The sequence below is a fragment of the Lentibacillus halodurans genome (genome assembly GCF_900112045.1).
Classification (GTDB): Bacteria; Bacillota; Bacilli; order Bacillales; family Amphibacillaceae; genus Lentibacillus; species Lentibacillus halodurans.
The window spans coordinates 1-56,947 of sequence record NZ_FOJW01000017.1 but is presented as its reverse complement, the minus strand read 5'-3'; the positions used below and the strand labels follow the sequence as shown (position 1 = coordinate 56,947).

Genomic DNA, 56,947 nt, shown 5'->3' with positions numbered 1-56,947 from the left:
AGAATCCAGCACCAAAACCGGTAATGGCCATATACAGCGTAATCATCACACGAGCAGTCCCGTCGTCCAGAGTACTTAATAGAAAGATTCCCGGGAAAAAAACACACTGGCCATGATCATAATATTCTTATAGCTGGTCTTCGTCGTTAAAAACCCCCCTGCTTGACTTCCGGCAACGGAACCGAGCATCATCGGCATCAATATCAGACCTGCATTTGTCGCTGAACCTCCAAACACACCCTGTACAAAAATAGGAATGTACGTAATGGCTGTAAAATATAAGCTACACCGATAAGCAATGCTGCAGCACAGCTTGTTATAAACAATCGATCCTTAAACATGCTGAAGGAAATGATTGGATCGGCTGCTTTTGTTTCGATATATAGAAACATGACAAGAAAAACAACAAACGCCGCAAACAGACCAATGATAAAGGTAGAGCCCCAGGCATAATGCTTTCCACCCAGTTGAAGAGCAAACATCAGAGCCACAATGGCCAATACAAGTGTGACTGCCCCCCACCAATCGATTTTCTGCTTCGAATGTTCAAATGACTCACGGTAAAATAAGACAATAAAAAGAAAGGACAGCATACCAATTGGCAAATTCACGTAAAATACCCAGTGCTAGCTGACATATTCGGTAATGTAGGCACCGAGAAGCGGCCCCAAGATGCTTGATATTTCGAAAACCGTACCGACTAGCCCCATCATTTTACCTCTCTTTTCGGGCGGAAAAATATCGACAACGATTGTAAAAGCAATCGGCATGAGCGCCCCGCCAACGATACCTTGAATGGCACGGTAAAAAATGAGTTGGAGCACGCTGCCTGCGATACCGCAAAGCATGGAACCGAGTAAAAACAACGCCAATCCAAAGATGAAAAACCGTTTGCGTCCATACATATCAGACAACTTTCCAAAGATTGGCGTGCTAGCCATCATCATAACCAGGTAAGCAGACGTTACCCAGATAAATTTGTCGAAACCACCCAGATCGCCAATAATGGTAGGCAAAGCCGTGGCAACGACCGTGCTATCCATTCCTGCCATTAGCAGGCCAGCAAGCAAACCTGTAAGAACAAATCCTGCCTGTTTTTGGAAGATGGAACTTTTTGTGATGAAAACCAAACATTAATTGTCAGAGGCCGTAAGTGCATGGCCGGATTGTATTGCTAAAGCCTTCTGGCTTTACACTTGCGATTCCCCTTGGAATTGATTCTGCACCTTCAATAAACCAACCTCTTGTCAATTCAAATTGTAAATGGTCCATACATTTCCCTCCCGTTCAAATATTTTTAACCAAGTTATGTCTATTTTACAGTAAATTCAACCAAAAGGTTTCTTTTATATTGCTAGTTTTCTAGAAGCCCGGTGAAAAAGTCTAACTGTGCTAGGAATTTCCTTGCTTTATGTCGAATATAGTCAATAGCACACTAATAAAAAGGATGATCGTCTATTTGCGTCCATACATATCAGACAACTTTCCAAAGATTGGCGTGTTAGCCATCATCATAACCAGGTAAGCAGACGTTACCCAGATAAATTTGTCGAAACCACCCAGATCGCCAATAATGGTAGGCAAAGCCGTGGCAACGACCGTGCTATCCATTCCTGCCATTAGCAGGCCAGCCAGCAAACCCGTAAGAACAAATCCCGCCTGGTTTCTTTTTTGCATCCCGGATCCTCCTCCCTCTCTTATTGGTGAACTTAACAGAATACAACTTCAAAAATTCACTCACCGATTAGACCTTTAGCCAAAGCATCAATATATTCCTTCATTACAGGAATGCTCCTTTTGCTTTTTTGTCCAGGAGCATCCACTCGACAATCGCAATATTATAAACAAGCCCCAACCAAATGTTCACCTTAAGCACTTCTTCGATCATCTGCTCTTTACGCCTGGAAGGGTGAAATCGTTCAAAGCAACATAACCAAGGAGAAGAATCGGCACCACCAAACGGGCACTCACAGCCACAAGGGTTATACCAAAACCGCGCATCATCCATATACGATGTTCCTTAAAATGTTTTTTTACAGCTTTACGGTATCCTTTCCAGGTTGTAAATAACCATAAAACAGCTAATGCGAGAAAAGCCATTGCTTTTGTAAAGTCTTCAGCGTAAAAGGTCACGCCGAAAGCAAGCAAGTCACTTATAAAGACACTCATAACATAAATCCTTCCAATATGGCGATGAACCTTTGGATTTTTAAGACGGATCCGTTCTATAAACTGAAGAAAACCTGTCACCAACGCGATAAAGGCTAAAACAATATGCGTTACCGGTACCGGATATTGGATTGTAGCCGATGTAATCTCTACACGGCTTTTACCAGGATCGAGAGTTTTTGAAAGGTTCTCTGAAGAGAAGTTTCCTAAAATTTCAAAGTCCAATGTGCTTGGATACACTGCATCATTTAAAAAAGCAGAAGCCCTTCATGACATGAAATTTGTTAATATCAAAAAGTCGCATCTACAATCAGTAATCGACAACTGCGACAGATCACATGGTACGAAAAGGAAAATCAAAGTCTTGTTCAATCAATTATATAAATACGCAATGGAAAATGATTTAATTCAAAAAGATTATTCAAGATTTGTAGAACTACCGAAAAATGATTCCAAAAGCTCACGCAAGCCGTTTTCACTCGATGAAATTGATAAATTATGGAACAATGTCCATCGTTTGGATGATATCGATACTGTTCTCATCATGATCTATACTGGATTACGTCCTGGTGAGCTTGTAGAGGTAAAAAATAAAAACATCTATCTTGAAGAAAGATATTTCCGTGGTGGTTTTAAAACAGAAGCTGGAACAAATCGACTGGTTCCTATTCATAAAAAAATATATTCGCTTATTGATGCTCGAATGGATTCGAAAAACGAATACTTAATCGTGAATCAGGAGGGAAATAAAATGAGTTACTACACGTATTACCACGAAAGATGGAAAAAAATTATGGAACAGTTAGAAATGAATCATAAACCCCATGATTGTCGTCATACCTTTGCAACCCTAATGGATAATGTTGATGCCAATAAGTTGTCCATTAAGCGAATAATGGGACATGCATCTAAAGATATCACAGACAAAGTTTATACACATAAAGACATAGAACAGCTTCTCATAGCGATTGACAAGCTGTGAGAAGCTACTGTTTCTCTTTAAAATTTTGTATATTACTCGTATATTACTTGTATATTATGTGTGAATTTTTACTAGTTTTTAAAGCAACGCATATATAGTCAAATCCCCCAACCACAAGAGGTTGAGGGATTTGAAAAACTTGATTTCTTAACGTTTTGAGAATTGTGGTGAACGGCGTGCGCCTTTGAGACCGTATTTTTTTCGTTCGGTCATACGTGCATCACGTGTCAAGTATCCTTCGCGCTTAAGGGTTGCACGGTATTCCGGATCTGCTTCCAGAAGTGCACGGGCGATACCGTGGCGGACAGCACCAGCTTGGCCGGTAAAACCTCCGCCATCTACATTAACCAGCACATCATACGTACCTTCTGTTTCGGTCGCTTTTAGCGGCTGGTTTAAAATAATACGCTGTGTTTCATATGGAAAGTAGTCTTCTGCATTACGTTTGTTAATGACAACACGGCCGGTTCCTGGAACAAGGCGGACACGTGCAGTTGATGTTTTACGACGTCCGGTGCCGTAATATTGTACTTGTGCCAAATTGATTTACCTCCTTTTTTGATTATCCGTGAAGCTCGTAAACTTCCGGTTTTTGTGCTTGATGGTTATGCTCAGAACCTCTGTATACGTGCAGTTTTTTACCCATTTTACGTCCTAGAGATCCTTTGGGAAGCATTCCTTTAACCGTTGTCTCAAGCATTTTTTCCGGATAACTTGAACGCATTTCATTTGCAGAGCGTGCTTTTAGTCCACCTGGATAGTTTGAATGACGATAATACATTTTATCCGTCAGCTTTTTACCAGTCAATTCGATCTTTTCAGCATTGATAACGATGACGTGATCACCGGTATCAGCGTGTGGTGTGTAAGTTGGTTTATGCTTTCCGCGCAGGATTGCAGCAACTTCACTTGCCAGACGGCCAAGACGTTTGCCTTCAGCATCCACAACAAACCATTTGCGTTCGATGTTATTTTCATTGGCCATGAAAGTTGTGCGCATGGTTTTTCCCTCCATTTAAAATCAGTTCGTAACAGTAATCGTTGTTTATATTTCATCACAATTAGTTTCCGGGGCTAATCGTGGTTCAAATAAAAATACCACAAATCATCATATACCAGAACCTTATGAATGTCAAGCTTTGCGGGCATTTTTCTTAGGATAAAGAGGGCCCTTATCAAACCATCCCGCTCCCACTTAAATTTTGTTATGGCTTGTCGATTATTTCCCGGGAAATGGTGAAAAGTATCTTTCTTGTATTTCACAGACTATCATCTTTCCTCATACTTCACATTCCACAAATACAACCCTTGAGGAGGCACGGTGTCTCCAGCAGACTGCCGTTCTTTTTTGCCAAACAGCTCTTCGATTTCAGACGGCTGTCGTTTGCCCCTTCCAACATCCAGGAGGGTTCCGACAATGATACGAGCCATATTATATAAAAAGCCGTTTCCTCTTAGGATAAATTCGATCCGGCTTCCGTCATGATGACAGGAAACTTCATATAAATGACGTATCTTGCTGCCTTTGATATCTGCTTTCGCCGACGAAAATGTGGTGAAGTCATGCAAGCCTTCAAAATACTGCCCGGATTCTTGCATTTTTGCCACATCCAAAGTATACGGATAGTGGTACACATAATGTTGTTTAAAAACATCGGGTTCCAGTTCATTAAATATATAATACCGATATTCCTTTTCTATCACATCAAAACGGGCATGAAACGAATCCGGCACTTGTGCTGCATCATTCACATATATATCAGGCGGGAGCACCGTATTCAGTGCCCGCTTCCAGTCAGCCGGTGAGAGTGTATAATCTGATTCGAAATGCAAGGTCTGTGCTTTTGCATGAACACCCTTATCTGTTCTGCCTGATGCATAAACCCGGATATGCTCACCTTTGTGAATTTTCGCCAGGGCCTTTTCCATTTCTCCTTGGATCGTCCGGTTCCGCGGCTGGATCTGCAGGCCTGAAAAATTTGTACCATCATAGCTAATGACACATTTCATCTTCGTCACGTCTTTCCAGCCCTTTCTCAATAATGTCTGGTGAAAAATAATGCCGTCACAACTGTAATAAATACTACAAATATCAGGAAGTCTCGCAGTTCAAACTTTAATTCGCGCAGCTTCGTCCGTCCCTCGCCGCCCTGATATCCGCGTGCTTCCATCGCCATTGCCAGTTCCTCCGCCCGCTTGAACGCACTGACAAACAGTGGAACAAGTAATGGAACCACGGCTTTAATGCGTTCTTTTATCGGCCCGGTACGGAAATCAACGCCGCGTGATGCTTGTGCTTTTGATATTTTTTCGGTTTCCTGCATGAGTGTCGGGATAAACCGCAATGAAATGGACATCATCAGCGCCAATTCATGAACCGGAAATCGTACCTTTTTTAACGGATGAAGCATGTCTTCAATTGCATCGGTTATTTCAATCGGTGTAGTGGTTAATGTCAGCAGCGATGTCACGAGAATAAGCAGAAAAAATCGCATCGATATGGCAAAACCTTGTATGAGTGCTCCTGAATAAATGCTGAATCCGAAAATATCGATTAAAACGTCTCCTTCATTCGTGACAACCAAATGCAGTATAAACGTAAATACGATCAGAAACCATACCGGCGTCAGTCCCTTTAAAATATAGTGGACTGGAATTCTCGTCGCAAGCATACTGCCAAGTGCAAAAATCGTTAATACACTATAGCTTAATACCGAATTGGCCAAAAATACAATGAAAACAAAGAAAAAAATGATGGTTATCTTCGTCCTTGGATCGAGACGGTGAAGAAGGGATTCTCCGGGCACATATTGACCAATAATCAATGTATTATTCATCCGATCCGGCCCCCTTCAGAATTTGCCGGATCTCCCAAGCAAGGTCGGCCGGGGATTGCCGCCGGAAAGGGATATCGTGGCCGAATTTTTCCGAAAAAGCATTGAGAAACTGTACCATTTCCGGGACATCAAGCTGTACTTTGTGAAGTGCGTCTTTTTGTATCAGTATGTCTGTTGGGTTACCTTCCATATATTTTGTGCCGTCATTTAAAATGATCACGTTATCGGCATATTGTACAGCATGTTCCATACTATGCGTTACAAGGATTGTTGTCAGACCCTCTCGTTTATGCAGATCATAAAACATGTCCATCATCTCTTGCTGTCCCCGCGGATCAAGACCTGCTGTCGGCTCATCCAATACAACCACGTCCGGTTTTGTGGCCAGTACGCCGGCAATCGCTGCCCTGCGCATTTGGCCGCCGCTCAAATCAAACGGAGAACGCTCGAGCAACTCTTCTGTCAAGCCAACTTGAGGTGTAATCTCCTCAATTCGCTCTTCAATTGCATCCTGGGGAGCTCCAAAGTTTTCCGGACCAAATGCGATATCCTTTCTGACTGTTTCCTCAAATAATTGATGCTCCGGATACTGAAAAACAACCCCAACACGGCTGCGCAACGTTTTCATGTTGTCGGGTTTTTCATCACTGGTTATACGGTAATCACCAATGGTAACTTCCCCTTCACTTGGACGTACTAATCCATTCAGATGCTGAATCAGGGTCGATTTCCCGGAGCCTGTATGACCGATTATCGCTGTAAAAGAACCGGCTGGGATATAAAATGATAGATTTGCAAGTGCCTTGTGTGCAAAAGGTGTTTTTTCCTGATAAATATAACTTACATTGTTGAACGTGATATCCATAGTTCCTCCAGCAGTTCTTCGTGATTTAGGACTTCATTTGCAACCGGTAAGCCTGTTTTTCGCAGTTCGTCAGACAGAGCTGCAACAAATGGGATATCCAGTCCGATTTCGCGCAGCTCCGTCCTTTTTGCAAAAATCTCTCTTGGTGTCGCTTCATCCCATATCTCCCCTTGATTCATCACAATGACACGTTCTGCCTGGACGACTTCCTGAAGATTATGGGTGATGGTAATCAGGGAAAGGTGACGTTCCTCCTGGACACTTGCTACGGTCTTCATAATTTCTGTCCTGCCCCTTGGATCAAGCATAGCGGTTGCTTCATCCAGAATAAGCACTTGCGGAAAAATAGCCAGTACACTTGCGATCGCCACCCGCTGTTTCTGACCTCCCGAAAGTTTGTGCGGCTCAGTTAATCGGTATTCCTGCATACCAACTGCTGATAGCGTTTCATTCATCCGCTTTACCATTTCATCTCTTGGAATACCGCGGTTTTCCATCCCAAAAGCGACGTCGTCCTGTACAGTTGTACCGACAAACTGGTTGTCCGGATTTTGAAAAACCATTCCGACGTCCTGGCGAATCTCCCATATGGAGTCGTGTGTTACATTTCGACCATTAATGATAATTTGGCCTTCTTGTGGAAACAGCAGACCATTCATCAATTTCGCAATGGTGGACTTGCCTGATCCATTATGACCGATAATCGCAATCGCTTCATTCTCGTAGATTTCAAATGAACAATTTTTTAATACCCAGGGCTGCTCTTCACCGTATCTGAATGATACATTTCTAAACTCGACTAGTTTATTTCGCATCTCCGCTCCCCTTCTTTCTCAGCGCCGTTAAAGACCTATTCTTTCGTAGGCTGTCTTCGTAAAAGATTGCTGTATGGCATGAAGAGCACAGAGAGAAATATGCTTGGTGCTCGTCGCGGTGCAAAGTGTTTCTGCGAAGCGTACGCTCCTCACAACTCGCAGCTTACTCGGTGGATGTGTCCTCGTCACTTTCCGCGAACGAACCATTGAGCCTCCTCGCTCGTCCCACACTGCAAGGTCTCAATTGGCTTGTTTTTCTGCAGGAGTCCCCACATATTTCCCTCTACTGGTTCATCTTGCAGTGAGTTCGAAATTTAAGTAACAATGAATAAAAACATCTTGAAGAAATCATCTTCTTTAAAGTTAACGGACGTGCTTTAATGCAAAAAAAGGGCTTGGATTCACCTCTCGGAAGAGATTCTGTCCTGCCCTTATCGTATCGCCTGCATTAAACAAGTTCGATAATTGCCATTTTTGCTCCATCGCCTTGACGCGGCCCCAGCTTAAGGACACGTGTGTAGCCGCCCTGTCTGTCCTCATAGCGGGCAGCGATGTCATCGAACAGTTTTTGAATAACTTTTTCGTCTTCGTTTGCCTCCTGGTCATACAGGAAAGCTGCTGCCTGGCGACGTGCATGAAGATCACCACGTTTGCCAAGCGTAATCATTTTTTCTACTGTTGATTTCAGGTCTTTAGCCTTTGCCTCTGTCGTTTCAATCCGCTCATGGATAATTAAATCAGAAGCAAGGTTTCGAAGCATTGCCATACGATGGTCTGTTGTACGACCTAATTTTCTGGCCATGGACTATCCCTCCCTTTTACTGTTGCTATTGACTTCTATAGTCAATTCTCTGTGCGTCATGACTAAATAACTTTAGTCACGTCCAGCTCCCAGCGATTAGCACTACTTCTCTCGCCCGGGCCTGCAGGATGCAGGTAAGTTCGACGTTGCCAAGGACGTGGGGTTCTTAGTCGAACATCCTTGTGATGTTTGACTGCGGCTAGTAGGGAAGTTCAGCTAAACCCGCCGCGATGCGCGGCAACGCCGATCCACCTGCGACGCGCAGGCGCAGTCCGTACGTAGCTAACTGGTCGCTTCCGCATTTGTTACATTAGTCGTCATCACGCAATCCTAAACCTAAATCTGCCAGTTTCTCTTTTACTTCTTCCAGCGATTTGCGGCCCAGGTTACGCACTTTCATCATATCTTCTTCCGATTTATTGGAAAGCTCTTGAACAGTATTAATCCCGGCACGTTTCAAGCAATTATAGGATCTTACAGACAGATCAAGTTCTTCGATGGTCATTTCCATGACTTTTTCTTTCTGATCCTCTTCTTTTTCAACCATGATTTCTGCTTTTTGCGCTTCATCAGTCAAGCCGACAAAAATATTAAGATGTTCATTAAACACTTTTGCACCTAAAGAGACGGCTTCTTCAGGGCGGATGCTTCCATCGGTCCATACATCCATTGTCAGCTTATCATAGTTTGTTATTTGCCCGACTCGGGTATTCTCCACCTGATATGTGACACGTGAGACCGGTGTAAAAATGGAATCAATTGGAATAACGCCAATTGGATGTTCATCACGTTTATTTGCTTCAGCTGGACGATAACCGCGGCCGCGCTCTGCCGTAATCTTCATATGCAGACTTCCATTGCCGTTGATAGTGGCAATTGCCAGATCCGGATTTAATACCTCCACATCGCTATCATATGTCAAATCTGCAGCCGTAACTTTTCCTTCTCCCTGCACATCAATCTCCAATGTCTTCACGTCATCAGAATAAATTTTCAGTGCAAGCTTTTTCAAGTTCAAAATAACGGATGTCACATCTTCAACAACCCCTTCGATTGTTGAAAATTCGTGTTGCACACCATCGATTTGAACTGAAGTAACAGCAGCACCTGGAAGTGAGGATAGCAAAATACGACGCAAGGAGTTTCCTAGAGTAGTACCATATCCACGTTCAAGCGGTTCGACGACGAACTTCCCAAATGTAGCATCATCGGTGATCTCTACCGTTTCTATTCCCGGCTTTTCAATTTCGATCATTCTGTAAAACCCTCCTTTAAAACGTCGAAATCCCGGTTAGACGGCCAACAATGTCTAACCGAAATTCCCCAAATAGGCAGTTGGCGTTTCTGCGCTAAGAATTCTTGGTATACCTTTGTCTCTGTCTTGCTGTATCAGGTTTGATCAAAAAGGATAAGAAGCGCCTATTGACATGCTTTGGCAATTGCTGCAAAAAGGGCAGGTTGATTTTCCTTTTCGAACTTATATTTTTAGCTATCATAACCCATTATAGACAGGGTGACAAATTCTATACGGTACAATTATACACGACGACGTTTTGGCGGGCGGCAGCCATTATGCGGAACTGGTGTTACATCACGAATCGCGGTAACTTCCAATCCAGCTGCCTGCAATGAACGAATTGCTGCTTCACGACCGGCACCAGGCCCTTTAACCGTTACTTCCAGCGATTTCATACCGTTATCGACTGCATTTTTTGCAGCCGTTTCAGCCGCCATTTGTGCAGCGAATGGTGTTGACTTACGGGAACCTTTAAAACCAAGTGCACCTGCAGAGCTCCATCCGATCGAATTCCCTTTTACATCTGTAATGGTTACAATCGTGTTATTAAATGTGGAACGGATATGTGCTATACCCGTATCAATATTTTTTTTCACACGACGTTTACGTGTTGTATTTGGTTTGCGTGCCATTGATGTTCACCCTCCTTTACATTACTTTTTCTTGTTTGCCATCGTACGACGAGGACCTTTACGTGTTCGTGAGTTGTTTTTCGTTTTTTGACCACGCAATGGCAACCCACGGCGATGTCTGATCCCTCTGTAAGATCCGATTTCAATCAGGCGCTTAATGTTAAGAGATGTTTCACGGCGGAGATCACCCTCAACGGAATAATCGCCGATTGCTTTACGGATACTGCTTAATTCATCTTCTGTCAGATCGCGTACACGCGTATCCTCGGAAACACCTGCTTCTTTAAGAATCTCCTGGGCAGTGCTTTTTCCGACTCCATGAATATACGTCAGCGAAATAACCACACGTTTGTCACGTGGGATATCGATACCTGCAATACGTGCCATAGTTTATTAGCACCTCCTGTTTAATATTTTTTAGATCGGTACTCTGACCGATTCACTTCAATCCGGCCTCTTATGTCAGACTTCTGAAATCCGCGGTCAGCGGTTTCTTAGCCCTGTTTTTGCTTGTGTTTCGGATTATCGCAAATCACCATTAATTTGCCTTTTCGCTTAATGACTTTGCAATTCTCACAAATTGGTTTTACAGATGCTCTGACTTTCATCATCTTTACCTCCTTTTATATCGGAGCTCATGCGAGTCTATTTATAACGGTACGTAATTCGCCCTTTGGTTAAGTCATACGGTGAGAGTTCTACCGTTACTTTGTCACCAGGTAAAATGCGGATGAAATGCATACGGATTTTGCCGGAAACGTGGGCTAATACCGTATGGCCGTTTTCCAGTTCCACATTAAACATGGCATTCGGTAGCGTTTCAGTTACGGTACCTTCCACTTCAATTACATCGTCTTTAGCCATCGTGTTGATCTCCCTTCTTCTAATCAGTCACAAGTTCATTCATAAATTTCGTTACGGCAAACCGCAATTTGCCATTTGTGACACGACCGGTTTCTAGAAGGCTGTTTTGGACTTCTGGAGATATATAATCCATCACTTCAATATGATGCAGATTCTTTTTCTTTGGCCGATCATATTTACGTTTTTCCCCATCTGCCAGCAAGACATACCGGTTATCGATCAGTTTCAGCACAACCGCGTATTGACCTGCTTCGCGTCCTTGCAAAATACGAACAACTTGACCTATTCGCGGAATCGAATCAGCTTCGTTCAACAACGATCACCTTCACTTAGGCTTTAAATTTCACAACCAACATCGTCCGATAATCACATGATTTCCTTTATCAGTTCACATCACGCTCATACTGGATCATAAACAGATTGTCATAAATTATACCCACGGCAACCATTATACCGTTATCTGCGCCGGAATGCATCTATTCGGTATACAGCCTGAAAATTTATTTTTCGATTGCTGATTGAATATCTTGAAATACCTGATCAATTTCCTGATCACCATTAATGGTTACAAGTGATCCTTTATCATGATAGAAATCCAATAACGGCTTCGCCTGCTTCAGGTTTACTTCAAGGCGGTTTTTCACTGTGTCGGCCTGATCATCTTCGCGCTGTATTAATTCGGAACCGTCATGGTCACATCTTCCCGCTTGTTCAGGAGGATTATAGATAACATGATAAGTTGCTCCACATGTCGGACAAACTCTGCGGCCCGTCAGACGCTCTACTAAATGTTCTTCCGGTACATCCACATGTAATACATAATCAATTGATGTACCCATTTCGTTCAATAAGGATTGTAAGGCCTCAGCCTGAGCAATCGTCCGCGGAAATCCGTCCAACAGGAATCCATTCTTGCAGTCATCTTTACTCAGACGTTCTTTTACGATTCCGATTGTCACATCATCTGGAACCAGTGCGCCCTGATCCATATATTCTTTAGCCTTCCTGCCGAGTTCAGTTCCTTCCTTAATCGCTAAACGGAACATATCTCCTGTTGAAATATGAGGGATGTGATATGCTTCATTAATTTTCTCTGCCTGTGTTCCTTTGCCAGCACCCGGCAAACCCATCAAGATTAAATTCAACAATACTTTCCCCTCGCTCTCATTGGCAGCTTGCTTTACTTAATAAAACCTTTGTAATGCCGTTTCACCAGCTGGCTTTCCAATTGTTTCATTGTCTGCAGGGCTACACCTACAACGATCAATAAGCTTGTGCCGCCGATTTGTACTGCCTGAGGCAGATTTGCAAGACCGCCTAAAACAATAGGCAGCACAGAAACCGCTGCTAAAAAGAGTGCCCCTACAAATGTCAGCCGGTACATGACACGTGTGAGATACGTTTCTGTATTGCGGCCAGGACGTATACCCGGAATATATCCGCCTTGTTTTTGCAGGTTTTCGGCCATTTGTTCCGGGTTAACCTGAACAAATGTGTAGAAATACGTAAACGCAATAATCAACCCTACATAGATGACCATCCCAACTGGCTGGGTATAATCAAAAATGGTTTCGATTGTTGCTGCTATTTCATTACCTTCAAAAAGTCCTGCGACTGTCCTTGGCGCAATAATAAATGCAATTGCAAAGATGACCGGGATAACGCCTGCAGCATTAACTTTCAGCGGCAAATGCGTCGAGTGGCCACCAACCGGTGACCGATTCACCAGTTTTTTGGCGTATTGGATTGGTATTTTGCGCAGTGCCTGCTGGATAAAGATAACACCGACAGTAACTGCCACTACTACCAATGCGATTAATGCGACAATGACAATGTTGATGAATAATTCATCACCAGCATCAACGAAATACTGACTGTATAATTGATTCACGCCATTTGGAACCGCCGCAACAATCCCGGCAAAAATGAGAATGGAAATGCCGTTGCCGACGCCATTTGCTGTGATCTGTTCGCCCAGCCACATCAAAAATGCTGTTCCACTTGTCAGTATGATCGCAATCACAAGAAACTTCCACACACTCGGTTCACTTATCAGCATGCCCCCGGCCATCGCATTGAAACCGATCGACATGGCAATCGCCTGGATAAATGCAAGGACAACCGTTCCATAGCGGGTAACCTGGGCAATTTTTTTACGGCCCATTTCGCCTTGCTTTTTCCACTCAGTGAACTTTGGCACGACATCCATCTGCAAGAGCTGCATAATGATGGACGCTGTAATGTAAGGCATAATCCCCATTGCAAAAATGGAGAAATTCTGCAATGCCCCGCCGCCAAATGTGTTTAAAAAGCCGAAAACATTTTGTTGGTTCATAAAATCAATGGCGTCTCTATTTGTATATGGTACTGGAATAAATGTACCAAGACGGAAAACAATTAACATTAATAATGTGAAAACAATCTTCCGTCTGATATCGCCTACTCGCATAAAATTGGAGATTGTACGGAACATTAAACCACCTCTGTTTGACCGCCCGCTGCTTCGATTGCTTCTTTCGCTGAAGCAGAGAACTTATGAGCTTTTACAGTGAATTTTTTTTCAACATTTCCTTTTCCAAGCACTTTAATGCCGGATTTCGGTTTGCTGACGACACCTTCTTCAAGTAATAGCTCAGGTGTAATTTCCGTGCCCTCTTCAAAACGATTTAAAGCATCCAAGTTTACAATAGCAAATTCCTTACGGTGAACATTGGTAAATCCGCGTTTGGGCAGGCGCTGGAACAAAGGCATTTGTCCGCCTTCAAAGCCTGGGCGGGTATTGCCGCCGGAACGTGCTTTTTGCCCTTTATGCCCTCTACCGGATGTTTTTCCATTGCCGGAGGACATTCCACGGCCAACGCGATTGCGCTTTTTACGACTTCCTTTTGATGACTTTAACTCATGAAGTTTCATTGTGTACACCTCCTCTTACGCTATAAAATCATTACACTTCTTTAACCGTTACGAGATGGGATACTTTATCGATCATACCACGTACGGCTGGTGTGTCTTCACGTACGACAGATTGACGAATTTTTTTCAAACCCAGTGATTGTATAGTCTGACGTTGTCTTTCTGTTTGGCCGATAATACTGCGCATGAGGGTGATCTCTAATTGTTTAGACATAGTTATTCCCTCCTTATCCTAACAGTTCTTCTACAGATTTGCCGCGTAGTTTAGCTACGTTTTCTGCCGTTTTCAAATTTGATAAACCGTTTAATGTTGCACGAATCATGTTGATTGGTGTATTGGAACCAAGTGATTTAGTCAGGATATCGCCGACACCTGCAAGCTCAAGGATAGCACGCACAGGGCCGCCGGATATAACTCCCGTACCTTCTGTAGCTGGTTTCAGCAATACATTTCCTGATCCGTATTGTCCATGAATTTCGTGCGGGATCGTTGTTCCGACTATTGGCACCTCTATCAGATTTTTCTTCGCATCGTCAACAGCTTTCTTAATGGCTTCCGGCACCTCTTTAGCCTTTCCGGTCCCAAAGCCTACATGACCATTTTTATCGCCGACAACAACCAGTGCAGCAAAGCGGAAATTTCGTCCACCTTTTACGACTTTCGCAACGCGGTTAATTGCAACAACACGTTCTTCAAGATCTAATTTGTTTGGATCAATGCTAGTATGCATCTATGTCCCTCCTTTATTTCACAATTAAAATTCTAGACCGGCCTCGCGAGCAGCATCTGCCAATGCTTTCACACGTCCATGATAAAGGTAGCCTCCACGATCAAATACAACAGCATGATATCCTTTATCTTTCGCACGACTTGCAACCAGTTCGCCTACTTGCTTCGCTGCCTCTGCATTACCTGTAGCCTCGAGGCTTAATTCGTTATCATTGGTAGAAGCACTTGCCACAGTAACACCAGCATTATCATCAATTAATTGTGCATAAATGTGTTTATTTGAACGGTACACATTCAGACGCGGGCGCTCTTCTGTCCCAAAGACATTCTTGCGGACGCGCGCGTGTCTTTTTTTGCGTACATCGTTTTTGTCAGGTTTTGTGATCATCAAGGTCACTCCTTTCTGCTCCCTAACTTGCCTTACTTAGCAGTTTTACCTTCTTTACGGCGTACATACTCGTTTTCATAGCGGATCCCTTTGCCTTTATAAGGCTCAGGTGGTCTGATTGCCCGAATGTTTGCGGCAACTGCACCGACCAATTCTTTATCGATTCCTTTCACAACAACTCGTGTGTTTTGCGGTACATCAATTTCAATACCCTCAATTGGTTCTACTTCAACTGGATGCGAATAACCTGCATTGACAACGATTTTATCGCCTTGCTTTTGAGCACGATAACCGACACCGGTGATCTCAAGAGCTTTCTCGAATCCGTTGTGGACACCCTCTACCATATTAGCGATCAGGCTGCGGGTTGTACCGTGCAGTGCACGATGTTCCTTATGCTCACTCGGGCGCTCAACAGTCAGTACATTATCTTCCACAACGATTTTCATATCCGGGTGAAGATCCCTTGTCATTTCACCTTTTGGGCCTTTCACCGTAATGGTCGTTCCATCAAGTTTTACATCTACACCCTCAGGAATTTCTACTGGTTTCAGTCCGATACGGGACATCCTTACACCTCCTGTCTTAAATGTTTAAATTACCAAACATATGCCAGTACTTCGCCGCCGACAGCCTGTGTGCGTGCTTCTCTGTCGGAAAGTACACCATTTGATGTTGACACGATAGCAATACCTAAACCATTCAGTACACGAGGTACTTCATCGGCTTTTGCATATACACGTAATCCGGGCTTACTGATACGTTTGATACCTGTAATGACGCGTTCATCATTTGCACCGTACTTCAGGAATATACGCAGAATACCTTGTTTGTTATCTTCAATGAATTCATAATCACGTACAAATCCTTCACGTTTCAGGATATCAGCGATTTCTTTCTTCAAGTTCGAAGCCGGAAGCTCCAACTTTTCATGACGTACCATGTTGGCATTACGAATACGAGTCAACATATCTGCAATTGGATCTGTCATAACCATTACTACATTACCTCCTTCCCGAATCGGGGTTTACCAGCTTGCTTTTTTAACACCAGGAATTTGCCCTTTATAGGCCAGTTCACGGAAACAAATACGGCAAAGTTTAAATTTGCGGATTACAGAATGCGGACGGCCACAACGTTCGCACCTTGTGTATTCGCGCACTTTAAATTTTTGCGGGCGTTTTTGTTTCGCAATCATTGATTTTTTCGCCACAATTTTCCCTCCTTGTATTAGCTCTTAACGACCCTTTCTTATTTTTGAAAAGGCATGCCAAGCTGAGTCAACAATTCACGTGCTTCTTCATCCGTATTCGAAGTTGTGACGATAACAACATCCATACCACGCACTTTGCTTACTTTATCGTAATTAATTTCCGGGAAAATCAGTTGTTCTTTAATACCTAATGTGTAATTGCCGCGGCCATCAAAAGCCTTCTTGGAAATACCGCGGAAGTCACGGACACGCGGAAGTGATACAGCAATAAGTTTTTGCAGAAACTCATACATCCGGTCACCTCGAAGTGTCACTTTGGCTCCAATTGGCATCCCTTCACGCAGACGGAATCCGGCAATTGACTTTTTGGCACGAGTTACGACTGGTTTTTGTCCGGTAATCAATGCAAGTTCCTCAACTGCATTATCCAATGCTTTAGAATTTTGAACGGCATCACCGACACCCATGTTAATAACGATTTTCTCGATGCTTGGTGCCTGCATAACAGAATCATAATCAAATTTATTCATCAAAGATGGCAATACTTCATCTTGATATTGTTGTTTCAATTCGTTCATCATGTCGCCCTCCTTTCGCCTGCGAACTATTTATCGATTGCTTCTCCGGATTTTTTAGCGATACGGACTTTTTTTCCATCACGATTTTCATAACCGACGCGGGTCGGTTCACCGGATTTCGGATCAACTAGCATGACATTGGAAACATGAACGGCTGCTTCCTGGTTAAGAATTCCACCTTGCGGATTATCCTGTGAAGGCTTTGCGTGTTTTTTGATCATATTGACCCCTTCTACCAAAACACGTTCCTTTTTCGGATAGGCTTCTAAAATCGTTCCTTCTTTTCCGCGGTCTTTACCGGAGATTACTTTAACTTTATCACCTTTTTTTACATGCATGTTTGACGCACCTCCCTATACAAGGCATTTCATGATTAACTTATAATACTTCCGGAGCCAGGGATACGATTTTCATGAATCTGGCGTCACGTAATTCACGCGCAACTGGTCCAAAAATACGAGTACCACGTGGACCTTTATCGTCACGGACAATTACTGCAGCATTTTCATCAAAACGAATATAGGATCCGTCATTTCGGCGTACACCTGATTTCGAACGGACAATAACGGCTCTGACTACCTCGCCTTTTTTGACAACGCCTCCTGGTGTTGCTTCTTTTACCGTGCAAACAATGACGTCACCAATATTAGCTGTTTTTCGTCCTGAACCGCCCAGAACTTTGATAGTTTTTACTTCACGCGCACCAGAGTTATCTGCAACTTTCAAACTGGTTTCTTGCTGAATCATACGCTTGAGACCTCCCTTCGGATAACTACCGAGCGAACTTTAATTAGATAATGACCGCTTCTTCAACGATTTTAACTAGACGGAACCGCTTAGTAGCTGATAGCGGACGGGTTTCCATGATTTGAACAACGTCGCCAACCTTGGCTTGGTTATTTTCATCATGTGTCTTGAACTTCTTAGAATATTTGACGCGCTTGCCGTACAGTTTATGGAACTTATACGTCTCAACCAGAACAGTGATGGTTTTGTCCATTTTATCTGATACGACACGGCCTGTGTATACTTTACGATTATTACGTTCACTCATTATGAGGCTAACCTCCTCTCAGGTTAATTATTGACGCTTAATTCACGTTGACGTACGACGGTTTTCATGCGGGCAATTGTTTTTTTCACTTCACTGATCCGTGCAGTGTTCTCCAATTGGCCGGTTGCTAATTGAAAGCGTAAATTAAATAGTTCTTCTTTTAACGATTTGACTTTTTGTTCAATTTCGGCAGTGGTTAATTCTCTAATTTCATTAGCTTTCATTTGTTTCACCACCAATATCTTCACGTTTTACAAATTTCGTTTTAATCGGCAGTTTATGAGAAGCAAGCCGTAATGCTTCACGAGCCACTTCCTCCGATACACCTGCGATTTCAAACATGATCTTTCCTGGTTTGACAACTGCTACCCAGCCTTCAGGGGCACCTTTACCGGAACCCATACGAACTTCAAGGGGTTTTGCAGTATATGGTTTGTCAGGAAATATTTTGATCCAAACTTTACCGCCACGTTTCATGTAACGTGTCATGGCGATACGGGCTGCCTCAATTTGTCTGCTAGTGATCCAGGTTGGCTCAACAGCCTGCAGTCCATATTCACCAAAAGCTACTGTTGTTCCACCTTTTGCTTGACCTTTCATACGGCCACGGTGCTGTTTACGAAATTTAACACGTTTAGGCATTAACATAATGCATGTCCCCCTTCCTTAATTATCATTTTTTGTTGGAAGGACTTCTCCACGATAGATCCACACTTTGACACCAAGTTTACCATAAGTCGTGTCTGCTTCTGCTGTGCCATAGTCAATATCAGCACGCAATGTGTGCAATGGAACAGTTCCTTCACTGTAATGTTCCGCACGGGCAATATCAGCGCCGCCCAAACGTCCGGAAACTTGTGTTTTAATACCTTTTGCTCCTCCGCGCATCGCACGTTGAATCGATTGTTTTTGTGCACGGCGGAACGAAATACGATTTTCCAGCTGACGGGCTATGTTTTCAGCAACTAATGTGGCGTTCAAGTCTACCTTCTTGATTTCGACAATGTTGATGTGAACCCGTTTGCCTGTCAGGCTGTTTAGTGATTTTCGCAGTGCTTCCACTTCAGATCCGCCTTTACCAATTACCATTCCCGGTTTGCCGGTATGAATCGTGATATTAACACGGTTTGCGGCACGTTCAATGTCAATATGCGAAACAGCAGCTGTGCGTAGGCGGTTTTCGAGATATTCTCTGATTTTAATGTCTTCATGTAGTAAGTCTGCATAGTCCTTGCCGGCATACCACTTCGATTCCCAATCACGGATAACGCCGACGCGAAGACCTTTAGGATTTACTTTTTGACCCACTGACTATCCCTCCTTCTTTTCTGTTACCACGATTGTCACATGACTGGTGCGTTTGTTGATTTGGCTTGCACGTCCTTGTGCACGTGGACGGAAACGTTTCAATGTGACGCCTTCATCGACAAATGCTTCTGAAATGACCAGATTGTCTGGTTCCATTTCATAATTGTGTTCTGCATTCGCAACAGCAGAATTCAAAACCTTTTCTACGACTGGTGAAGCACCACGTTGTGTATGACGCAAAATGGCGATGGCTTCACCAATCTCTTTTCCTCGAATCAAATCTACGACTAAACGAACTTTACGAGGAGCAATACGAACAGATTTCGCAACGGCTTTTGCTTGCATGTAGAGTGCCTCCTCTCATTAGCGTTTTGTTTTCTTATCATCACCGGCATGCCCTTTAAACGTACGGGATGGGGCAAATTCACCCAATTTATGACCGACCATATCTTCTGTTACGTAAACGGGTACGTGTTTCCGCCCGTCATAAACAGCAATGGTATGCCCGACAAAATTAGGGTAAATCGTTGAACGGCGTGACCAAGTTTTAATGACTTGTTTTTTATCGGCTTCATTTAAACTTTCAACTTTTTTCAAGAGATGGTCATCTGCAAAAGGTCCTTTTTTCAAGCTCCGACCCATGGATAAACCTCCTTTCGCAATTAACGACGATTTTTTCTCCGTCAGAATATACGGTTATTTTTTGCGTTTGCGTTCACGTACAATATATTTGTTCGAAGGCTTATTGCGCTTTCGTGTCTTGTATCCGATGGTTGGTTTGCCCCACGGTGACACTGGTGACTTAAGACCGATTGGTGCACGTCCTTCACCACCACCATGCGGGTGATCGTTAGGGTTCATGACAGAGCCGCGAACAGTCGGGCGCTTGCCTAACCAGCGTGAACGACCTGCTTTACCGACACGGACCAATTCGTTTTCAAGATTACCAACTTGCCCGATTGTAGCACGGCATGCGGATAACACTAAACGAACTTCTCCTGATGTCAGACGGACGAGTGTATATTTGTCTTCCCGTCCCAAAACCTGTGCATCAGCACCAGCTGAGCGTACCAACTGAGCACCGCGTCCCGGTTTCAATTCAATGTTATGAATGATTGTACCAACTGGGATATCCTTTAATGGCAAGGCATTACCCATTTTGATGTCTGCATCTGCTCCAGACTGAATTTCCTGTCCTGTTTTCAAACCTTTCGGGGCCAATATATAACGTTTTTCCCCATCTGCATAATGGATTAATGCAATATTGGCTGAGCGGTTCGGATCATATTCGATCGTAGCAACGCGCCCTGGTATGCCATCTTTGTCGCGTTTAAAATCAATTATGCGGTACTGACGCTTATGGCCGCCGCCTTGATGACGAACTGTCATTTTTCCCTGGTTATTACGTCCGCCGCGTTTGTATAGCGGGCTTAACAGAGACTTTTCCGGGGTTTTCGTTGTAATTTCTGCAAAGTCGGACGCAGACATATTACGTTTACCATTTGACGTTGGTTTGAATTTTTTGATCGCCATCTTTTTTCCCTCCTTCACATTCTGTTTATTTAGCCTTCAAAGAAATCCAGTTCTTTACTGTCTTCCGAAAGCTGCACAATCGCTTTTTTACGGTCTGGACGAAAACCGCCATAGCGGCCCATCCGCTTGAATTTACCTTTAAGATTCATGGTATTGACACGTTCTACTTTGACATCAAAAACAAGTTCAACAGCATCTTTAATTTCTGTCTTGTTCGCTTTTGGATTTACTTCAAACGTATATTTCTTTTCCGACATCAGGTCGGCAGAATGTTCTGTTATGACGGGGCGCCTTAAAATATCACGCGGGTCTTTCATTGTGCAAGCACCTCCCCTGCTTTTTCAGCTGCATCTTTTGTAATGATGAGCTTGTCATGCATCAGCAAGTCCAATACATTCATTTTTTCTACAGTCATCACTTGTGCATTTGGAAGATTGTTTGCCGAACGAATCACATTCTCATCTTTGTCAGCTGTTACAATCAGCACTTTTGTATCAACATTCAATGCATCAAGCATTTTCACGATTTCTTTCGTTTTCGGAGCATCAATCGCGATGTCTTCCAAAACAACCAGATTATCGTCTTGTACCTTAGAAGACAAAGCTGATTTAAGCGCTAGACGACGGACTTTTTTTGGCAGCTTATAACTGTAGCTGCGTGGCGTTGGGCCAAAAACAGTTCCGCCGCCTACCCATTGCGGTGCACGGATGGAACCTTGACGAGCACGGCCTGTGCCTTTCTGACGCCATGGTTTGCGTCCTCCGCCGCTTACTTCCGAACGGTTTTTCACATCATGTGTACCTTGGCGCAGTGACGCGCGCTGCATAACGACAGCTTCATGCAATACATGTGTATTGGGCTCAATACCGAATACAGAATCATTCAATTCCATATCTCCGGCTTGGATCCCGTCTTGTTTTAATAGTGCTACTTTAGGCATGACATATCCTCCCTTCGTCTGTATGATTAATTAGCCTTAATTGCACTCGTTATTCTGACGAATGATTTCTTTGCACCAGGAATATTTCCTTTGATCAATAATAGATTTCGTTCAGTATCTATTTTTACAACCTCAAGGTTTTGAATGGTGACTTGTTTGCCGCCCATTTGACCAGGCATTGTCTGACCCTTGAAAACACGCATCGAGTTAATATCTCCCAATGCACCCGGCTTTCTATGATAGTGTGAGCCGTGTGTTTCCGGACCGCGCTGCTGACCATGACGTTTGATAGCGCCCTGAAAACCTTTCCCTTTAGTTGTTCCTGTCACATCAATCTTATCGCCTGCCTGAAAAGCATCAACGCCTATTTCCTGACCAACTTCATATTCATCAGGATTTGCGTTACGGATTTCACGAACGTAGCGCTTAGGGGTTGTGTTTGCTTTTTCAGCATGACCTTTTTCCGCTTTATTTGAACGTGATTCCTTTTTCTCTGCAAAACCGAGTTGTAGTGCTTCATAGCCATCGTTTTCAAGTGTTCTTTTTTGAAGAACGACGTTAGGCTCAGCTTGAATGACAGTTACCGGTGTTAATTCACCCTCTTCTGAAAAGAGCTGTGTCATGCCGATTTTGCGGCCTAAGATTCCTTTCGTCATCCGTTACACCTCCTATAATTATCAATTGTTTATAGTTTAATTTCAATATCAACACCTGATGGCAAGTCAAGACGCATTAACGAATCGACTGTCTGCGGTGTTGGGTTGACAATATCGATTAAACGTTTATGAGTACGCATTTCAAACTGTTCACGTGCATCTTTATACTTATGCGTGGCACGCAATACCGTGTAAACAGATTTTTCTGTAGGCAATGGTATTGGTCCGGAGACATTTGCGCCGGAACGTTTTGCTGTGTCCACAATCTTCTCGGCTGATTGATCTAAAATGCGATGGTCATACGCTTTTAACCGAATTCTAATCTTCTCTTTTGCCATTATTTTCCCTCCTTTTCGCCTATTTTATAATAGTGCTGCTCCATGAAAATTTCTTGATAGCCAGCCATGGCAAAGGGGCCGGGTGTATCAACAACCTTTCACTTCATCGCTTTTTTGACCAACATTAATAGTATATAAAAAATATCTGGTCAATGCAACCTTTTATTGCGTGATTATGAGATTGCACATCTATGTATTATACAAACTTATGACGCTGAATGCAAGGGATGGAGTAGTTTTTTTATCGAACAGGATCTTTTCATAATATTAATTCTCACAATTTAAATAAACTGCGACGCATTGGATGATGGTTCAACTGCCATTCCGATAGAATACAGTAAAGAAAAACAGGCAGCGCTTGTGTGCTGCCTGTTTTAAGACCCGGATCCGGAAAACTCACATAAAACGTTTATTCCTGGATTTCTGTTACAACGCCAGATCCAACGGTACGTCCGCCTTCACGGATAGAGAAACGGGTACCATCTTCAATGGCAATTGGTGAAATCAATTCAACTTCCATTTCAATGTTATCTCCAGGCATTACCATTTCAACGCCCTCCGGAAGTGTGATAACACCAGTTACGTCAGTCGTACGGAAGTAGAACTGCGGACGGTAATTGGCAAAGAATGGTGTATGGCGTCCACCTTCATCTTTGGACAATACATAGACTTCTGCTTTGAACTTTGTATGTGGTGTAATGGAACCTGGCTTTGCCAAAACCTGACCACGGTTGATGTCCTCACGTGAAACACCGCGAAGCAATGCACCGATGTTATCACCAGCTTCAGCATAGTCAAGCAACTTACGGAACATTTCCACACCTGTTACAGTTGTTTTGCCTAGATCTTCAGCGAGACCAACGATGTCTACTTCATCACCAACTTTAACTGTTCCGCGTTCAACACGGCCAGTTGCAACGGTACCACGGCCAGTGATGGAGAATACGTCCTCAACAGGCATCATGAATGGCTTGTCATGATCGCGTTCCGGAGTTGGGATATATTCGTCGACCGCTGACATCAGTTCATAGATTTTTTCCTCATATTCTGCATCGCCTTCAAGTGCTTTCAAAGCTGAACCTTTTACGACTGGAATATCATCTCCAGGGAAGTCATATTCAGTCAAAAGATCACGGACTTCCATTTCAACGAGTTCAAGAAGTTCTTCGTCATCAACCATGTCAACTTTGTTAAGGAATACAACAATCGCCGGAACACCAACGTTACGTGAAAGCAGAATGTGTTCACGAGTTTGCGGCATTGGACCGTCAGCAGCAGATACGACCAAAATAGCGCCGTCCATTTGTGCTGCTCCAGTGATCATGTTTTTAACATAGTCAGCGTGTCCCGGGCAGTCAACGTGTGCGTAGTGACGGGAATCAGTCTCATATTCTACGTGAGATGTCGCGATGGTAATACCGCGTTCTTTTTCCTCCGGCGCATGGTCGATTTGATCAAATGCCATTGCTGTACCTTTACCGGATTTTTTATGCAATGTAGACGTGATAGCTGCAGTTAAAGTAGTTTTGCCATGGTCAACGTGTCCAATTGTTCCAATATTCACGTGACTTTTTGAGCGATCAAACTTTTCTTTAGACATGTATAGTTCCTCCTTTAATGAATATAAAAGTATTTTTTGAAATTTTATGTGCAGCCAAGAATAAACCGATCATGCTTATTCTTAGCCTTCAATAAAAGTTATACGTCAGTTTGCGAAAAAAATCAATTATTCTCCCGCATTTTTCTTAATAATTTCTTCAGATATGCTCTTTGGCACTTCTTCATAGTGATCAAAGTGCATCGTGAAAGTTCCGCGTCCCTGGGTGTTCGAGCGCAATGATGTCGCATAACCGAACATTTCGGCAAGCGGTACGAATGCCCTGACAACCTGTGCGGGCCCGCGTGGTTCCATACCTTCTACACGTCCGCGGCGGGATGTAACGTCACCCATGATGTCACCCATATATTCTTCAGGAACGACAACTTCAACTTTCATCATTGGTTCAAGCAAGACTGGCTTACACTTGGTTTTAGCCTCTCTGAGTGCCATCGATCCGGCAATTTTAAAGGCCATTTCGTTCGAGTCAACGTCATGGTAACTTCCATCATATAATGTTGCCTTCACATCAATCAGTGGATAACCGGCCAACACACCATTTTCCATTGCTTCCTGTATCCCTGTATCAACGGATGGTATATATTCGCGCGGTACAACACCACCGACGATTTTATTTTCGAATTCGTAGCCTGCACCTTCATCATTTGGTTCAAATTTAACCCAAACATGACCGTATTGTCCACGTCCACCGGATTGTCGGATAAACTTCCCTTCGACCTCGGCAGACCCGCGGAACGTTTCGCGATAGGCTACTTGTGGTGCACCGACCTGTGCTTCAACTTTAAATTCGGTTTTCAGGCGGTTAACGATGACGTCCAGGTGCAACTCCCCCATACCAGAGATGATGGTCTGACCGGTTTCGTTATCTGTTTCGGTATTGAATGTAGGATCTTCTTCCGCCAGTTTACCCAATGCAATCGCCATTTTATCCTGATCGGCTTTTGTTTTTGGCTCAATAGCAACGTCAATAACCGGTTCCGGAAAGTCCATGGATTCAAGAACAACAAGATCTTTTTCATCACATAGCGTATCCCCGGTTGATGTATCTTTCAACCCGACACCAGCTGCAATTTCACCGGCATAGACTGTCTTGATTTCCTCACGGGAGTTTGCATGCATCTGCAGAATACGCCCTACACGTTCACGCTTATCTTTGACAGAGTTTTTGACATATGACCCGGAATCCAGTGTACCGGAATATACCCGGAAGAATGTCAGCTTTCCGACATATGGATCTGTCATCACTTTAAACGCCAGCGCGGAAAATGATGCTTTATCATCAGAAGGACGTGTTGTCTCTTCTTCACTACTTGGGTCGAAACCTTCAATCGGCGGTACATCCGTTGGTGCTGGAAGATAGTCAATGACACCGTCCAACACGAGTTGAACACCTTTGTTTTTAAATGCTGAACCACAGTATACCGGGTAGAATTCAACATTTAATGTTGCTGTCCGGATGGCCTTTTTCAGATCTTCGTTGGAGATCTCTTCTCCTTCAAGGTATTGCATCATGAGATCTTCATCAACTTCCGCTACAGCCTCAATCAATTCAGCGCGCAATTCCTCGGCCTTTTCTTTATACTCGGCAGGAATTTCACGGGCTTCCGCGCGGGTTCCAAGTTCATCCTCATAGTAATATGCCTGCATCGTTATCAGGTCAATGATACCTTCGAAATTGTCTTCAGCACCAATTGGCAGTTGCACTGCATGTGCATTAGCGCCCAGGCGTTCCTTTAGTGAATTGGTTGAATACATGAAATCTGCACCAACCTTATCCATTTTATTAACAAAGACAATTCTTGGCACACCATATGTGGTTGCCTGGCGCCACACAGTTTCTGTCTGCGGCTCCACGCCTGATTGCGCGTCAAGAACCGTAACAGCACCGTCCAGTACACGCAAAGAACGTTCAACTTCAACTGTGAAATCCACGTGTCCCGGTGTATCGATAATGTTTATACGGTGATTTTTCCATTGGGCAGTGGTTGCAGCAGAGGTGATCGTTATGCCACGCTCTTGTTCCTGCTCCATCCAGTCCATCTGGGATGCACCTTCATGGGTTTCACCAATTTTGTGAATGCGTCCTGTATAGAAAAGAATACGCTCGGTAGTAGTGGTTTTTCCTGCATCAATGTGAGCCATAATACCAATGTTACGCGTCTTTTCCAAGGAGAACTCTCTAGCCATGTATTCTTCTCCTTTCTCTTGAAAGCTTTTATTTAATTATGATTACCAACGATAGTGAGCAAATGCTTTGTTTGCCTCGGCCATCTTGTGTAATTCCTCACGTCTTTTAACAGACGCTCCGGTATTATTCGAAGCATCAAGAATTTCATTAGCAAGACGCTCTTCCATCGTTTTCTCTCCACGGAGACGTGAGTAGTTCACAATATAACGCAAACCTAATGCCTGACGACGTTCCGGGCGAACCTCCATCGGCACCTGGTAGTTGGAGCCACCAACACGGCGTGCACGAACTTCCAGAACAGGCATGACATTTTTCATCGCTTGTTCAAACACCTCCATTGCGTCCTGGCCGCTTCTTTCCGAAACAAGTTCGAACGCATTATAGAGGATTTTCTGTGCTTTCCCCCGTTTCCCGTGAATCATGATCTGGTTGATCAAACGGGTGACTAATTTTGAGTTGTAAAGCGGATCAGGCAAAACATCGCGTTTAGGTACTGGTCCTTTACGTGGCATATATTCCCCTCCTTTCGATGATCTATTACACAAACATGTTATTTTTTAGCTTTTGGTTTTTTGGTACCATATTTTGAACGGCCTTGTGCACGACCTTCAACACCTGCAGTGTCAAGGGCGCCACGTACAATGTGATAACGAACACCCGGCAAGTCTTTTACACGACCTCCACGGATCAGCACAACACTATGCTCCTGCAAGTTGTGTCCAATACCAGGAATGTATGCTGTCACTTCCATGTTGTTGGACAAACGAACACGTGCATATTTACGCAGTGCTGAGTTCGGCTTCTTCGGAGTCAATGTTCCGACACGGGTGCATACGCCACGTTTTTGCGGTGCATCTTGGTCTGTAAATTGATTTTTGAAACTGTTGTACCCTTTGTTCAGCGCCGGGGAGTCAGATTTTTTAGCTTTACTGACACGGCCTTTGCGTACAAGTTGATTTATCGTAGGCATTTCCATTTTCCTCCTTTCTCATTTATGAATCAATACACGGATAACCACCTATTTTAAAAGCAATCATAATACCACATATCCAGGTGGTTCATTTTTTCGTAAAAAACAAAGCTTTCGCGATAAATCGCCAAAACCTTTATTGTTTTACTGCGGCAACTGATGCATCTACATCAATACCACAAGCAGCCCCAAGTTTTCGCTTGGAGTCCACACGATGGCAGGGCACACCTGACGCTCGAGCCAAGTGCTCCACCTTTTGTGTGATTTGCTGTTCTGCATCATCAGCAATAAACACTTCACTTGCAGCCCCATGTTTGATGGCTTTAAGTGTTTGTTTCGTTCCGATTATTAATTCTGATCGAAACCGGGTCACTTTTTCATAAGACATCCGCATATCCTCCAAAGTAACAAGTATAATCGGAAGCACCCTGAATATATTACCATCCCGGGTTTCTGTTGTCAATGTCATATGCGTTATTTTTTCGGGTGCTCCCGACGTTTATACTATTGTACCGTCTCGGTCTCTTCCGGCTCTTCTATATTTTCTTCTGGTTCATCCAGTGATGTTTCAAGTTTGCGGTAGCGTCCGATACCAGTACCAGCAGGGACCAATTTACCGATAATGACATTCTCTTTAAGCCCCAGCAGTTCATCACGTTTACCTTTAATGGCAGCATCCGTCAGTACACGGGTTGTTTCCTGGAAGGATGCCGCAGACAAGAATGAATCAGTTTCCAATGATGCTTTTGTAATACCGAGCAATACAGGTTTACCGACTGCTGGCTCTTTTCCTTCCTGTAGTACAGTCCGGTTGGCATCCCTGAATTGGTGGATTTCGAGCAATGATCCTGGAAGTTCATCTGTATCACCTGATTCGGCAACACGGATTTTGCGCATCATTTGCCGTACCATAACCTCTACGTGTTTGTCACCAATTTCAACACCTTGCATCCGGTATACTTTTTGCACTTCACGCAGCAGATACTGCTGTACCCCTTCGATGCCCTGCACACGGAGCAGTTCTTTTGGATCAACAGAACCTTCTGTAAGTTCCTGCCCGGCAATGAGTTCATCGCCAACAGAAATTTTCATGCGTGCATTGTAAGGCACAGGATATGTCCGCTGCTCCACATCACCCTGGACAATAACTTCTTGTTTATCTTTCAGTTCTTTTATTTCCTGAACCGTTCCATGGATTTCACTGATCACTGCCTGACCTTTTGGATTACGTGCTTCAAACAGTTCCTGGATACGTGGTAAACCTTGTGTAATATCATCACCTGCAACACCACCTGTATGGAAGGTACGCATGGTTAACTGTGTACCAGGTTCACCGATGGATTGTGCGGCGATAATACCTACCGCTTCGCCGACTTCAACCTCATCACCGGTAGCCAGGTTGCGGCCATAGCATTTTTTACAGACGCCATGTTTTGTATTGCATGTAAACGCAGACCGGATAATGACTTCTTCAACACCTGATTCAACGATTTGTTTTGCCTGGTCTTCGTTCATCACTTCATTTTTACCGACGATGACAGCATCGGTTTCCGGATGGCGGACATTTTCAAAGGCTGTACGTCCGACCAAGCGATCAAGCAACGGCTCAATCACCTCTGTATCATCTTTTAAAGCCGAAACCGTCAAACCGCGATCAGTTCCGCAGTCATCTTCACGAATGATCACATCCTGGGCAACATCAACGAGGCGACGTGTCAGATAGCCCGAGTCAGCTGTTTTCAGTGCTGTATCAGCTAGACCTTTCCGGGCACCGTGTGTGGAGATAAAGTACTCCAATACTGTCAGACCTTCCCGGAAGCTGGACTTGATTGGCAGTTCCATGATCTCACCGGCAGGATTGGCCATCAGACCACGCATTCCGGCAAGTTGTGTAAAGTTGGATGCGTTACCCCGCGCACCGGATTCACTCATCATAAAGATTGGATTTCGTGTATCCAGTGATTCCATCAGGCGATCTTGGATATCATCCTTGGCTTGTGACCAGATCGAAATGACACGATCATACCGTTCATCATCTGTGATTAACCCGCGCCTGAACTGTTTCAACACTTTATCCACCTTATCCTGAGCACTTTCCAGGATTTCTTCTTTTTCCTTCAGCACAACAATATCAGACACACCTACTGTCATACCTGCCTTTGTTGAGTAGCTGAATCCAAGATCCTTCATGCGGTCAAGCATTTTGGACGTTTCGCTGATCTTAAACCGTTTGAACACTTCTGCGATAATATCGCCCAAGATACCTTTTTTGAACGGAAGGATAAGGTCACGTTTTTTAATTTCTTCACCAACATCCGTGGCCTGATCAACAAAATATTTATCCGGTGTTTCAACTTCCAAATTATGAATGGTTGGCTCATTAATGTATGGAAATGAATCCGGCAAAATCTCGTTGAAAATCAGTTTACCAACTGTTGTTAAGAGCATTTGATCCTGCTGTTTGGCGGTAAATGATTTTTTGTTTAAGCTTGAAGCCTTAATCGCAACACGTGAATGCAGGTGAACATAACCATTCTGATAAGCAAGCAGCGCCTCATCGGTATCTTTGAATCTGCTGCCTTCTCCAACTGCACCTTCACGTTCCAGTGTCAAATAGTAATTACCTAAAACCATATCCTGTGACGGTGTAACAACCGGTTTACCGTCTTTTGGATTCAGGATATTTTGTGCAGCAAGCATCAGAACACGTGCTTCCGCCTGTGCCTCTGCTGAGAGTGGAACGTGTACAGCCATTTGGTCACCATCAAAGTCGGCGTTATAAGCAGTACAGACCAGCGGATGCAGACGGATGGCACGGCCTTCCACAAGTACAGGTTCAAATGCCTGAATACCCAGACGGTGCAATGTTGGTGCACGGTTCAGGAGTACTGGGTGTTCTTTAATAACTTCCTCCAGAACATCCCATACTTCCGGATGTACCCGTTCAATTTTCCGTTTAGCCGATTTGATGTTATGAGCAAACCCTTTTTCAACAAGTTCCTTCATAATAAACGGCTTAAATAATTCCAGTGCCATTTCTTTCGGCAGTCCGCATTGGTACATTTTCAGACTTGGACCAACGACGATTACGGAGCGTCCGGAATAATCAACACGTTTACCAAGCAAGTTTTGGCGGAAACGGCCTTGTTTTCCTTTCAGCATATGTGACAGGGACTTCAATGGACGGTTGCCGGGGCCTGTAACAGGACGTCCTCGGCGACCATTATCGATCAGCGCATCAACGGACTCTTGCAGCATACGCTTTTCATTTTGGACAATAATACTTGGAGCACCAAGATCCAACAAGCGTTTCAGGCGATTGTTCCGGTTAATGACACGGCGGTAAAGATCATTCAAATCTGAAGTTGCGAAGCGCCCGCCGTCAAGCTGTACCATCGGACGAATTTCCGGTGGTATAACTGGCAATACATCAAGAACCATCCATGATGTATCATTGCCTGAATTCCGGAATGACTCCAGTACTTCCAGTCGTTTAATGGCACGAGTTCTGCGTTGTCCCTGCGCTGTTTTCAGTTCCTCTTTTAATGTTTCAACCTCTTTTTCGAGATCGATATCCTGCAGGAGTTTGCGGATTGCTTCTGCTCCCATTTGCGCTTTGAAGGAAGCACCGTATTTTTCGTAATAGGCACGGTATTCTTTTTCAGAAAGAAGCTGTTTCTTTTCTAATGGCGTATCGCCAACTTCGGTTACAATGTATGCAGCGAAATAGATGACTTCTTCCAGAGCGCGAGGTGACATATCCAGTACTAGACCCATCCGGCTCGGAATCCCTTTAAAATACCAAATGTGTGATACGGGGGCAGCTAATTCAATATGACCCATACGTTCACGGCGAACCTTTGCTTTTGTAACCTCTACTCCGCACCGGTCACAAACAACACCCTTATAGCGTACCCGCTTGTATTTACCGCAATGGCATTCCCAGTCCTTTTGCGGCCCAAAAATACGTTCACAGAAAAGCCCGTCTTTTTCCGGCTTTAAGGTACGGTAGTTAATGGTCTCCGGTTTTTTAACTTCGCCATAAGACCATGAGCGAATTTTTTCTGATGAAGCCAGCCCGATTTTCATGTACTCAAAATTATTTACATCCAGCAAGGGTCTACCTCCCTTATTAGTGTCCGAATTTGCCAGATCATGAAACCGGCTCTCTTGCCGGTTTCATCTGACCTGATCTTTGTCATCAGCCTTCTGAAAGCTCTCAGTTTTCTTCAGCCTCCAGGTTCAACTTGCTCGCTGATTGTGTATCTTCTTCCTCCAGTTCGCGCATTTCAATCTCTGACTCATCACTGGAGAGCATTTTGACATCCATTCCGAGACTTTGAAGTTCCTTAATCAGCACTTTAAACGACTCAGGTACGCCAGGCTCTGTCACATTATCACCTTTAACGATCGATTCATAAGCTTTCACACGGCCTACCACATCATCCGATTTCACTGTCAGAATTTCCTGAAGTGTATAGGCAGCACCATAAGCTTCAAGTGCCCAAACTTCCATTTCGCCAAAACGCTGTCCGCCAAATTGTGCTTTACCACCCAATGGCTGCTGGGTGACAAGTGAATATGGGCCGGTTGAACGGGCGTGCAGCTTATCATCAACCATGTGTGCCAGTTTAATCATATACATAACACCGACAGACACCCGATTATCGAATGGTTCACCTGTCCTGCCATCATAAAGAATCGATTTGGCGTCTTTTGCCATACCAGCTTCTTGCAATGTTTTCAATACATCCTCTTCGGTTGCGCCGTCAAATACCGGTGTTGCCACATGCAGACCGAGCTGGCGCGCTGCCATACCCAAATGCAGTTCAAACACCTGTCCGATATTCATACGTGACGGTACACCCAATGGGTTGAGCATGACATCAATTGGTGTTCCATCAGGCATGAACGGCATATCTTCTTCAGGTAAAATCTTGGAAATAACACCTTTATTACCGTGCCTTCCCGCCATTTTGTCCCCTTCTGAGATCTTCCGTTTCTGAACGATATATACCCGTACCAGCTGATTCACACCCGGAGGCAACTCATCACCGTCTTCACGGTTGAAAATCTTGACTTCCAGAACAATACCACCGGCTCCGTGCGGTACTCTTAATGATGTATCGCGGACTTCCCTTGCCTTCTCACCAAAAATGGCGTGGAGTAACCTTTCTTCAGCTGATAATTCAGTTACCCCTTTAGGCGTTACTTTACCTACCAGAATATCGCCATCAGAAACCTCAGCACCGATACGGATAATGCCGTTTTCATTCAGATTCTTCAGCGCATCTTCACCGACATTTGGAATATCCCTTGTAATTTCTTCAGGGCCAAGTTTCGTGTCTCGGGCTTCTGATTCATATTCCTCAATATGGATGGATGTATAAACATCATCTTTAACAAGACGTTCACTCATAATGACGGCATCTTCATAGTTATAGCCTTCCCATGTCATGAATCCGACCAGCGCATTGCGGCCCAGCGCCAATTCACCATCTTCCATTGATGGACCATCAGCGAGGATCTCACCTTTTGTCACGCGGTCGCCTTTACTGACAATTGGGCGCTGATTGTAGCAAGTTCCCTGGTTGGAGCGGATGTATTTCTGCAAACGATAAACATCCAGATCACCTTTCACTTCTTTACCATCAACATCGGAAATACGGCGGATGTGGATTTCTTTTGCTTCCACATGTTCAACGACACCTTCATTCCGGCAAATGACCCCAGCACCTGAATCCTTGCCGGACACATACTCCATACCTGTTCCGACAACTGGTGCTTCAGGTTCCATCAATGGTACCGCCTGCTTCTGCATGTTGGCTCCCATCAGCGCACGGTTGGAGTCATCATTCTCCAAAAATGGGATACATGCTGTTGCAGCAGAAACGACCTGTTTTGGTGACACATCCATATAATCGAGTTTTTCGCGTGGCACTACCGTGTTGTCACCACGAAAACGTGCGATGACCTCCTCATCTGTAAAGGTTCCATCCTCATTTAATCGGGCATTTGCCTGTGCAACAATATAATTATCTTCTTCATCCGCAGTCAGATAATCTGTTTGTCCAGTTACTTTTCCGGTTTCCGGATCAACACGGCGGTAAGGTGTTTCAATAAAACCGAATTCATTGACTTTTGCATAACTGGATAATGAGTTGATCAGACCAATGTTTGGCCCTTCCGGTGTCTCAATCGGACACATTCGCCCATAGTGAGAATAGTGAACATCACGCACTTCAAACCCGGCTCGTTCTCGTGTCAAGCCGCCAGGTCCGAGTGCAGAAAGACGTCGTTTATGCGTCAATTCGCCTAATGGATTCGTCTGATCCATAAATTGTGATAACTGCGAACTTCCGAAAAACTCTTTAATTGAAGCAATGACAGGGCGAATATTTATCAGCTGCTGCGGTGTTATACTGGACGTGTCCTGAATGGACATGCGTTCACGAACAACACGCTCCATGCGGGACAAGCCGATACGGAACTGATTCTGCAGCAATTCCCCGACAGAACGCAGACGCCGGTTGCCCAAATGGTCAATATCATCCGTTCCGCCGACACGATGCAGCAAATTAAAGAAGTAACTGATTGACGATAATATATCTGAAGGTGTTATATGCTTAATGCTTTTATCAACGCCAGCATTACCGATAACTTCAAGTTCCCGTTCGCCTTCTGGGTCAGTTGGATCGATGATTTTTACGGATTGCAGACGAATGGCATCAGCCAAAACGCCTTCATTTGGCTCAACGTGTTTTTCGCCAAGCATATCCTCCTGGTTTTCCAGATAAGGAATAATCTTATTCAGCAATTTGCGCTCTAATTTATCACCTTTTTGAGCCAGTACTTCCCCGGTTTCAGGATCAACAATCGGCTCAGCCAGCACTTGATTGAACAGACGGTTTTTAATATCCAATTTTTTATTCATTTTATACCGGCCAACATGTGCCAGGTCATAGCGTTTCGGGTCAAAGAAACGGGAGATTAGCAGACTTCTGGCATTTTCAACTGTTGGCGGTTCACCCGGACGCAGACGCTCATAAATTTCCAGCAATGCCTTATCAGTTGTTTCCGTGTTATCTTTTTCAAGCGTATTCTTAAGGTACTCGTTTTCACCCAGAAGGTCGATGATTTCCTGATCCGAGCCAAAACCAAGCGCACGTAAAAGCACCGTTATCGGTAATTTACGTGTACGGTCAATTCGTACATAGGCAACATCTTTAGCATCCGTTTCAAATTCCAGCCATGCGCCGCGGTTTGGAATGACAGTTGCAGTGATACCGCGTTTGCCATTCTTGTCAAACTTCTCACTGTAATAAACACTTGGTGAACGTACAAGCTGGGAAACAATGACACGTTCAGCACCATTAATAATAAATGTGCCTGTATCCGTCATCAGCGGAAAATCTCCCATGAAGACTTCCTGTTCCTTCACCTCTCCGGTCTCATTATTGATCAGGCGAACCTTTACACGAAGCGGGGCGTTATATGTGACATCCCGATCTTTGGCCTCTTCTACGGGATATTTAGGTTCACCAAGACTGTAATCAATAAATTCCAGTGATAGGTTACCTGCAAAGTCCTCAATCGGGGATATATCCTTAAACATCTCCCGCAAACCTTCTCTTAGAAACCAATCATAGGAAGCGGTTTGAATTTCGATTAGATTCGGCAGTTCCAACACTTCGCTGATACGTGCATAGCTCCTGCGTTGGCGGTGCCGTCCATACTGAACTAGTTGACCTGTCAACTGCTTCACCCCTCAAATCAAGCATTTTTCAAAAATTATTCACATAAGCTAGTGTGAAAAATGACTCATATATTTAGAAAAACAAACTGATATGACAGTTTACATACCAGTCGTTTTAAATCCAATCAGGTATAGATGCAAAATAACAATAGCACGTGTACTACTGTCTGAAAAATTATGTGGACAATCCTGCAGCTGAACAACCGCAAGACATATCTCAACACCCGGATAACCTTAGCCAATGGAGAAGCGAAACAATAAGACTCGGTTGTAAAACCCGTTATCTCAATTTTTGTCGATTCTACCATTGTTTCCGATTACCAATGAATTATACATTATATATGTTAAGAATTTTCCTCTTGACAAAGGAAGTCCCATGTTAGCATTTTATTATATTATCATAAGAAAATCATAAGGTCAATCATTGAATGGACATCAATAGATAATAACCCTTTCTGCGATCAACTACTTTAACATTTCCGAACAAATCTTTCAATTTTTCCATAGCAGATGGAGCTCCCTGTTTTTTTTGAATGACAACCCACAATCTGCCATTTTCCAGCAAGGCATTTTGACTCGCTTCAAACATTTGGTGAACGACCCTTTTCCCGGCTCTGATTGGAGGGTTGGTCAGAATGGCGGCAAAAGTATTGCCCTTCAGTTGATTGAATTGATCACTTAAGGTAAATTCAACATTCGTTACGCCATTATGATGCGCATTTTTTTGCGCCAGCGTAATTGCCCTTTCATTAATGTCTGCCAGTATGACGTTACGGTGCTGATAACTGTATGCAACAGCGATTCCAATTGGACCATAACCACAGCCGAGATCGAGAATATTACCCGCAGCAGGTGGTTCTTCAAAGTGTTCAATCAGTAGCCGCGTTCCATAATCCACTTCATGTTTGGAGAATACACCATAATCGCTTTCGAAGGTAAAATTTCTGCCTCGCAGCTCGTAATTCCATTTCTTAGGTGAACTTTTGGATTGGGGATTTTGTGAAAAGTAATGATCAGACATTTGGGCACCTGCTTTGCGTGTAATGTGAAGAGACAATATATAGAAAGCCCGCCGTGGTACCGACGAGCTCTTTTTAAAAGGTCAGAAATAATCGTTGACCCTATACGAAAAAACAGAGGCTTTCACAATTAAAGACTTGGCGAAAGTCCTGTTTTCCGATCAGCCTACTTAAGTTCTACAGTTGCACCTGCTTCTTCAAGCTGTCCTTTGATTTCTTCAGCTTCTTCTTTTGAAGCACTTTCTTTAACAGGCTTAGGTGCGTTATCTACTAATTCTTTTGCATCCTTAAGACCGAGTCCAGTGACTTCGCGAACCGCTTTAACAACTTTAATCTTGGAGTCGCCAGCATCCTGAAGCTCTACATCAAATTCAGTTTGTTCTTCAACAGCTTCTCCTTCGCCGCCTCCGCTTGCAACAGCAACTGGCGCTGCAGCGGTTACACCAAATTCTTCTTCAATTGCTTTAACTAAATCATTTAATTCCAAAACAGACATTTCTTTAATCGCGTCAATAATTTGCTGATTGTCCATTATTATTCCTCCATTTTTAAGATTTAATATTCCGATGTGCCAGATCCCCGGCACGCAGCTTATGCGCTCTCTTCTTCTTTCTGGTCGGCAATCGCTTTTGCGGCATATGCAAAGTTGCGCACAGGTGCCTGCAATACGCTAAGCAACATGGATACCATGCCTTCGTAATTAGGCAGATCTGCAAGCTCTTTGATTTGTTCAATTGTAGCAATTTCGCCTTCAATAACGCCGCCTTTAATTTCCAATGCATCATGGTCTTTGGCAAAGTTATTCAAAATCTTAGCGGGAGCTACTACATCCTCATTGCTGAATGCCACTGCAGTCGGACCAACCAATGTATCAGACAGCTCACTCAAATCAACAGCATCCACTGCCCGACGTGTCATTGAATTCTTATAAACTTTAAATTCGACGTTTGCTTCACGTAGCTGTTTACGCAATTCACTTACCTCAGCAACGTCAAGACCACGGTAATCGACCAGCAAAGTTGATTGGCTGCCACGGAACTTGTCAGCAATTTCCTGTACATGTTGCTTCTTTTGCTCAATAATATTGCTATTAGCCATTGTTCCACCTCCTATTAACACTCATCATACCGGACAGAGGAAAGACCCGGAACTTAATCCTGTCTTCCCAGAGGTTAGAAGCCGGATGTCAGATTGGGAGAAACGGCAAGTCAGTATCTCCAGCCATTAACCCGTTAAAAAACCTCCATGTAGACATGGAGGTTTTGTGACAAACGGCAATCCTATTTGGGATTAAACATTCGTATTCAAACACCTCGGCAGGAGATTAAGCAATTTCTTGCACCTGCTGTCTACGGTATAACGTATTCATATTTCAACCTATATTATTATACTCGATCATTGACGAGAAGTCAACCAGTAAGTTCAACTAAAAGTGTCACTTCTGTCGCAACCCTGAATTGATTTGAGTGCTGTTATCGACTAATTGCGATAAGATGAAACATCCACTCTGATTCCAGGTCCCATTGTTGAAGTTATTGAAGCATTACGCATATAGACGCCCTTTGCCGCCTGTGGTTTTGCTTTCACAAGTGCATCGGCAATAGCCTCAAAGTTCTCAACTAATTTTTCATTGTCAAAGGAGATTTTTCCAAGCGGAACATGGATATTCGCGGATTTGTCAACGCGATATTCCACTTTACCAGCCTTGATTTCATGAACTGCTTTTTCAATTTCAAATGTTACAGTTCCGGTTTTAGGGTTAGGCATGAGTCCTTTTGGTCCTAATACACGGCCAAGTTTACCAACTTCAGCCATCATATCCGGTGTCGCAACAACAACATCAAATTCAAACCATCCCTGGTTGATCTTGTTGATAAGATCTTGCTCTCCAACGTAATCCGCTCCAGCGTTTTCAGCTTCTGTCGCCTTATCGCCTTTCGCAAACACCAGTACACGCTGCGTTTTACCAGTTCCGTGCGGCAGCACCATTGCACCGCGAATCTGCTGATCAGCTTTTTTAGGGTCAACACCCAGACGGAACGCAGCTTCAACTGTTTCATCAAATTTTGCTTTGGCAGTTTCTTTCAGCAAAGCTACTGCCTCTTCAGCTTCATATGCTTTTGAACGGTCAACAAGCTTCGAAGCTTCCTGATATCTTTTACTTCTTTTTGCCATTTTACTTCCTCCTCAGGTTGTGGTTTTTAGCGGTAAGACCTCCCACTAGAAAAATGCTGACAGCGTTGTTCAAAATGCTGGCCGCAACCGCCGGTCCGCCTTTTTGAACAGAACGCTCATGCATTTTCCATGAAAAAAGTTGCGAATATGGAACCCATTAACGCAACCTGTATCTATTCTTGTTCAAATCGGCATTAGTCTTCGATTGAAATGCCCATACTGCGTGCGGTTCCCTCAACCATGCGCATTGCAGCATCCAGATCAGCCGCATTCAAATCAGGCATCTTCGTTTCCGCAATCTCCTGCACTTGATCACGTTTAACCGAGGCAACTTTATTACGGTTCGGTTCACCTGATGCAGTTTCAATCCCGGCTGCCTTCTTCAGTAATACAGCGGCAGGCGGAGTTTTCGTAATAAATGTAAATGAACGGTCTTCAAACACCGTAATTTCAACAGGTATAATCATACCAGCCTGATCTTGCGTACGTGCGTTAAATTCCTTACAGAATCCCATGATATTCACACCAGCCTGGCCCAACGCAGGTCCTACTGGCGGTGCCGGATTGGCTTTACCAGCTTCAATCTGTAATTTAACAACTTTAATTACTTTTTTAGCCACGAGACACACCTCCTTAAAGTCCGTGATGTGGTAATAGGGTTATTCCCCTCCCACTCAGCAATACCAACCCCGCTCTTTGTCGGGGAGGTAAATAACAAAAGAATTTTAGCATGTATGAGCAAATTATGCAAGGTTTTGTATGAAATTTTATCTTTTAGGCTGGCTCTTTTATTAAAGATTGTCGTTTTTTCATGAGTGCGTTGATGAAAATATGCTGGTCCCTCGTCGCGTTACAAGGTGTTTCAGCGACACATACGGTCCTCGCAACTCGCAACTTACTCGATGGATGTGTCACTCGTAGCTTTCCGCGGACGAACCATTGAGCCTCCTCGTTCGTACCACACTGCGAGGTCTCGATTAGCTCGTTTTTTCCCTCTGCTGGTTCATTCTATTTAGTAACAAACTTTTTTGAAACAGCCTATCTATTAGATTAACCTGTGGCCTTCCAGGTTCTATAGCTTCTCAATCTGTGAGAATTCTAATTCTACAGGGGTTTCACGACCGAACATATTCACATGAACTTTTACTTTCTGCTTATCGGCATCAATATGTTCAATGGTGCCTGTGAATTCACTGAACGGACCGTCTGTGACCCGTACATTTTCTTTCAGTTCAAAATCAACTTGTGTAACTTGTTGGGTTATGCCCATGCGTTTTAAAACAGCCTCTATTTCATCAGGCAGCAGTGGTGTAGGTTTTGTTCCGTGGCCGCTTGATCCCACAAATCCTGTCACCCCTGGTGTATTACGCACGACATACCATGAATCATCCGTCATCACCATTTCTGCTAAAACATAGCCAGGGAAAAATTTCTTCTTAACCGTTTTCTTTCTACCATTTTTGATTTCCGTTTCTTCATTTTCCGGAACCAGAACGCGAAAGATTTTATCCTCCATACCCATCGAATCCACGCGTTTTTCCAGGTTTGTTTTCACCTTATTTTCATAGCCGGAATACGTATGGATAGCATACCAGTTTTTTTCCATGTCAACAGGACAAAATGACTTGCCCTTCCCTCCCTTATTCATACTGAAATCATGTTTAAATATCACGCCATATTAAAAAACCCGACATTCCCGGGTTTTTTAATCGAAATATATCATATTCCATTATAGCATAATTATATCTTATTTATTCAATAAATGCGGTTAAAAAAATAAATTTAAGATTTGTGAAATACCAAGATCAATAATGGCAAAAAACACTGCCACAAACGCTACTGTTGTTAATACCGTAATCGTATAGCTTGTCAATTCGCGACGCTTTGGCCAGCTGACCTTTTTCATCTCTCTCGAAACATTCTTGAAGAATTTAACAATTTTCACGTCTATCCCCTCCATCTGTCGAAGAATACCACTTATTTTGTCTCGCGGTGCCATGTATGTTGACCACATATTCTGCAGTATTTTCTTGCTTCCAATCGTTCAGGCTGTTTGGATAGATTTTTACTTGTTGTATAATTTCTATTTGCACATTCAGCACATGCTATGACAATTTTTTTATTCACCGTACCACCCCATCACAGGGTTTTATCACTCATATTAATGTAGCACGCTTATAATGATGTGTCAACGGCTCATGGTGTCCCTGCTTCGTTTGTTTCCAGCAGCTGCTCCAATTTTCGTTTAATACGCTGTAATGCATTATCAATCGATTTAACATGGCGTTTTAATTTGACCGAAATCTCCTGATAAGTACATCCTTCCATATAAAGGCGCAGCACCTCTTTTTCCAAACCGCTCAGCAATTCTGATAATTTTCCTTCCATGTCAACAAACTTTTCTCGGTTGAGCAGCAGTTCCTGAGGATCAAACGTTTTTGAACCCGTAACAACATCCAGCAGCGTACGGTCAGATTCTTCATCATATATTGGTTTATCAAGTGATACATACGAATTAAGGGGTGTATGCTTTTGCCTTGTAGCGGTTTTGATAGCGGTAATAATTTGTCGAGTGACACATAGTTCGGCAAATGCCTTAAATGAGGAAAGCTTGTCCCCGTCATAATCACGAATCGCCTTATAGAGACCAATCATCCCCTCTTGAATGATATCTTCCTTGTCAGCACCGACAATAAAGTACGTACGTGCTTTTGCCCGCACATAATGAATATATTTATGGATTAAAAAATCCAGCGCCTGACTGTCCCCTTGATGAATAGACTGAATAATTTCATCATCATCCAACGTTTCGAAGCTTTGATTACCTGTCTCTGCCAGCTTGACACTCACCAAAAAAAGACCCCCCGACTACACTGTAGTCAATTTAAACGTATTATACAGTAAGCGCTTCCTGATAGTCAATATAGAATCCAGATAGATTAGCTGATTTAGAGCGGAACAAAGGGCTATGTATCCCCCCGCCGCCACTTTTCAAATTTTTCTAAAACGTCTTTGTCCAATGGGATTTTAATTTGCGGCTGCACTTTTTGATGTTCTTCTATTTGCTGTTCTATTTCCCGATCGATATCATTCAGCTCAATATACAGCTCCCGAGCGGATTTCCTTAGTGCTCCCCGTCCAAAAATGGTACGTTGCTCCGCATAATCCGACGTGGCAACATAAACTTGATTCATGACGTTTTTCAGTTCCTTTATAATCCTCTCAATACACTCATCAGCGGTTTCATCCTCTTTAGTAAAAATGATTTCAACTTGATATTCCTTCAACTTGCTTTCAATACCTTTTACATAGTATGCATCAAATACCACAATCACCCGCATACCTGTATATGCCTGGTATTCGGCCAGCAATTCAATCAGACGATCCCGTGCTTGTCCAATGCTTGTTTGTTTTAGCCGCTTCAATTCCTCCCATGCACCAATGATATTATAGCCGTCAACCACCAAAACATTCATCACGATTCACCAGCCGGAAACCTTTTGCGATAGACCTCATACAACAGCAGACTGCAGGCAACAGATGCATTCAGAGATGAAACATGGCCTCTCATCGGCAGGCCGACAGTCCAGTCACATTTATCTTTCACCAGCCGGCTCATTCCTTTTCCTTCATTGCCTATTACAAGTGCTACTGGCAGAACACCGTCAAGCAGACGATAATCTTCAGTACCATCTGCATCCGTTCCCACAACCCAAACCTGACGATCTTTTAACACATCAATCGTGTTTGCGATATTGGCAACCCGGGCAACCGGAATATGCTCCAATGCCCCTGCAGCTGTTTTGGCAACCGCCGCCGTCAGACCGACCGAACGCCGTTTGGGGATTATTACCCCATGAGCACCTGTGGCATCAGCAGTCCGCAGTATCGACCCTAAATTATGCGGATCCTCCAGCTGATCCAGCACAATAAAAAAAGGGGCTTCATGCTGGCTTTCTGCTTTTAAAAACAAATCTTCCAAGGATGCATAGGCATAGGAGGCAACGTAGGCAATAACACCCTGATGGTTGCCGGATGCCATTTGATCAAGTTTATGTTTGGGTGCTTGCTGCAAAATCGTTCCGGCATTTTTGCTCAAATGCTGCAGTTTCCCGTATAAGGCTTTGTTCATATGCTCTGATACGAGCACTTTATTGACCGGTCTCCCAGATTTTAATGCTTCGATAACAGGATTCTTTCCGATGATCATTTCCTGGTCCATTGTTAGCCTTTCCTCCCTTCAACGAATACCACAGCAGCACTCAACAGTTCAGCTAACCGTTCATGGTTTCCAAGTAAATGGTGGTAGCCGATAAGCGCCTCAAACGCTGTACCATAACGATACGTCTGCACACTTGTGTTTTTGGGGACAGTTCCGGATTTCGCATTTCTGCCACGTGCAACGACGCTCTCCTCTTCACCGGTAAGTTTTTTCGTATCCAGCCAATGCAAAATAATCGCTGCTTGTGCCTTTGCGGATACAAAATTAACAGCTTCTTTATGCAGCTGATCCGGTTTTACTTTTCCGGTTTTTAACAAATGCTCCCTTACATAGACTTCATAAACCGCATCTCCCATATAGGCCAGTGCCAGACTTTTCAGCTGTTTGACATCAAGACTCATGACCGGCTCTTTTCCAACGGGTACCTTGAGGGGTATCCTCCAAGATAATATTTTTTTCCTTCAGGTTATCACGTATTTCATCCGCCCGGTTAAAATCACGTTTTTTTCTGGCTTCAACCCGCTCTTTGAGCAATGCCTCGATTTCTTCATCCAATAATGCTTCCTCCAGTTCTATTTGTACCCCCAGTACATCAAGCACAGATTCCATGCTATCCTGGAGTGCATTGATGACATTAACGGATGTATGTTTTTCTTCAAGGTACAGGTTTGCCTCTTTGGTCATCTCAAATAAAACCGAAATCGCATTTGCTGTATTAAAATCATCATCCATCGCTTCTTCAAATTGACTGTTGAGCTGGTTGATTGTTTCAAACCACTGATCAGACGCATTATCCAGATTCGTACTCGTTTGCTTGCGATGTTCCAGATTGGTATAAGCATTTTTGATCCGATCAAGACTGCTTTTGGCCCCTTGCAGCAGTTCTTCTGTAAAATTAATCGGGTTCCGGTAATGAACGCTCAGCATGAAAAACCGGATGACTTGCGGATCGTGTTTGGCGATAATATCTTTCGTCAGCACAAAATTGCCAAGTGATTTGGACATTTTCTCATTGTCTATATTAATATACCCATTATGCATCCAGTAATGAGAAAACGGTTCTCCTGTCATGGCTTCTGATTGCGCAATTTCATTCTCGTGATGCGGGAATGTCAGATCCTGTCCGCCTGCATGGATGTCAATGGTTTCACCGAGATATTTCCCGGCCATTGCGGAACATTCAATATGCCAGCCCGGACGTCCTTCTCCCCACGGTGAATCCCATGCTATTTCACCATCTTTTGCCTTTTTCCATAAAGCAAAATCGAGCGGATCTTCTTTTTTCTCGCCGACTTGGATACGTGCACCGGTTCGTAATTCGTCGATGGACTGATGTGATAATTTTCCGTACCCGTCAAACGAACGCGGTTTGAAATATACATCACCGTCCACTTCATAGGCATACCCTTTATCAATCAGGGTTGCGATAAAGCTTATGATGTCATCCATCGTTTCCGTAACGCGTGGATTATAGGTTGCCTTTTTGACACCAAGAGCTCCTATATCATCTAAGTAGGCATCAATAAATCGATTGGCCACGTCCTCCACCTGTTCATTCAATTCATTGGCTGCTTTAATGATCTTGTCGTCTACATCGGTAAAATTTAATACGTAATCGACTTGATAGCCGCTGTATTCGAGATATCGTCTGACAGTATCAAAAACAATAGCGGGCCGGGCATTTCCGATATGGATATAGTTATATACCGTCGGACCGCAGACATACATACGGACTTTGCCATCTTCCAGTGGTTTAAACGCTTCTTTTTCCTGAGTCAATGTGTTATAGATCGTGATCGCCATTCTGCTTCACTTCCTTTAACTTTGCAATTTCTTCTTTCAGCCTATCGATCTCTTCCTGCAGCTGTTCACATCGATCGGTAACAGGGTCAGGAAGTTTATGATGGTCAAGGTTTTTGCGTATTTTTTCCCCGTTTTGGACGACAACTGTACCTGGAACCCCTACAACTGTTGAGTGATCGGGAATGTCTTTTAAAACAACCGATCCGGCACCAACCTTGGAGCTGTTGCCAATGGTAATGTCACCAAGTACTTTAGCACCGGTTGTAATCATGGCATGATCCTTAACAGTAGGATGACGTTTTCCTTTTTCTTTGCCTGTACCTCCCAGCGTCACCCCTTGGAACAAGGTAACATTATCACCGATTTCACACGTTTCACCGATGACAACTCCCATTCCGTGGTCAATAAAGAGCTTACGGCCAATTTTTGCACCGGGATGAATCTCAATACCGGTAAAAAAACGGCTTATTTGTGAAATCACCCGTGCTATAAAGTGCAAGCGACGGTTGAAGAAAAAATGTGCAATGCGATGGGACCATATGGCATGCAGTCCGGCGTACGTCAAAAACACTTCAATATAAGACCTTGCTGCAGGGTCCTGGTCAAAGACGACATCCATATCCTCCTTCATCCATTTAAAAATCCCCATCCTGACGTTACCTCCCCTCTCCGTTTCTGTTCTATTGATTTCAAAAGGTCTGGTATCTTTTTCTAATAAGGTCACCCATCATTTACTGACGTTATAAAAAATAAGCGTCCCAGTGTAATCATTACACAGAGACGCTTATGCGCGGTTCCACTCTGTTTGGAGAAAAAATGCCTTCCTCCCAACTTATACTCTGTTAACGGCAGAGTGCCGCCGTTATATACTCACTTTCCATAACGGGCTCCAAGGTGCATTTCAAAAACGATGCTTAGAATCACTTGCAGCCGGTGATGATTCTCTCTGGGTAAGCAGGATCGTTTTTTACTTCTCCTTGTCAACGCTCAATGTTGAAGATATTTAATGGTGTTATTACTATATTACATTTCTCCGCAAATGTGAATGATTAAGCTCCAAGCTGTTTTAATAATTCGTCCAAGCGAGTCAGAACGGTATCTTTGCCTAAAAGTTCAATGGCCATTGGCAGTTCCGGGCCGTGTGTTTGTCCGGTCGTCGCAGCGCGGATCGGCATGAACAGCCTTTTGCCGCGGTGGCCGGTTTCTTTTTGGGTGGCTTTGATTTGCTGCTTAATGGCATCTTTCTCAAAGCTATCCAAATGGATCAATTTATCCGTAAAGACCTGTAAAACTTCCGGAACTTGTTCCTGCTGCAGAACGTCCATTGCACCTTCATCATAACTGATGGATTCATTGAAAAACAACTCTGTCAACTCAACAATCTCTGCCCCGTACCGTAATTGCTCCTGGTACAGCGCAATGATCTTCTCAGCCCATTCCCTTGTTGCTGTATCCATGTTTTTGGGTAATTTCCCCGCCTCAATCAGGTGCGGCATTGCCAGTTCAATCACCGTTTCAAGCTCTGCCGCTTTAATATATTGATTATTCATCCACTTCAGTTTATGCGGGTCAAAAATAGCGGCTGACGTTGACAGACGCTCCGGATCAAAAATCTCAATCAGTTTTTCCTTGCTAAAAATTTCTTCCTCGCCAACTGGTGACCAGCCGAGCAATGTTATAAAGTTAAATAATGCTTCAGGCAAATAACCTTTATTGCGGTATTGTTCAATAAACTGCATGATATGTTCGTCACGCTTGCTTAACTTTTTGCGCTCTTCATTCAAAATAAGGGTCATATGGCCAAAATTTGGCGGCTCCCAGCCAAATGCTTCATAGATCATCATTTGCTTTGGTGTATTCGAAATATGTTCCTCGCCGCGCAGCACATCGGTAATCCCCATCAGGTGGTCATCAATAGCAACAGCGAAATTATAGGTCGGTGCGCCATTTTTCTTCACAATCACCCAGTCACCAAAATCACTGGCTTCAAACGTGATATTGCCCCGTACAATATCACGGAACGTATAGGATTTATTATCAGGGACACGCATCCGGATGCTTGGCTTGCGGCCTTCCTGTTCAAATTGTTCAATTTGTTCTGCTGTCAAGTGACGATGAGCACCGGAATATTTTGGAACTTGCCCTTTGGCGCGCTGCTGTTCACGCTCTTTCTCCAGTTCTTCTTCGGTCATATAGCACTTGTAGGCTAAACCTTTTTCAAGCAGTTGATCAACATATTGCTGGTAGATTTCCAGACGCTCCATCTGACGATATGGACCATAATCGCCACCGACATCAGCACCTTCATCCCATTCAATACCGAGCCATTTCAAATACATCATCTGGCTTTCTTCCCCGCCGGCGACATTTCGTTTCTCATCTGTATCCTCTATGCGGATGATCAATTTCCCATCAAAATGTTTCGCATATAAATAATTAAATAAAGCTGTACGTGCGTTTCCAATATGCAATTGCCCCGTTGGACTCGGCGCATACCGTACACGAACCTGATTTGCCATGATGGTGCCCCTTTCTTTTTCAATATACTCTATGGATGATTACAATTGGCTCTTTCATAAAGGTTGTTGTGATTTAACCCGTCATCTGAACACACGTATTTGTCGTTGCAAGTTAGTTCGATGAAGCATCGCTCCTCGTAACTTGAAACTTACTCGGCAGATGTTCCGTTCGTCGCTTTCCGCGGGTGACCCGCGAGCTCTGGCAAACACGATGTTGGCCGCGGAAGGCATTGCTACAGGGACAATGAAAAATGCCGGCAGCGACGCATCGCACGAAGAAGTGCTTTCCTTTTTAGAGGATCTGGCGTTTTTAGCACCTTTGTCTCCTAATTATGCTGCGGGATCTGTTCCTGCAAGAGTTTACGTGTATTCAGGCTGCGCAGAGCTTTATAATATATTGTCTTAAGTCAAAAGCAACGAACTTCTAGAAAACAGCCTTATCATTTAATCTACGTATAAAAAGTGATAACATATGACGTTATCACTTTTTATTCCCTCTCTAAGTTATACCGTTTTTACTGCGCTTTTTCAAGTAATTTCGGTTTTGCAAAGATCATTCTTCCTGCTGATGTCTGCAGCACACTTGTAATAAGGACCTCGATCTTTTTGCCGATATAATCGTGACCTTCTTCCACGACAATCATCGTACCGTCATCAAGATAGGCAATACCCTGATTCTGTTCCTTGCCATCCTTAATCACTTGCACTACTAACTCTTCCCCTGGCAGTACGACCGGTTTCACTGCATTTGCCAGGTCGTTAATATTCAAAACAGGTACCTCCTGCAAATCACAAACCTTATTTAAATTAAAATCATTTGTTACGACGATACCATCGATCACTTTTGCCAGTTTAATCAGTTTGCTGTCTACTTCCGGAATATCTTCAAAGTCGCCTTCATAAATTTCGACGTTTACCGGCAATTCCTTCTGGATACGATTTAAGACATCCAGTCCGCGCCGGCCGCGATTACGTTTCAGCACATCGGATGAATCGGCAATATGCTGCAGCTCACCCAGAACAAATTGCGGAATGACAATCGTTCCCTCAAGGAAATTCGTTTGGCAGATATCAGCGATACGGCCATCAATGATGACACTTGTATCCAAAATTTTGGATTTTGGCTGTTTCTGCTGGGTTATCTCACCTTCAGAAACACGTTTTTTCTCCCGTTCTTTCCGGTTAAAATTCAGCAGATTCATTAATTCATCCCGTCGTCTGAAACCAACCTGAAAACCAAAATAACTAAGTAAAATCGTTATAAAGAGCGGCAGTACCTGTGAGACGAGATAAATGTTAATATCTGTTAAAGGGATATTCACTAAATACGCAATGACCAAACCGCCAACCAAACCAAAACTGCCAAACAGCAAGTCACCCACAGGAACTTTGATTAATGCCTCTTCAATCCATTTTAAAAATCCGACAATATATCCCGCAACAAAATAAGAGAAAACAAATAAAATAATTGCACCAAAGGCCATGCCTAAATAAGGGGATGCAGCCCATCTCGCATCAGTCAAATCTAATACATTGACAATATCCGGAATATATAAATACCCAATGGTACCTCCACTAATAATGAAAAATAAATGGACAATCTTTTTTAGCACCACTGTTCACCTCCTACCGTTTATTATTACCCATTTTCTATAGAATAATCGTCATTCGTCAGATTAATGTGTTGTATCAACAACTAAAGCCTACCATAACTGTAAAAATGCGTCAATTTAGAAAATAATATATTTTATCACAATTATTAATTGGTGTCAATTAACTAGTTTGAAAGTCCTGCAAATGGCAAAAATTGTATAATGCAATCTGACAGTATTACTAAGCCTGAAGTTCTCACATGTTAACGTATTAACCCTTCTTCCAGCGCTTCCTGTACTGAATTGACGCCGACTATTTGAATCGATGCTGGCGGCGTCCAGCCTTCCAGATTTTTGTTGGGACATATAACGCGTTGGAATCCCAATTTTGTCGCTTCCTGTACACGCTGTTCGATTCGAGATACACGTCTGATTTCGCCGGTCAATCCAACTTCACCAATCACAATATCCTCTGGCTTGGTCGGCTGGTTCCGGAAACTGGAAGCTATACTGACAGCTACAGCCAAATCAATGGCAGGCTCATCTAATTTCACCCCGCCGGCAACTTTAATGTATGCGTCCTGGTTCTGCAGCATTAGCCCGACACGTTTTTCCAGTACTGCCATTAAAAGGGGTACCCGGTTCGTGTCAATTCCGGTTGCCATCCTTCTGGGGTTCCCGAAACTGGTCGGTGAAATTAATGCCTGTATTTCAACCAGAACAGGTCGTGTTCCTTCCATTGAGGCAACAACGGTGGAACCAGCCGCTCCCTGCGATCTTTCCTCCAGAAAGATTTCAGAAGGATTCATCACCTCTCTCAAGCCTTCTTCCTTCATTTCAAAAATGCCCATTTCATGCGTGCTGCCAAAGCGATTTTTGACACTTCGCACAATACGGTATGTGTGATGACGTTCACCTTCAAAATAAAGAACGGCATCCACCATATGCTCCAGCATCCGTGGTCCGGCTATCGCACCTTCCTTGGTCACATGTCCAACGATAAAAATCGGGATTCCATGTGACTTAGCAACACGCATTAATTCGCTTGTACTTTCACGCACCTGAGAAACACTTCCCGGTGCACTTGCCACTTCTTCACGGTAAATGGTCTGGATTGAATCAATCACGACAAATGCAGGCTTCGTTTGTTCAATATGATTGACGATATCAAATAAATTTGTTTCAGATAACACATACAATAAATCCGACGTGACACCAAGCCGATCCGCCCGTAGTTTTGTCTGCCGTATTGATTCTTCACCAGAAATATAAAGGACTGGCAAATGCTTTTCAGCTAATTGAGCTGATATTTGCAACAGTAATGTTGATTTCCCAATTCCCGGGTCACCGCCGATCAAAGCAAGTGATCCAGGAACGATACCCCCTCCGAGCACTCGGTTAAATTCCTTCATTGATGTTGTAATACGGGGTTCTTTCTGTGTCTCGACGGAGGTTATGCTTTCAGGCTGACTGACGGATTTTGCATCCCTGCCCATTGTATGCCTGTTACGTGCAGATGATGCCTCTATCTCTTCAACCAAGGTATTCCAATTGTTACAGCCAGGGCATTTTCCCATCCATTTGGCAGATTCATAGCCACAATCCTGGCAGACGTATTTCACTTTTCGTTTCGCCAATACGATCCTTCCCCTTTGCTATATTCTCTATTATATACGATTGACATCACATAAAAGTTACAGCCTTCTATCATTTCCATAAAATACGTTACATAATTATTCCACAAGTCCTATGATAACATCTCCACGTTTTACCCATGAAAATCTATAGAAAAACTAGGCTTCCAACAAAACTTATTGTGAAAGCCCTGATTTTGCTTGTCAGGTCACCCATCATATATACTTTCTGACGTTGTAAAAAGCTGAAAGGATACTCCCTTTCAGCTTTTCAGGCAAATTTATTTCAAAAATGCTTTTTACGGCAGAACGATAAATTCGCCTTTATTGTTCAAGCCGATTTTGACTTTTTCACCTTTTTGAATACTTTCTTTCAGTAATGCTTCAGAAAGCAAATCCTCGATGTTTTTTTGAATAGATCTGCGCAGCGGTCGTGCACCATACTCCGGATCGAACCCTTCATTGGCAATCTTCTCGACCGCTTTATCGGTTAACGAAAAAGCAATTTCCTGTTCCTGCAAGCGATTCTGCAATTGCTTGATCATGAGCGTCACAATATGTTTCATATGTTTTCGCTCCAATGAATGGAATACAATCGTTTCATCAATCCGGTTCAAAAATTCAGGACGGAATGCTTTTTTCAGTTCTTCGGTCACTTTTGTTTTCATGTTCTGATAATCCTGCTCTTCATCATCAAGGGTAAACCCGACATATTTATTCCGCTTCAGCTCATTTGCCCCGACGTTTGAGGTCATGATCAGAACGGTGTTGCGGAAATCGACAACACGGCCTTTGGCATCCGTCAACCGACCGTCTTCAAGCACTTGCAGCAAAATATTAAATACTTCCGGGTGTGCTTTTTCCACTTCATCCAATAGTACGACTGAATATGGCTTGGTCCGTACCTTCTCAGTAAGCTGGCCGCCTTCATCATAGCCGACATACCCAGGAGGTGAGCCAACCAGACGGGACGTGGCGTGTTTTTCCATATACTCGGACATATCAATTCGGATCATGGCTTCTTCATCTGCGAACATCGCTTCAGCTAATGCCCTGGCAAGCTCTGTTTTCCCGACACCCGTTGGGCCAAGGAAAATGAACGAACCGATCGGACGCTTGGGATCCTTCAATCCCGCACGAGCACGGCGGATCGCTTTCGCAACAGCATTGACAGCTTCTCCCTGGCCAATCACCCGACTATGCAGCGTGTCTTCCAGATTCAGCAGTCGCTCACTTTCATCTTTGGTCATCCTGGCAACCGGTACACCAGTCCATACGGAAACAACTTTTGCGATATCTTCTATCGTTACTTCAGAAGCTTCCTGCCCCTGTTTTTCTTTCCATTCATTTTTCGTATCTTCCACTTCTTCACGCAGACGCTGTTCGGAGTCACGCAATGAGGCGGCTTTTTCAAATTCCTGACCCTGCACGGCGGAATCCTTCTCTTTCCGCACATCCTCAAGCTTTTGTTCCAATTCTTTTAAGTTTGGCGGAACCGTATAAGAACGGAGACGAACTTTGGAACCAGCCTCATCAATAAGATCAATCGCTTTATCCGGCAAAAAGCGATCCGTTATATACCGGTCTGATAAATTGGCAGCTGCTTCAATTGCTTCATCTGTGATTGTTACACGATGATGCGCTTCATACCGGTCACGCAGCCCTTTTAAAATTTGAACAGTTTCATCCAACGTAGGTTCATCGACCTGGATTGGTTGGAATCTGCGCTCAAGCGCTGCATCTTTTTCAATATATTTACGGTACTCATCGAGTGTCGTCGCACCGATACATTGCAAATCACCGCGGGCCAATGCTGGTTTTAAAATATTGGACGCATCGATTGCACCTTCTGCACCGCCTGCCCCAATCAATGTATGCAGTTCATCAATAAATAAGATGATATTCGTTGCCTGACGAATTTCCTCCATCACTTTTTTTAGACGGTCTTCAAATTCACCGCGGTATTTGGTTCCTGCGACAACCGTTCCCATGTCCAGCGTCATCACCCGTTTTTCGCGTAATATCTCCGGGACTTCATTATTGACGATTTGTTGTGCAAGACCTTCTGCAACAGCTGTTTTACCGACCCCGGGCTCACCGATTAATACTGGATTGTTTTTCGTCCGGCGGCTTAACACCTCGATTACACGCTCAATTTCCCCGCTTCGGCCTATAACAGGGTCAACGTTTCCATCCTTGGCACTTTCGGTCAAATCCCGTGCCAGCGAATCAAGTGTCGGGGTGTTGGCATTTGATGATTGTGCACCGCGGCCCTGACGTCCTGCCTGTGACTCATTGCTTCCCAAAAGCTGCAGAACTTGCTGGCGGGCTTTATTAAGACTGATGCCAAGATTATTCAGAACACGTGCTGCAACACCTTCACCTTCACGAATCAGACCTAACAGGATATGTTCTGTTCCGACATATGAATGACCGAGCTTACGTGCTTCATCCTGTGATAATTCAACTACTTTTTTGGCACGTGGTGTATAATGAATCGTCTGCATTGGCTGCTTCCCGGCACCGATTAATTTTTCCACTTCCTGTTGAATTTTGGATACTTCCATTCCTAATGATTCAAGCGCTTTGGCCGCAATGCCGTTCCCTTCACGGACAAGTCCCAGTAATATATGCTCTGTTCCGATATTGTTATGGCCAAGCCTGACCGCTTCCTCCTGGGATAATGCCAATACTTTTTGCGCTCGCTCTGTAAAACGTCCAAACATCATATATTTTTCCTCCTAGCTAACCCTCTAATTGTATCCGTTCGCGAATAAGTGATGCTCTTAGTACATCCCGCTCATTCGCGCTTAATGTCTTTTTGGCGTACTGCTGCAAAAAACCAGGCTGTGTAAGTACCATTAATTCATTCAGTATATTGCGCGACACATTTTCAATTATTCCTAGATCAATACCGAGCCTGACATCAGACAAACATCTTGCCGCTTCCTTCGATTCAATGATCCGGCTATACGCCAGTACGCCGTATGAACGAAAAATCCGGTCTTCCAGTCGTGTACTTGACTGTTCCATAATGTAATTCCTTGCTTTTCGCTCATGCTCAATAAGCTCGCGGACAACACTTTGCAAGTCTTCCACGATATCTTCTTCAGATTTCCCAAGTGTTATTTGATTGGATATTTGAAAAATGTTGCCGGTTGCTTCACTACCTTCCCCGTAAATACCACGGACGACCAATCCAAGCTGATTGATAGCTGGGATCATACGATTAATCTGCTGGGTCCAGGAAAGGGAAGGCAAATGCATCATAACAGACGCCCGCATACCGGTTCCGACATTCGTAGGGCAGCCGGTCAAATAGCCCCGTTTTTCATCGAATGCGTAATCAATTTTCCCTTCCAGCCAGTCATCAAGCTCAAACACCTTTTTAAGCGCATGATTCAGTTGAAATCCAGGGAAGTAGAGCTGTATACGCAGGTGATCTTCCTCATTTACCATGATCGAAACTTGTTCATTTTTCGAAATCAGTACAGCCGATGCATGATTTTGTTCTGCCAAATGCGGACTTATTAAATGTTTTTCAACTAAAACACGTCTTTCGATCGGTGACAGATCTTGAATGGGAACAAATGAAAAATCATGGTAGTCCTGAAACGATTGATGCTCATACTCTTGCCGGATGAACTGACAGATATGCTGCAGATCCTTATCCAGAGCAAGAATCGGAAACGAATATTGTGCAAAATTTCGTGCCAGCCGGATCCGGGTACTTAACACAATATCACTGTCCGGGCCTTCCTCACGCATCCATGGACTGATGGCTTCATTCATAAAGTGCTGCAATGTCATGTGTTATCACCCCGTGTTTGTTTTTCCAGTTCCTTAATTTTATCACGGACCGTTGCGGCTTCCTCAAATGCCTCATTTTGAATTAATCGCTGTAATTCTTCTTTGTAAGCATCAACCTGTTTTTTGATACGCATATCTCCGCCGACACGTGCAGGAATTTTACCATGATGTCTCATATTACCGCTGTGAACACGGCGGAAAATAGAATCCAGGTGGTCTGAAAACGTCTCATAACAAGTTGGACAGCCGAATTTTCCAACGCGTTTAAACTCAGAAAGTGTCATTTCGCACTGTGGACATTGCAATTCGTGTGTCTGTTGCCCGGAAGTTCCTTTTGGGCTTTCAAATGTCGAATTAAATAACCCTGACAATAAATGGTGTAACGAATACCCTTCTTCCGGATAACTCATATAACCTTTTTCTTTTGCGCAGACTTCACAAACATACACTTCCGTTTTATCGCCATTAATAACCTGAGTGAAGTGAAGTGCAGCCGGTCGTTTATGGCATTCCTGGCATTCCATAGGTTTCCCCCCTTTAATTATTCGTTTAAATATTTTAGCGTTGTCAGCATTGATGTTAAAATTCGTGCACGAACTTCATCACGCAAAGGCAGCTGAAATGCAAGCGTACCTCTATTGATGGCACTCAACATGATTCTTGCTTCACGTTCAGTGACTAACTCCTCTTCCAGCAGACGTTCAAGTACATCCAATGCAGCTTGCTGTGAAACATTCGGATTAATCAGTTCAATAATATCATCAATTAGTTCCGCACGATCCTGTTTTTTAACCCTTGTAATCCGGATATAACCTCCACCGCCGCGTTTACTTTCAACTATATATCCTTTTTCCACAGTGAAACGTGTTTTAATCACATAATTAATTTGCGATGGAACACATTGAAATTCTTCAGCAAGTTCACTTCGTTTAATATCAATTTTGTCTTTACCCGCGGCCTCCAAAATCTGTTTTAAATGCTGTTCAATAATATCAGAAATGTTACGCATGCATTCGCCTCCTCTCCATCATATGAGTGTTTATTTATATTTTTCACCATGCTTCGTGAAACGTTCATTTATTTTGACTTTGACTAACTTTGACTTTATCTATATTATACGATATATATACAAAGATGCAAGTGAATCCTATCCCTATTTTGGACAACTTCAGCTGAAATGAAACGTCCGAAAACATTGAGTGGATCCTGTAATTGGACACTGAGCTGTCAGGTTATGAGGTTACTGAACTGAAAAAAACCCTACGTTATGATACGTAAGGTTCTTTGTTCTTATTTTCGTTCCGATATATTTTTGACGTAATCAACTTTTGATATATCTTCAAATAACGCTATCCGATCTAAGCGCTTATCTGGATCAATTTTCACGACAATATTCCGCAAATCTTCATCAATCCGCTCTATTTCCACTTGCTTAATGGTTAATGAATACGACTCAAAAATAGAAACGACTTTATTAATTTTTAATCCGGGCAAAGCCGTAATTTCAATCAAATGGAGGTTTCCTTTCCTGAACAGTTTTTCAAAGTTGTTGAGAAAGACAAGGCTCAGCAGAATAATAAATGTTGTGAATACCGCCGCAGCATACATACCTGCACCAACCACAAGGCCAAGTCCAGCAACCGTCCAAATGGAGGCAGCTGTCGTAAGTCCCCTAATGGCCATGCCATGTACAATAATCGTACCTGCTCCCAGAAAACCAATACCGCTTATAACATAAGAAGGAATGCGGGCTGGATCGAATCGGACGGTATCATATCCTTCAATAAACTGCTCAAAACCATATAAAGAGAGAAGCATCATGAGACATGAGCCAACTCCAACCAATATATGTGTCCGAAATCCTGCAGAATGGTTTTTCAGCTCGCGCTCAAACCCTATTAACCCGGATAAGACCAGCGCTATTAATATACGTATTATGATAATGATAAAATGATCACCGACAAGTTCATCCAAATATTCCATCGTCTGTTCAACACTCCCTTCACTGCTATATATATCCGATTATGGCCATTTAAATGATTCAAGATAAATGAGAAGTCCTTTTAAATGCTTCTACAGGCTAAAAATCTCATGTACATCAGAAGCAGGGCGACGGTCTATGTTTTTCTATACAGGTTTTACCAACTAAAAATGAATCAGAATTCCGCTGTTAGAGATATATAGTGAAAAAAACTTTTATATTCATAGAAGACTTTTGTATATCAAGTTTATGGATCCCAGTTTAAAATTCATGAGTGGCGGAAGTTTGACTGCTTGCCCAGCATCTGCGGTTATGTCCTTCGATGAAAAAATAACACACGTTAGTCACTGATGGCGATACTTTCATATGATAAAAAGGAAAGAGGCTGATCCAATCTTTTGGGGTCAGCCTCTTTTTAATTGCCTGGCGGCGTCCTACTCTCGCAGGGGTTAAACCCCAACTACCATCGGCGCTGGAGAGCTTAACTGCTGTGTTCGGCATGGAAACAGGTGTGTCCTCTCCGCTATTGCTGCCAGACCTTCCGGATGAAAATCATTTTATGTTGTTCACAGGATGTGAACCTTTTAAACCAAACATCCTTTTTGATGGACAAGAATTATTATATGCATTTTTTACGAAAAATGCAAGGGTTTTTTTGTTTACACCCTGAAAACTAAATAAGAGATGCATTCAACGATCCTTTGTTTAGTTAAGTCCTCGATCGATTAGTATCCGTCAGCTCCACG

General features: G+C 43.5%; 68 protein-coding genes, 1 rRNA gene, 2 pseudogenes and 2 other annotated features (1 of these 73 cut by a window edge). Of the genes and pseudogenes, 1 reads left to right on the top strand and 70 read right to left on the bottom strand.

Annotated features, from left to right (window positions below; genetic code table 11):
• The 4 genes and pseudogenes from BM195_RS16240 to BM195_RS16230 all read right to left on the bottom strand — a co-directional run.
• Positions 1–1,052 (bottom strand): annotated as a pseudogene (locus BM195_RS16240) (MDR family MFS transporter) (it extends 341 nt beyond the left edge of the window).
• Between the two features lie 88 nt (positions 1,053–1,140).
• Positions 1,141–1,272: a hypothetical protein gene (locus BM195_RS18930; RefSeq protein WP_280141275.1), complete on the bottom strand. Its 132-nt coding sequence runs from the start codon at positions 1,270–1,272 to the stop codon at positions 1,141–1,143.
• 186 nt (positions 1,273–1,458) lie between these two features.
• Positions 1,459–1,677 (bottom strand): annotated as a pseudogene (locus BM195_RS16235) (MFS transporter); the annotation flags it as partial.
• A gap of 207 nt (positions 1,678–1,884) precedes the next feature.
• Positions 1,885–2,394: a DUF2306 domain-containing protein gene (locus tag BM195_RS16230; RefSeq protein ID WP_170848285.1), complete on the bottom strand. Its 510-nt coding sequence runs from the start codon at positions 2,392–2,394 to the stop codon at positions 1,885–1,887.
• Between the two features lie 139 nt (positions 2,395–2,533).
• Between BM195_RS16230 and BM195_RS16225 the strand changes: the two genes are divergently transcribed.
• Positions 2,534–3,151 carry a tyrosine-type recombinase/integrase gene (locus tag BM195_RS16225; RefSeq protein ID WP_244535788.1) on the top strand — a complete coding sequence of 206 codons (618 nt, stop codon included), beginning with the start codon at positions 2,534–2,536 and terminating at the stop codon, positions 3,149–3,151.
• A 147-nt stretch (positions 3,152–3,298) separates the two neighbouring features.
• Here the strand turns inward: BM195_RS16225 and rpsI are convergent, their stop codons facing one another.
• From rpsI to rrf, 66 genes are all read right to left on the bottom strand, one after another.
• The gene (gene rpsI / locus BM195_RS16220) at positions 3,299–3,691 is read right to left on the bottom strand and encodes a 30S ribosomal protein S9 (RefSeq protein ID WP_090240947.1); all 393 of its coding nucleotides are present in this window, start codon (positions 3,689–3,691) and stop codon (positions 3,299–3,301) included.
• A 22-nt stretch (positions 3,692–3,713) separates the two neighbouring features.
• Positions 3,714–4,151: a 50S ribosomal protein L13 gene (rplM, locus tag BM195_RS16215; protein ID WP_090240943.1), complete on the bottom strand. Its 438-nt coding sequence runs from the start codon at positions 4,149–4,151 to the stop codon at positions 3,714–3,716.
• 269 nt (positions 4,152–4,420) lie between these two features.
• Positions 4,421–5,161: a tRNA pseudouridine(38-40) synthase TruA gene (gene truA / locus BM195_RS16205; protein WP_342028043.1), complete on the bottom strand. Its 741-nt coding sequence runs from the start codon at positions 5,159–5,161 to the stop codon at positions 4,421–4,423.
• Positions 5,162–5,187: 26 nt separating this feature from the next.
• Positions 5,188–5,988, bottom strand: a complete 801-nt coding sequence (locus BM195_RS16200; protein ID WP_090240938.1) for an energy-coupling factor transporter transmembrane component T family protein — start codon at positions 5,986–5,988, stop codon at positions 5,188–5,190.
• Positions 5,981–6,853: an energy-coupling factor ABC transporter ATP-binding protein gene (locus BM195_RS16195; RefSeq protein WP_090240936.1), complete on the bottom strand. Its 873-nt coding sequence runs from the start codon at positions 6,851–6,853 to the stop codon at positions 5,981–5,983. Before BM195_RS16195 ends, BM195_RS16200 begins: the two co-directional genes overlap by 8 nt.
• Entirely contained in the window at positions 6,829–7,668 is an 840-nt protein-coding gene (locus tag BM195_RS16190) for an energy-coupling factor ABC transporter ATP-binding protein (RefSeq protein WP_090240934.1), read from the bottom strand. Before BM195_RS16190 ends, BM195_RS16195 begins: the two co-directional genes overlap by 25 nt.
• 448 nt (positions 7,669–8,116) lie before the next feature.
• A complete protein-coding gene (rplQ, locus tag BM195_RS16185) occupies positions 8,117–8,470 on the bottom strand; it encodes a 50S ribosomal protein L17 (RefSeq protein WP_090240932.1) in 354 nt (117 codons plus the stop codon).
• Between the two features lie 310 nt (positions 8,471–8,780).
• A complete protein-coding gene (locus BM195_RS16180) occupies positions 8,781–9,725 on the bottom strand; it encodes a DNA-directed RNA polymerase subunit alpha (RefSeq protein WP_090240930.1) in 945 nt (314 codons plus the stop codon).
• A 281-nt stretch (positions 9,726–10,006) separates the two neighbouring features.
• On the bottom strand, positions 10,007–10,399 hold the full coding sequence (rpsK, locus tag BM195_RS16175; RefSeq protein ID WP_090240928.1) for a 30S ribosomal protein S11: 393 nt from the start codon (positions 10,397–10,399) through the stop codon (positions 10,007–10,009).
• Positions 10,400–10,420: 21 nt separating this feature from the next.
• Positions 10,421–10,786, bottom strand: a complete 366-nt coding sequence (gene rpsM, locus BM195_RS16170; protein ID WP_090240926.1) for a 30S ribosomal protein S13 — start codon at positions 10,784–10,786, stop codon at positions 10,421–10,423.
• Positions 10,787–10,893: 107 nt separating this feature from the next.
• Positions 10,894–11,007, bottom strand: a complete 114-nt coding sequence (rpmJ, locus tag BM195_RS16165; protein WP_090240924.1) for a 50S ribosomal protein L36 — start codon at positions 11,005–11,007, stop codon at positions 10,894–10,896.
• Positions 11,008–11,044: 37 nt separating this feature from the next.
• The gene (infA, locus tag BM195_RS16160) at positions 11,045–11,263 is read right to left on the bottom strand and encodes a translation initiation factor IF-1 (RefSeq protein WP_010529010.1); all 219 of its coding nucleotides are present in this window, start codon (positions 11,261–11,263) and stop codon (positions 11,045–11,047) included.
• 19 nt (positions 11,264–11,282) lie between these two features.
• Positions 11,283–11,576, bottom strand: a complete 294-nt coding sequence (locus BM195_RS16155; protein WP_090240922.1) for a KOW domain-containing RNA-binding protein — start codon at positions 11,574–11,576, stop codon at positions 11,283–11,285.
• A 187-nt stretch (positions 11,577–11,763) separates the two neighbouring features.
• Positions 11,764–12,408 (bottom strand): adenylate kinase, encoded by a 645-nt coding sequence (locus BM195_RS16150; protein ID WP_090240921.1) that lies wholly within the window; start codon positions 12,406–12,408, stop codon positions 11,764–11,766.
• Positions 12,409–12,443: 35 nt separating this feature from the next.
• The gene (gene secY / locus BM195_RS16145; protein WP_090240918.1) at positions 12,444–13,736 is read right to left on the bottom strand and encodes a preprotein translocase subunit SecY; all 1,293 of its coding nucleotides are present in this window, start codon (positions 13,734–13,736) and stop codon (positions 12,444–12,446) included.
• Entirely contained in the window at positions 13,736–14,176 is a 441-nt protein-coding gene (gene rplO, locus BM195_RS16140; protein WP_090240917.1) for a 50S ribosomal protein L15, read from the bottom strand. The genes secY and rplO overlap by 1 nt, the downstream gene beginning before the upstream one ends.
• Positions 14,177–14,207: 31 nt before the next feature.
• The gene (rpmD, locus tag BM195_RS16135) at positions 14,208–14,390 is read right to left on the bottom strand and encodes a 50S ribosomal protein L30 (protein WP_090240915.1); all 183 of its coding nucleotides are present in this window, start codon (positions 14,388–14,390) and stop codon (positions 14,208–14,210) included.
• A 13-nt stretch (positions 14,391–14,403) separates the two neighbouring features.
• Positions 14,404–14,907 carry a 30S ribosomal protein S5 gene (gene rpsE, locus BM195_RS16130; RefSeq protein ID WP_090240913.1) on the bottom strand — a complete coding sequence of 168 codons (504 nt, stop codon included), beginning with the start codon at positions 14,905–14,907 and terminating at the stop codon, positions 14,404–14,406.
• Positions 14,908–14,931: 24 nt separating this feature from the next.
• On the bottom strand, positions 14,932–15,294 hold the full coding sequence (gene rplR / locus BM195_RS16125) for a 50S ribosomal protein L18 (protein WP_090240911.1): 363 nt from the start codon (positions 15,292–15,294) through the stop codon (positions 14,932–14,934).
• A gap of 32 nt (positions 15,295–15,326) precedes the next feature.
• Entirely contained in the window at positions 15,327–15,863 is a 537-nt protein-coding gene (gene rplF, locus BM195_RS16120) for a 50S ribosomal protein L6 (RefSeq protein WP_090240908.1), read from the bottom strand.
• Between the two features lie 29 nt (positions 15,864–15,892).
• Complete coding sequence (gene rpsH, locus BM195_RS16115) at positions 15,893–16,291, bottom strand: 30S ribosomal protein S8 (protein WP_090240905.1); 399 nt, start codon at positions 16,289–16,291, stop codon at positions 15,893–15,895.
• A gap of 30 nt (positions 16,292–16,321) precedes the next feature.
• Positions 16,322–16,507 carry a type Z 30S ribosomal protein S14 gene (locus BM195_RS16110; RefSeq protein ID WP_077324032.1) on the bottom strand — a complete coding sequence of 62 codons (186 nt, stop codon included), beginning with the start codon at positions 16,505–16,507 and terminating at the stop codon, positions 16,322–16,324.
• 38 nt (positions 16,508–16,545) lie between these two features.
• The gene (gene rplE, locus BM195_RS16105; protein WP_090240903.1) at positions 16,546–17,085 is read right to left on the bottom strand and encodes a 50S ribosomal protein L5; all 540 of its coding nucleotides are present in this window, start codon (positions 17,083–17,085) and stop codon (positions 16,546–16,548) included.
• 26 nt (positions 17,086–17,111) lie between these two features.
• On the bottom strand, positions 17,112–17,423 hold the full coding sequence (gene rplX / locus BM195_RS16100; RefSeq protein WP_090240901.1) for a 50S ribosomal protein L24: 312 nt from the start codon (positions 17,421–17,423) through the stop codon (positions 17,112–17,114).
• A 40-nt stretch (positions 17,424–17,463) separates the two neighbouring features.
• Positions 17,464–17,832: a 50S ribosomal protein L14 gene (gene rplN / locus BM195_RS16095; RefSeq protein WP_090240899.1), complete on the bottom strand. Its 369-nt coding sequence runs from the start codon at positions 17,830–17,832 to the stop codon at positions 17,464–17,466.
• Between the two features lie 43 nt (positions 17,833–17,875).
• Positions 17,876–18,139, bottom strand: a complete 264-nt coding sequence (gene rpsQ / locus BM195_RS16090) for a 30S ribosomal protein S17 (protein ID WP_090240897.1) — start codon at positions 18,137–18,139, stop codon at positions 17,876–17,878.
• 23 nt (positions 18,140–18,162) lie between these two features.
• Positions 18,163–18,363: a 50S ribosomal protein L29 gene (gene rpmC, locus BM195_RS16085; RefSeq protein ID WP_090240895.1), complete on the bottom strand. Its 201-nt coding sequence runs from the start codon at positions 18,361–18,363 to the stop codon at positions 18,163–18,165.
• Positions 18,353–18,787, bottom strand: coding sequence for a 50S ribosomal protein L16 (rplP, locus tag BM195_RS16080; protein WP_090240893.1), 435 nt, complete (start codon positions 18,785–18,787; stop codon positions 18,353–18,355). Before rplP ends, rpmC begins: the two co-directional genes overlap by 11 nt.
• Before the next feature lie 18 nt (positions 18,788–18,805).
• Positions 18,806–19,447, bottom strand: coding sequence for a 30S ribosomal protein S3 (rpsC, locus tag BM195_RS16075; protein WP_090240891.1), 642 nt, complete (start codon positions 19,445–19,447; stop codon positions 18,806–18,808).
• Between the two features lie 3 nt (positions 19,448–19,450).
• Positions 19,451–19,792, bottom strand: coding sequence for a 50S ribosomal protein L22 (gene rplV / locus BM195_RS16070; protein ID WP_090240889.1), 342 nt, complete (start codon positions 19,790–19,792; stop codon positions 19,451–19,453).
• Between the two features lie 18 nt (positions 19,793–19,810).
• Positions 19,811–20,089, bottom strand: a complete 279-nt coding sequence (gene rpsS / locus BM195_RS16065) for a 30S ribosomal protein S19 (RefSeq protein ID WP_090240887.1) — start codon at positions 20,087–20,089, stop codon at positions 19,811–19,813.
• A gap of 54 nt (positions 20,090–20,143) precedes the next feature.
• Positions 20,144–20,980, bottom strand: coding sequence for a 50S ribosomal protein L2 (rplB, locus tag BM195_RS16060; protein ID WP_090240885.1), 837 nt, complete (start codon positions 20,978–20,980; stop codon positions 20,144–20,146).
• Positions 20,981–21,009: 29 nt separating this feature from the next.
• Entirely contained in the window at positions 21,010–21,297 is a 288-nt protein-coding gene (gene rplW, locus BM195_RS16055) for a 50S ribosomal protein L23 (RefSeq protein ID WP_090240883.1), read from the bottom strand.
• The gene (gene rplD / locus BM195_RS16050; protein WP_090240881.1) at positions 21,294–21,920 is read right to left on the bottom strand and encodes a 50S ribosomal protein L4; all 627 of its coding nucleotides are present in this window, start codon (positions 21,918–21,920) and stop codon (positions 21,294–21,296) included. The genes rplW and rplD overlap by 4 nt, the downstream gene beginning before the upstream one ends.
• Positions 21,921–21,946: 26 nt before the next feature.
• Complete coding sequence (gene rplC / locus BM195_RS16045; protein ID WP_090240879.1) at positions 21,947–22,576, bottom strand: 50S ribosomal protein L3; 630 nt, start codon at positions 22,574–22,576, stop codon at positions 21,947–21,949.
• A 29-nt stretch (positions 22,577–22,605) separates the two neighbouring features.
• Positions 22,606–22,914, bottom strand: a complete 309-nt coding sequence (gene rpsJ, locus BM195_RS16040) for a 30S ribosomal protein S10 (protein ID WP_090240877.1) — start codon at positions 22,912–22,914, stop codon at positions 22,606–22,608.
• A 409-nt stretch (positions 22,915–23,323) separates the two neighbouring features.
• The gene (tuf, locus tag BM195_RS16035; protein WP_090240875.1) at positions 23,324–24,514 is read right to left on the bottom strand and encodes an elongation factor Tu; all 1,191 of its coding nucleotides are present in this window, start codon (positions 24,512–24,514) and stop codon (positions 23,324–23,326) included.
• Between the two features lie 126 nt (positions 24,515–24,640).
• Positions 24,641–26,719 carry an elongation factor G gene (gene fusA, locus BM195_RS16030; protein WP_090240873.1) on the bottom strand — a complete coding sequence of 693 codons (2,079 nt, stop codon included), beginning with the start codon at positions 26,717–26,719 and terminating at the stop codon, positions 24,641–24,643.
• A 42-nt stretch (positions 26,720–26,761) separates the two neighbouring features.
• A complete protein-coding gene (gene rpsG / locus BM195_RS16025) occupies positions 26,762–27,232 on the bottom strand; it encodes a 30S ribosomal protein S7 (RefSeq protein ID WP_090240871.1) in 471 nt (156 codons plus the stop codon).
• 38 nt (positions 27,233–27,270) lie between these two features.
• Positions 27,271–27,690: a 30S ribosomal protein S12 gene (rpsL, locus tag BM195_RS16020; RefSeq protein ID WP_090240869.1), complete on the bottom strand. Its 420-nt coding sequence runs from the start codon at positions 27,688–27,690 to the stop codon at positions 27,271–27,273.
• Between the two features lie 136 nt (positions 27,691–27,826).
• Positions 27,827–28,078, bottom strand: a complete 252-nt coding sequence (locus BM195_RS16015) for a ribosomal L7Ae/L30e/S12e/Gadd45 family protein (RefSeq protein ID WP_090240968.1) — start codon at positions 28,076–28,078, stop codon at positions 27,827–27,829.
• 116 nt (positions 28,079–28,194) lie between these two features.
• Positions 28,195–31,806, bottom strand: coding sequence for a DNA-directed RNA polymerase subunit beta' (gene rpoC, locus BM195_RS16010; protein WP_090240867.1), 3,612 nt, complete (start codon positions 31,804–31,806; stop codon positions 28,195–28,197).
• Positions 31,807–31,909: 103 nt separating this feature from the next.
• The gene (gene rpoB / locus BM195_RS16005; RefSeq protein WP_090240866.1) at positions 31,910–35,446 is read right to left on the bottom strand and encodes a DNA-directed RNA polymerase subunit beta; all 3,537 of its coding nucleotides are present in this window, start codon (positions 35,444–35,446) and stop codon (positions 31,910–31,912) included.
• A 421-nt stretch (positions 35,447–35,867) separates the two neighbouring features.
• Positions 35,868–36,467 carry a class I SAM-dependent methyltransferase gene (locus BM195_RS16000; RefSeq protein ID WP_090240860.1) on the bottom strand — a complete coding sequence of 200 codons (600 nt, stop codon included), beginning with the start codon at positions 36,465–36,467 and terminating at the stop codon, positions 35,868–35,870.
• A gap of 164 nt (positions 36,468–36,631) precedes the next feature.
• Entirely contained in the window at positions 36,632–36,997 is a 366-nt protein-coding gene (gene rplL, locus BM195_RS15995; protein WP_090240858.1) for a 50S ribosomal protein L7/L12, read from the bottom strand.
• A gap of 59 nt (positions 36,998–37,056) precedes the next feature.
• On the bottom strand, positions 37,057–37,563 hold the full coding sequence (rplJ, locus tag BM195_RS15990; protein WP_090240857.1) for a 50S ribosomal protein L10: 507 nt from the start codon (positions 37,561–37,563) through the stop codon (positions 37,057–37,059).
• A 127-nt stretch (positions 37,564–37,690) separates the two neighbouring features.
• Positions 37,691–37,838 (bottom strand) — a sequence feature (ribosomal protein L10 leader region).
• 106 nt (positions 37,839–37,944) lie between these two features.
• Positions 37,945–38,640: a 50S ribosomal protein L1 gene (gene rplA, locus BM195_RS15985; RefSeq protein ID WP_090240855.1), complete on the bottom strand. Its 696-nt coding sequence runs from the start codon at positions 38,638–38,640 to the stop codon at positions 37,945–37,947.
• Between the two features lie 194 nt (positions 38,641–38,834).
• Positions 38,835–39,260: a 50S ribosomal protein L11 gene (gene rplK, locus BM195_RS15980; RefSeq protein ID WP_090240853.1), complete on the bottom strand. Its 426-nt coding sequence runs from the start codon at positions 39,258–39,260 to the stop codon at positions 38,835–38,837.
• A 452-nt stretch (positions 39,261–39,712) separates the two neighbouring features.
• Positions 39,713–40,246 carry a transcription termination/antitermination protein NusG gene (gene nusG, locus BM195_RS15975; RefSeq protein ID WP_090240852.1) on the bottom strand — a complete coding sequence of 178 codons (534 nt, stop codon included), beginning with the start codon at positions 40,244–40,246 and terminating at the stop codon, positions 39,713–39,715.
• 162 nt (positions 40,247–40,408) lie between these two features.
• Positions 40,409–40,579 carry a preprotein translocase subunit SecE gene (gene secE / locus BM195_RS15970; RefSeq protein ID WP_090240966.1) on the bottom strand — a complete coding sequence of 57 codons (171 nt, stop codon included), beginning with the start codon at positions 40,577–40,579 and terminating at the stop codon, positions 40,409–40,411.
• A 38-nt stretch (positions 40,580–40,617) separates the two neighbouring features.
• Positions 40,618–40,767 (bottom strand): 50S ribosomal protein L33, encoded by a 150-nt coding sequence (rpmG, locus tag BM195_RS15965; protein WP_090240850.1) that lies wholly within the window; start codon positions 40,765–40,767, stop codon positions 40,618–40,620.
• Positions 40,768–40,836: 69 nt separating this feature from the next.
• A complete protein-coding gene (gene sigH / locus BM195_RS15960; protein ID WP_425283929.1) occupies positions 40,837–41,490 on the bottom strand; it encodes an RNA polymerase sporulation sigma factor SigH in 654 nt (217 codons plus the stop codon).
• Between the two features lie 116 nt (positions 41,491–41,606).
• Positions 41,607–42,116: an NYN domain-containing protein gene (locus tag BM195_RS15955; protein ID WP_090240844.1), complete on the bottom strand. Its 510-nt coding sequence runs from the start codon at positions 42,114–42,116 to the stop codon at positions 41,607–41,609.
• Complete coding sequence (gene rlmB / locus BM195_RS15950) at positions 42,116–42,862, bottom strand: 23S rRNA (guanosine(2251)-2'-O)-methyltransferase RlmB (protein ID WP_090240842.1); 747 nt, start codon at positions 42,860–42,862, stop codon at positions 42,116–42,118. Before rlmB ends, BM195_RS15955 begins: the two co-directional genes overlap by 1 nt.
• 2 nt (positions 42,863–42,864) lie before the next feature.
• Positions 42,865–43,263, bottom strand: coding sequence for a Mini-ribonuclease 3 (locus BM195_RS15945; protein ID WP_090240840.1), 399 nt, complete (start codon positions 43,261–43,263; stop codon positions 42,865–42,867).
• Positions 43,253–44,665 carry a cysteine--tRNA ligase gene (cysS, locus tag BM195_RS15940; RefSeq protein ID WP_090240838.1) on the bottom strand — a complete coding sequence of 471 codons (1,413 nt, stop codon included), beginning with the start codon at positions 44,663–44,665 and terminating at the stop codon, positions 43,253–43,255. The genes BM195_RS15945 and cysS overlap by 11 nt, the downstream gene beginning before the upstream one ends.
• Positions 44,646–45,314 (bottom strand): serine O-acetyltransferase, encoded by a 669-nt coding sequence (gene cysE / locus BM195_RS15935; RefSeq protein WP_090240836.1) that lies wholly within the window; start codon positions 45,312–45,314, stop codon positions 44,646–44,648. Before cysE ends, cysS begins: the two co-directional genes overlap by 20 nt.
• A 124-nt stretch (positions 45,315–45,438) precedes the next feature.
• Positions 45,439–45,658, bottom strand: a binding site (T-box leader).
• Positions 45,659–45,714: 56 nt separating this feature from the next.
• The gene (gene gltX / locus BM195_RS15930) at positions 45,715–47,184 is read right to left on the bottom strand and encodes a glutamate--tRNA ligase (protein WP_090240834.1); all 1,470 of its coding nucleotides are present in this window, start codon (positions 47,182–47,184) and stop codon (positions 45,715–45,717) included.
• 515 nt (positions 47,185–47,699) lie between these two features.
• Positions 47,700–48,797 carry a PIN/TRAM domain-containing protein gene (locus BM195_RS15920; protein WP_090240964.1) on the bottom strand — a complete coding sequence of 366 codons (1,098 nt, stop codon included), beginning with the start codon at positions 48,795–48,797 and terminating at the stop codon, positions 47,700–47,702.
• Between the two features lie 242 nt (positions 48,798–49,039).
• Positions 49,040–50,413 carry a DNA repair protein RadA gene (gene radA, locus BM195_RS15915; protein ID WP_090240830.1) on the bottom strand — a complete coding sequence of 458 codons (1,374 nt, stop codon included), beginning with the start codon at positions 50,411–50,413 and terminating at the stop codon, positions 49,040–49,042.
• Between the two features lie 296 nt (positions 50,414–50,709).
• Entirely contained in the window at positions 50,710–53,139 is a 2,430-nt protein-coding gene (gene clpC / locus BM195_RS15910) for an ATP-dependent protease ATP-binding subunit ClpC (RefSeq protein WP_090240828.1), read from the bottom strand.
• Positions 53,140–53,155: 16 nt separating this feature from the next.
• Complete coding sequence (gene mcsB, locus BM195_RS15905) at positions 53,156–54,220, bottom strand: protein-arginine kinase McsB (RefSeq protein ID WP_090240826.1); 1,065 nt, start codon at positions 54,218–54,220, stop codon at positions 53,156–53,158.
• Complete coding sequence (gene mcsA, locus BM195_RS15900) at positions 54,217–54,744, bottom strand: protein-arginine kinase activator protein McsA (RefSeq protein ID WP_090240824.1); 528 nt, start codon at positions 54,742–54,744, stop codon at positions 54,217–54,219. Before mcsA ends, mcsB begins: the two co-directional genes overlap by 4 nt.
• Positions 54,745–54,761: 17 nt before the next feature.
• On the bottom strand, positions 54,762–55,229 hold the full coding sequence (locus tag BM195_RS15895) for a CtsR family transcriptional regulator (RefSeq protein ID WP_090240822.1): 468 nt from the start codon (positions 55,227–55,229) through the stop codon (positions 54,762–54,764).
• A 281-nt stretch (positions 55,230–55,510) separates the two neighbouring features.
• Entirely contained in the window at positions 55,511–56,203 is a 693-nt protein-coding gene (locus tag BM195_RS15890; protein ID WP_090240820.1) for an MgtC/SapB family protein, read from the bottom strand.
• 419 nt (positions 56,204–56,622) lie between these two features.
• Positions 56,623–56,738, bottom strand: a 5S ribosomal RNA gene (rrf, locus tag BM195_RS15885).
• Positions 56,739–56,947: the final 209 nt, after the last annotated feature.

Excerpts from the sequence above, each read along its gene's own strand:
- tuf (WP_090240875.1), bottom strand. The coding sequence starts at position 24,514 with ATGTCTAAAGAAAAGTTTGATCGCTCAAAAAGTCACGTGAATATTGGA.
- rpmJ (WP_090240924.1), bottom strand. The coding sequence starts at position 11,007 with ATGAAAGTCAGAGCATCTGTAAAACCAATTTGTGAGAATTGCAAAGTC.
- rplP (WP_090240893.1), bottom strand. The coding sequence starts at position 18,787 with ATGTTAATGCCTAAACGTGTTAAATTTCGTAAACAGCACCGTGGCCGT.
- cysS (WP_090240838.1), bottom strand. The coding sequence starts at position 44,665 with ATGGCGATCACGATCTATAACACATTGACTCAGGAAAAAGAAGCGTTT.
- rpsK (WP_090240928.1), bottom strand. The coding sequence starts at position 10,399 with ATGGCACGCAAACCAAATACAACACGTAAACGTCGTGTGAAAAAAAAT.
- rpsE (WP_090240913.1), bottom strand. The coding sequence starts at position 14,907 with ATGCATACTAGCATTGATCCAAACAAATTAGATCTTGAAGAACGTGTT.
- BM195_RS16015 (WP_090240968.1), bottom strand. The coding sequence starts at position 28,078 with ATGTCTTATGAAAAAGTGACCCGGTTTCGATCAGAATTAATAATCGGA.
- mcsB (WP_090240826.1), bottom strand. The coding sequence starts at position 54,220 with ATGACATTGCAGCACTTTATGAATGAAGCCATCAGTCCATGGATGCGT.
- rplA (WP_090240855.1), bottom strand. The coding sequence starts at position 38,640 with ATGGCAAAAAGAAGTAAAAGATATCAGGAAGCTTCGAAGCTTGTTGAC.
- gltX (WP_090240834.1), bottom strand. The coding sequence starts at position 47,184 with ATGGCAAATCAGGTTCGTGTACGGTATGCGCCGAGTCCAACGGGGCAA.
- rplM (WP_090240943.1), bottom strand. The coding sequence starts at position 4,151 with ATGCGCACAACTTTCATGGCCAATGAAAATAACATCGAACGCAAATGG.
- BM195_RS15895 (WP_090240822.1), bottom strand. The coding sequence starts at position 55,229 with ATGCGTAACATTTCTGATATTATTGAACAGCATTTAAAACAGATTTTG.
- rplD (WP_090240881.1), bottom strand. The coding sequence starts at position 21,920 with ATGCCTAAAGTAGCACTATTAAAACAAGACGGGATCCAAGCCGGAGAT.
- infA (WP_010529010.1), bottom strand. The coding sequence starts at position 11,263 with ATGGCTAAAGACGATGTAATTGAAGTGGAAGGTACCGTAACTGAAACG.
- BM195_RS16200 (WP_090240938.1), bottom strand. The coding sequence starts at position 5,988 with ATGAATAATACATTGATTATTGGTCAATATGTGCCCGGAGAATCCCTT.
- rplO (WP_090240917.1), bottom strand. The coding sequence starts at position 14,176 with ATGAAACTTCATGAGTTAAAGTCATCAAAAGGAAGTCGTAAAAAGCGC.
- rpsL (WP_090240869.1), bottom strand. The coding sequence starts at position 27,690 with ATGCCTACGATAAATCAACTTGTACGCAAAGGCCGTGTCAGTAAAGCT.
- rplW (WP_090240883.1), bottom strand. The coding sequence starts at position 21,297 with ATGAAAGACCCGCGTGATATTTTAAGGCGCCCCGTCATAACAGAACAT.
- mcsA (WP_090240824.1), bottom strand. The coding sequence starts at position 54,744 with ATGGAATGCCAGGAATGCCATAAACGACCGGCTGCACTTCACTTCACT.
- BM195_RS18930 (WP_280141275.1), bottom strand. The coding sequence starts at position 1,272 with ATGGACCATTTACAATTTGAATTGACAAGAGGTTGGTTTATTGAAGGT.
- rlmB (WP_090240842.1), bottom strand. The coding sequence starts at position 42,862 with ATGGACCAGGAAATGATCATCGGAAAGAATCCTGTTATCGAAGCATTA.
- rpsM (WP_090240926.1), bottom strand. The coding sequence starts at position 10,786 with ATGGCACGTATTGCAGGTATCGATATCCCACGTGACAAACGTGTGGTT.
- fusA (WP_090240873.1), bottom strand. The coding sequence starts at position 26,719 with ATGGCTAGAGAGTTCTCCTTGGAAAAGACGCGTAACATTGGTATTATG.
- BM195_RS15890 (WP_090240820.1), bottom strand. The coding sequence starts at position 56,203 with ATGGAATATTTGGATGAACTTGTCGGTGATCATTTTATCATTATCATA.
- BM195_RS16195 (WP_090240936.1), bottom strand. The coding sequence starts at position 6,853 with ATGGATATCACGTTCAACAATGTAAGTTATATTTATCAGGAAAAAACA.
- rplN (WP_090240899.1), bottom strand. The coding sequence starts at position 17,832 with ATGATTCAGCAAGAAACCAGTTTGAAAGTTGCAGATAACTCTGGTGCG.
- rpmD (WP_090240915.1), bottom strand. The coding sequence starts at position 14,390 with ATGTCTAAACAATTAGAGATCACCCTCATGCGCAGTATTATCGGCCAA.
- rpsH (WP_090240905.1), bottom strand. The coding sequence starts at position 16,291 with ATGGTTATGACAGATCCAATTGCAGATATGTTGACTCGTATTCGTAAT.
- rpsS (WP_090240887.1), bottom strand. The coding sequence starts at position 20,089 with ATGGGTCGGAGCTTGAAAAAAGGACCTTTTGCAGATGACCATCTCTTG.
- rplJ (WP_090240857.1), bottom strand. The coding sequence starts at position 37,563 with ATGGCTAATAGCAATATTATTGAGCAAAAGAAGCAACATGTACAGGAA.
- BM195_RS16000 (WP_090240860.1), bottom strand. The coding sequence starts at position 36,467 with ATGTCTGATCATTACTTTTCACAAAATCCCCAATCCAAAAGTTCACCT.
- rplR (WP_090240911.1), bottom strand. The coding sequence starts at position 15,294 with ATGATCACAAAACCTGACAAAAACGATGTACGCAAAAAAAGACACGCG.
- rpsG (WP_090240871.1), bottom strand. The coding sequence starts at position 27,232 with ATGCCACGTAAAGGACCAGTACCTAAACGCGATGTTTTGCCTGATCCG.
- rplB (WP_090240885.1), bottom strand. The coding sequence starts at position 20,980 with ATGGCGATCAAAAAATTCAAACCAACGTCAAATGGTAAACGTAATATG.
- rplC (WP_090240879.1), bottom strand. The coding sequence starts at position 22,576 with ATGACGAAAGGAATCTTAGGCCGCAAAATCGGCATGACACAGCTCTTT.
- cysE (WP_090240836.1), bottom strand. The coding sequence starts at position 45,314 with ATGGGGATTTTTAAATGGATGAAGGAGGATATGGATGTCGTCTTTGAC.
- rplE (WP_090240903.1), bottom strand. The coding sequence starts at position 17,085 with ATGAACGAATTGAAACAACAATATCAAGATGAAGTATTGCCATCTTTG.
- BM195_RS16190 (WP_090240934.1), bottom strand. The coding sequence starts at position 7,668 with ATGCGAAATAAACTAGTCGAGTTTAGAAATGTATCATTCAGATACGGT.
- BM195_RS16180 (WP_090240930.1), bottom strand. The coding sequence starts at position 9,725 with ATGATCGAAATTGAAAAGCCGGGAATAGAAACGGTAGAGATCACCGAT.
- rplV (WP_090240889.1), bottom strand. The coding sequence starts at position 19,792 with ATGCAAGCAAAAGCCGTTGCGAAATCTGTTCGTATTGCTCCTCGTAAA.
- BM195_RS15955 (WP_090240844.1), bottom strand. The coding sequence starts at position 42,116 with ATGAATGTTTTGGTGGTTGACGGCTATAATATCATTGGTGCATGGGAG.
- rplX (WP_090240901.1), bottom strand. The coding sequence starts at position 17,423 with ATGCATGTAAAAAAAGGTGATAAAGTTAAAGTAATCTCCGGTAAAGAC.
- truA (WP_342028043.1), bottom strand. The coding sequence starts at position 5,161 with ATGAAATGTGTCATTAGCTATGATGGTACAAATTTTTCAGGCCTGCAG.
- rplF (WP_090240908.1), bottom strand. The coding sequence starts at position 15,863 with ATGTCCCGTATCGGACTGAAACCAGTAGAAATTCCTGAGGGTGTAGAT.
- rplL (WP_090240858.1), bottom strand. The coding sequence starts at position 36,997 with ATGGACAATCAGCAAATTATTGACGCGATTAAAGAAATGTCTGTTTTG.
- secY (WP_090240918.1), bottom strand. The coding sequence starts at position 13,736 with ATGTTCCGTACAATCTCCAATTTTATGCGAGTAGGCGATATCAGACGG.
- rpmC (WP_090240895.1), bottom strand. The coding sequence starts at position 18,363 with ATGAAAGCTAATGAAATTAGAGAATTAACCACTGCCGAAATTGAACAA.
- BM195_RS15945 (WP_090240840.1), bottom strand. The coding sequence starts at position 43,263 with ATGAGTCTTGATGTCAAACAGCTGAAAAGTCTGGCACTGGCCTATATG.
- rpsJ (WP_090240877.1), bottom strand. The coding sequence starts at position 22,914 with ATGGCAAAAGAGAAGATTAGAATTCGGTTAAAAGCGTATGACCATCGC.
- rplQ (WP_090240932.1), bottom strand. The coding sequence starts at position 8,470 with ATGGCCAGAAAATTAGGTCGTACAACAGACCATCGTATGGCAATGCTT.
- nusG (WP_090240852.1), bottom strand. The coding sequence starts at position 40,246 with ATGGAAAAAAACTGGTATGCTATCCATACGTATTCCGGCTATGAAAAT.
- clpC (WP_090240828.1), bottom strand. The coding sequence starts at position 53,139 with ATGATGTTTGGACGTTTTACAGAGCGAGCGCAAAAAGTATTGGCATTA.
- rpsQ (WP_090240897.1), bottom strand. The coding sequence starts at position 18,139 with ATGAGTGAACGTAATAATCGTAAAGTATACACAGGCCGTGTCGTATCA.